General features: G+C 42.7%; 58 protein-coding genes, 1 tRNA gene, 1 other RNA gene and 2 pseudogenes (1 of these 62 only partly in view). 24 read left to right on the plus strand and 38 right to left on the minus strand.

Going from position 1 to position 57,360, the window contains the following annotated elements; genetic code table 11:
• Positions 1 to 181: hypothetical protein (locus DWX65_RS15250; RefSeq protein WP_207661135.1), on the plus strand; the 181-nt coding region annotated here is incomplete at its 5' end.
• 91 nt (positions 182 to 272) lie between these two features.
• Here the strand turns inward: DWX65_RS15250 and DWX65_RS11605 are convergent.
• The 12 genes from DWX65_RS11605 to DWX65_RS11660 form a co-directional block, all read right to left on the minus strand.
• Complete coding sequence (locus tag DWX65_RS11605; protein WP_117697850.1) at positions 273 to 989, minus strand: CvpA family protein; 717 nt, start codon at positions 987 to 989, stop codon at positions 273 to 275.
• Complete coding sequence (locus DWX65_RS11610) at positions 986 to 2,197, minus strand: DUF5711 family protein (protein ID WP_117697852.1); 1,212 nt, start codon at positions 2,195 to 2,197, stop codon at positions 986 to 988. Before DWX65_RS11610 ends, DWX65_RS11605 begins: the two co-directional genes overlap by 4 nt.
• Before the next feature lie 81 nt (positions 2,198 to 2,278).
• Complete coding sequence (locus DWX65_RS11615; protein WP_117697854.1) at positions 2,279 to 3,619, minus strand: LysM peptidoglycan-binding domain-containing protein; 1,341 nt, start codon at positions 3,617 to 3,619, stop codon at positions 2,279 to 2,281.
• Between the two features lie 153 nt (positions 3,620 to 3,772).
• Positions 3,773 to 4,720, minus strand: a complete 948-nt coding sequence (locus DWX65_RS11620; RefSeq protein ID WP_117697856.1) for a transketolase family protein — start codon at positions 4,718 to 4,720, stop codon at positions 3,773 to 3,775.
• Positions 4,708 to 5,544 carry a transketolase gene (locus tag DWX65_RS11625; protein ID WP_022244306.1) on the minus strand — a complete coding sequence of 279 codons (837 nt, stop codon included), beginning with the start codon at positions 5,542 to 5,544 and terminating at the stop codon, positions 4,708 to 4,710. The genes DWX65_RS11620 and DWX65_RS11625 overlap by 13 nt, the downstream gene beginning before the upstream one ends.
• Before the next feature lie 40 nt (positions 5,545 to 5,584).
• Positions 5,585 to 6,181 carry a recombination mediator RecR gene (gene recR, locus DWX65_RS11630; RefSeq protein WP_022244307.1) on the minus strand — a complete coding sequence of 199 codons (597 nt, stop codon included), beginning with the start codon at positions 6,179 to 6,181 and terminating at the stop codon, positions 5,585 to 5,587.
• Positions 6,182 to 6,207: 26 nt separating this feature from the next.
• Positions 6,208 to 6,564 (minus strand): YbaB/EbfC family nucleoid-associated protein, encoded by a 357-nt coding sequence (locus DWX65_RS11635; RefSeq protein ID WP_022244308.1) that lies wholly within the window; start codon positions 6,562 to 6,564, stop codon positions 6,208 to 6,210.
• Between the two features lie 21 nt (positions 6,565 to 6,585).
• Entirely contained in the window at positions 6,586 to 8,148 is a 1,563-nt protein-coding gene (gene dnaX, locus DWX65_RS11640; RefSeq protein WP_117697858.1) for a DNA polymerase III subunit gamma/tau, read from the minus strand.
• A gap of 20 nt (positions 8,149 to 8,168) precedes the next feature.
• The gene (locus DWX65_RS11645; RefSeq protein WP_117697946.1) at positions 8,169 to 9,242 is read right to left on the minus strand and encodes a 6-phosphofructokinase; all 1,074 of its coding nucleotides are present in this window, start codon (positions 9,240 to 9,242) and stop codon (positions 8,169 to 8,171) included.
• 108 nt (positions 9,243 to 9,350) lie between these two features.
• Complete coding sequence (locus DWX65_RS11650) at positions 9,351 to 10,793, minus strand: aminoacyl-histidine dipeptidase (RefSeq protein WP_117697860.1); 1,443 nt, start codon at positions 10,791 to 10,793, stop codon at positions 9,351 to 9,353.
• A complete protein-coding gene (locus tag DWX65_RS11655; protein ID WP_022244312.1) occupies positions 10,793 to 11,155 on the minus strand; it encodes a PqqD family protein in 363 nt (120 codons plus the stop codon). Before DWX65_RS11655 ends, DWX65_RS11650 begins: the two co-directional genes overlap by 1 nt.
• Positions 11,156 to 11,242: 87 nt before the next feature.
• Positions 11,243 to 13,156: an OPT family oligopeptide transporter gene (locus tag DWX65_RS11660; protein ID WP_117697862.1), complete on the minus strand. Its 1,914-nt coding sequence runs from the start codon at positions 13,154 to 13,156 to the stop codon at positions 11,243 to 11,245.
• A gap of 181 nt (positions 13,157 to 13,337) precedes the next feature.
• Between DWX65_RS11660 and DWX65_RS11665 the strand changes: the two genes are divergently transcribed.
• Positions 13,338 to 13,423: transfer RNA gene (locus DWX65_RS11665), tRNA-Ser, on the plus strand.
• Positions 13,424 to 13,497: 74 nt separating this feature from the next.
• Here DWX65_RS11665 and DWX65_RS11670 read toward each other — a convergent pair.
• From DWX65_RS11670 to DWX65_RS11680, 3 genes are read right to left on the minus strand one after another with little or no spacing between them, the layout of a single operon-like run.
• Positions 13,498 to 14,457, minus strand: a complete 960-nt coding sequence (locus tag DWX65_RS11670) for a cation diffusion facilitator family transporter (RefSeq protein ID WP_158552013.1) — start codon at positions 14,455 to 14,457, stop codon at positions 13,498 to 13,500.
• Positions 14,458 to 14,508: 51 nt separating this feature from the next.
• Complete coding sequence (locus DWX65_RS11675; RefSeq protein ID WP_117697865.1) at positions 14,509 to 15,651, minus strand: sensor histidine kinase; 1,143 nt, start codon at positions 15,649 to 15,651, stop codon at positions 14,509 to 14,511.
• The gene (locus DWX65_RS11680; protein WP_022244316.1) at positions 15,648 to 16,328 is read right to left on the minus strand and encodes a response regulator transcription factor; all 681 of its coding nucleotides are present in this window, start codon (positions 16,326 to 16,328) and stop codon (positions 15,648 to 15,650) included. The genes DWX65_RS11675 and DWX65_RS11680 overlap by 4 nt, the downstream gene beginning before the upstream one ends.
• 101 nt (positions 16,329 to 16,429) lie before the next feature.
• Between DWX65_RS11680 and DWX65_RS11685 the strand changes: the two genes are divergently transcribed.
• From DWX65_RS11685 to DWX65_RS11695, 3 genes are read left to right on the plus strand one after another with little or no spacing between them, the layout of a single operon-like run.
• Positions 16,430 to 16,570, plus strand: a complete 141-nt coding sequence (locus DWX65_RS11685) for a CD1871A family CXXC motif-containing protein (protein ID WP_197420846.1) — start codon at positions 16,430 to 16,432, stop codon at positions 16,568 to 16,570.
• Positions 16,563 to 17,477: a 4Fe-4S binding protein gene (locus DWX65_RS11690; RefSeq protein WP_118173490.1), complete on the plus strand. Its 915-nt coding sequence runs from the start codon at positions 16,563 to 16,565 to the stop codon at positions 17,475 to 17,477. Before DWX65_RS11685 ends, DWX65_RS11690 begins: the two co-directional genes overlap by 8 nt.
• A gap of 34 nt (positions 17,478 to 17,511) precedes the next feature.
• On the plus strand, positions 17,512 to 18,420 hold the full coding sequence (locus DWX65_RS11695) for a TlpA disulfide reductase family protein (RefSeq protein ID WP_117697866.1): 909 nt from the start codon (positions 17,512 to 17,514) through the stop codon (positions 18,418 to 18,420).
• Between the two features lie 156 nt (positions 18,421 to 18,576).
• Here DWX65_RS11695 and DWX65_RS11700 read toward each other — a convergent pair whose 3' ends face one another.
• From DWX65_RS11700 to DWX65_RS11720, 5 genes are all read right to left on the minus strand, one after another.
• Positions 18,577 to 19,410 carry a DUF4300 family protein gene (locus DWX65_RS11700; protein ID WP_117697948.1) on the minus strand — a complete coding sequence of 278 codons (834 nt, stop codon included), beginning with the start codon at positions 19,408 to 19,410 and terminating at the stop codon, positions 18,577 to 18,579.
• A 13-nt stretch (positions 19,411 to 19,423) separates the two neighbouring features.
• Positions 19,424 to 19,771, minus strand: a complete 348-nt coding sequence (locus tag DWX65_RS11705; RefSeq protein ID WP_242986097.1) for a hypothetical protein — start codon at positions 19,769 to 19,771, stop codon at positions 19,424 to 19,426.
• Positions 19,772 to 19,808: 37 nt separating this feature from the next.
• A complete protein-coding gene (locus DWX65_RS11710; protein WP_242997868.1) occupies positions 19,809 to 21,455 on the minus strand; it encodes a sensor domain-containing diguanylate cyclase in 1,647 nt (548 codons plus the stop codon).
• A gap of 92 nt (positions 21,456 to 21,547) precedes the next feature.
• Positions 21,548 to 21,982, minus strand: a complete 435-nt coding sequence (locus DWX65_RS11715) for an SdpI family protein (protein ID WP_117697868.1) — start codon at positions 21,980 to 21,982, stop codon at positions 21,548 to 21,550.
• Positions 21,983 to 22,006: 24 nt separating this feature from the next.
• Positions 22,007 to 23,638: an N-acetylmuramoyl-L-alanine amidase gene (locus DWX65_RS11720; protein WP_242986098.1), complete on the minus strand. Its 1,632-nt coding sequence runs from the start codon at positions 23,636 to 23,638 to the stop codon at positions 22,007 to 22,009.
• A gap of 358 nt (positions 23,639 to 23,996) precedes the next feature.
• On the opposite strand from DWX65_RS11720, the pseudogene DWX65_RS11725 reads away from it, so the two are divergent.
• Positions 23,997 to 24,119 (plus strand): annotated as a pseudogene (locus DWX65_RS11725) (glucosamine-6-phosphate deaminase); the annotation flags it as partial.
• Between the two features lie 12 nt (positions 24,120 to 24,131).
• Entirely contained in the window at positions 24,132 to 24,995 is an 864-nt protein-coding gene (nagA, locus tag DWX65_RS11730; RefSeq protein ID WP_242986099.1) for an N-acetylglucosamine-6-phosphate deacetylase, read from the plus strand.
• A 250-nt stretch (positions 24,996 to 25,245) separates the two neighbouring features.
• Here the strand turns inward: nagA and DWX65_RS11735 are convergent, their stop codons facing one another.
• The 3 genes from DWX65_RS11735 to tadA form a co-directional block, all read right to left on the minus strand.
• Positions 25,246 to 26,184, minus strand: coding sequence for an ROK family glucokinase (locus DWX65_RS11735; RefSeq protein ID WP_117697869.1), 939 nt, complete (start codon positions 26,182 to 26,184; stop codon positions 25,246 to 25,248).
• Between the two features lie 100 nt (positions 26,185 to 26,284).
• Positions 26,285 to 26,546: signal recognition particle sRNA large type (ffs, locus tag DWX65_RS11740), an RNA gene on the minus strand.
• 33 nt (positions 26,547 to 26,579) lie between these two features.
• Entirely contained in the window at positions 26,580 to 27,065 is a 486-nt protein-coding gene (gene tadA, locus DWX65_RS11745; protein ID WP_022244326.1) for a tRNA adenosine(34) deaminase TadA, read from the minus strand.
• A gap of 97 nt (positions 27,066 to 27,162) precedes the next feature.
• Here tadA and DWX65_RS11750 point away from each other — a divergent pair, with 97 nt between their 5' ends.
• Positions 27,163 to 27,786: a GNAT family N-acetyltransferase gene (locus DWX65_RS11750; RefSeq protein WP_117697870.1), complete on the plus strand. Its 624-nt coding sequence runs from the start codon at positions 27,163 to 27,165 to the stop codon at positions 27,784 to 27,786.
• On the opposite strand, the gene DWX65_RS11755 is transcribed toward DWX65_RS11750, so the two are convergent.
• On the minus strand, positions 27,695 to 28,570 hold the full coding sequence (locus DWX65_RS11755) for a DUF6128 domain-containing protein (RefSeq protein WP_117697871.1): 876 nt from the start codon (positions 28,568 to 28,570) through the stop codon (positions 27,695 to 27,697). The two genes, DWX65_RS11750 and DWX65_RS11755, sit on opposite strands and share 92 nt — an antisense overlap.
• A 184-nt stretch (positions 28,571 to 28,754) precedes the next feature.
• On the opposite strand from DWX65_RS11755, the pseudogene DWX65_RS11760 reads away from it, so the two are divergent.
• Together DWX65_RS11760 and DWX65_RS11765 are read left to right on the plus strand one after the other, a co-directional pair.
• Positions 28,755 to 29,126 (plus strand): annotated as a pseudogene (locus DWX65_RS11760) (Fur family transcriptional regulator); the annotation flags it as partial.
• A 191-nt stretch (positions 29,127 to 29,317) separates the two neighbouring features.
• Positions 29,318 to 29,860, plus strand: a complete 543-nt coding sequence (locus tag DWX65_RS11765; RefSeq protein ID WP_022244330.1) for an NADH peroxidase — start codon at positions 29,318 to 29,320, stop codon at positions 29,858 to 29,860.
• Positions 29,861 to 30,119: 259 nt separating this feature from the next.
• On the opposite strand, the gene DWX65_RS11770 is transcribed toward DWX65_RS11765, so the two are convergent.
• Positions 30,120 to 30,608, minus strand: a complete 489-nt coding sequence (locus tag DWX65_RS11770) for a prolyl-tRNA synthetase associated domain-containing protein (protein WP_117697873.1) — start codon at positions 30,606 to 30,608, stop codon at positions 30,120 to 30,122.
• A gap of 254 nt (positions 30,609 to 30,862) precedes the next feature.
• Here DWX65_RS11770 and DWX65_RS11775 point away from each other — a divergent pair, with 254 nt between their 5' ends.
• Positions 30,863 to 31,297, plus strand: coding sequence for a MarR family winged helix-turn-helix transcriptional regulator (locus DWX65_RS11775; protein ID WP_117697874.1), 435 nt, complete (start codon positions 30,863 to 30,865; stop codon positions 31,295 to 31,297).
• Position 31,298: 1 nt separating this feature from the next.
• The gene (locus DWX65_RS11780; protein WP_117697875.1) at positions 31,299 to 32,063 is read left to right on the plus strand and encodes a sulfite exporter TauE/SafE family protein; all 765 of its coding nucleotides are present in this window, start codon (positions 31,299 to 31,301) and stop codon (positions 32,061 to 32,063) included.
• On the opposite strand, the gene DWX65_RS11785 is transcribed toward DWX65_RS11780, so the two are convergent.
• From DWX65_RS11785 to DWX65_RS11795, 3 genes are all read right to left on the minus strand, one after another.
• Positions 32,060 to 33,184 carry a 5-methyltetrahydropteroyltriglutamate--homocysteine S-methyltransferase gene (locus tag DWX65_RS11785; protein WP_117697951.1) on the minus strand — a complete coding sequence of 375 codons (1,125 nt, stop codon included), beginning with the start codon at positions 33,182 to 33,184 and terminating at the stop codon, positions 32,060 to 32,062. The genes DWX65_RS11780 and DWX65_RS11785 overlap by 4 nt on opposite strands.
• Before the next feature lie 144 nt (positions 33,185 to 33,328).
• Positions 33,329 to 34,243: a LysR family transcriptional regulator gene (locus tag DWX65_RS11790; RefSeq protein ID WP_117697876.1), complete on the minus strand. Its 915-nt coding sequence runs from the start codon at positions 34,241 to 34,243 to the stop codon at positions 33,329 to 33,331.
• A 4-nt stretch (positions 34,244 to 34,247) separates the two neighbouring features.
• Positions 34,248 to 35,138, minus strand: a complete 891-nt coding sequence (locus DWX65_RS11795) for a LysR family transcriptional regulator (protein ID WP_117697877.1) — start codon at positions 35,136 to 35,138, stop codon at positions 34,248 to 34,250.
• 193 nt (positions 35,139 to 35,331) lie between these two features.
• On the opposite strand from DWX65_RS11795, the gene DWX65_RS11800 reads away from it, so the two are divergent.
• The 4 genes from DWX65_RS11800 to pyrB are packed head-to-tail and all read left to right on the plus strand — an operon-like array spanning position 35,332 to position 39,732.
• Positions 35,332 to 36,084, plus strand: coding sequence for a DUF4866 domain-containing protein (locus DWX65_RS11800; protein ID WP_117697878.1), 753 nt, complete (start codon positions 35,332 to 35,334; stop codon positions 36,082 to 36,084).
• Positions 36,077 to 37,432: a threonine/serine ThrE exporter family protein gene (locus DWX65_RS11805; RefSeq protein ID WP_117697879.1), complete on the plus strand. Its 1,356-nt coding sequence runs from the start codon at positions 36,077 to 36,079 to the stop codon at positions 37,430 to 37,432. Before DWX65_RS11800 ends, DWX65_RS11805 begins: the two co-directional genes overlap by 8 nt.
• Before the next feature lie 60 nt (positions 37,433 to 37,492).
• The gene (locus DWX65_RS11810) at positions 37,493 to 38,794 is read left to right on the plus strand and encodes an adenylosuccinate synthase (protein ID WP_117697880.1); all 1,302 of its coding nucleotides are present in this window, start codon (positions 37,493 to 37,495) and stop codon (positions 38,792 to 38,794) included.
• Positions 38,791 to 39,732 carry an aspartate carbamoyltransferase gene (gene pyrB / locus DWX65_RS11815; protein WP_330408263.1) on the plus strand — a complete coding sequence of 314 codons (942 nt, stop codon included), beginning with the start codon at positions 38,791 to 38,793 and terminating at the stop codon, positions 39,730 to 39,732. Before DWX65_RS11810 ends, pyrB begins: the two co-directional genes overlap by 4 nt.
• 12 nt (positions 39,733 to 39,744) lie before the next feature.
• Here pyrB and DWX65_RS11820 read toward each other — a convergent pair whose 3' ends face one another.
• From DWX65_RS11820 to DWX65_RS11830, 3 genes are read right to left on the minus strand one after another with little or no spacing between them, the layout of a single operon-like run.
• Positions 39,745 to 40,383: a methylated-DNA--[protein]-cysteine S-methyltransferase gene (locus DWX65_RS11820; protein ID WP_117697952.1), complete on the minus strand. Its 639-nt coding sequence runs from the start codon at positions 40,381 to 40,383 to the stop codon at positions 39,745 to 39,747.
• An 8-nt stretch (positions 40,384 to 40,391) separates the two neighbouring features.
• Entirely contained in the window at positions 40,392 to 41,414 is a 1,023-nt protein-coding gene (locus DWX65_RS11825; RefSeq protein WP_118173530.1) for an alpha-hydroxy-acid oxidizing protein, read from the minus strand.
• Positions 41,415 to 41,469: 55 nt separating this feature from the next.
• Positions 41,470 to 41,886: an SseB family protein gene (locus DWX65_RS11830; protein WP_022242721.1), complete on the minus strand. Its 417-nt coding sequence runs from the start codon at positions 41,884 to 41,886 to the stop codon at positions 41,470 to 41,472.
• 281 nt (positions 41,887 to 42,167) lie between these two features.
• Between DWX65_RS11830 and DWX65_RS11835 the strand changes: the two genes are divergently transcribed.
• From DWX65_RS11835 to DWX65_RS11845, 3 genes are all read left to right on the plus strand, one after another.
• Positions 42,168 to 43,292: an acyltransferase family protein gene (locus DWX65_RS11835; RefSeq protein WP_158561852.1), complete on the plus strand. Its 1,125-nt coding sequence runs from the start codon at positions 42,168 to 42,170 to the stop codon at positions 43,290 to 43,292.
• An 82-nt stretch (positions 43,293 to 43,374) separates the two neighbouring features.
• A complete protein-coding gene (locus tag DWX65_RS11840; protein WP_117842107.1) occupies positions 43,375 to 44,316 on the plus strand; it encodes a DUF6709 family protein in 942 nt (313 codons plus the stop codon).
• A complete protein-coding gene (locus DWX65_RS11845) occupies positions 44,310 to 44,561 on the plus strand; it encodes a zinc-ribbon domain-containing protein (RefSeq protein WP_022242724.1) in 252 nt (83 codons plus the stop codon). Before DWX65_RS11840 ends, DWX65_RS11845 begins: the two co-directional genes overlap by 7 nt.
• Before the next feature lie 134 nt (positions 44,562 to 44,695).
• On the opposite strand, the gene DWX65_RS11850 is transcribed toward DWX65_RS11845, so the two are convergent.
• From DWX65_RS11850 to DWX65_RS11865, 4 genes are all read right to left on the minus strand, one after another.
• Positions 44,696 to 45,028, minus strand: a complete 333-nt coding sequence (locus tag DWX65_RS11850) for a cupin domain-containing protein (RefSeq protein ID WP_118173491.1) — start codon at positions 45,026 to 45,028, stop codon at positions 44,696 to 44,698.
• A gap of 139 nt (positions 45,029 to 45,167) precedes the next feature.
• Positions 45,168 to 46,799: a glycoside hydrolase family 13 protein gene (locus tag DWX65_RS11855; protein WP_118173492.1), complete on the minus strand. Its 1,632-nt coding sequence runs from the start codon at positions 46,797 to 46,799 to the stop codon at positions 45,168 to 45,170.
• Between the two features lie 120 nt (positions 46,800 to 46,919).
• Positions 46,920 to 47,801 (minus strand): hypothetical protein, encoded by an 882-nt coding sequence (locus DWX65_RS11860; RefSeq protein WP_118173493.1) that lies wholly within the window; start codon positions 47,799 to 47,801, stop codon positions 46,920 to 46,922.
• Positions 47,798 to 48,631: an HAD family hydrolase gene (locus tag DWX65_RS11865; protein WP_118088341.1), complete on the minus strand. Its 834-nt coding sequence runs from the start codon at positions 48,629 to 48,631 to the stop codon at positions 47,798 to 47,800. Before DWX65_RS11865 ends, DWX65_RS11860 begins: the two co-directional genes overlap by 4 nt.
• A 692-nt stretch (positions 48,632 to 49,323) precedes the next feature.
• Between DWX65_RS11865 and DWX65_RS11870 the strand changes: the two genes are divergently transcribed.
• From DWX65_RS11870 to DWX65_RS11890, 5 genes are all read left to right on the plus strand, one after another.
• The gene (locus DWX65_RS11870; protein ID WP_118173494.1) at positions 49,324 to 50,211 is read left to right on the plus strand and encodes a hypothetical protein; all 888 of its coding nucleotides are present in this window, start codon (positions 49,324 to 49,326) and stop codon (positions 50,209 to 50,211) included.
• Positions 50,212 to 50,351: 140 nt separating this feature from the next.
• Positions 50,352 to 52,463 (plus strand): hypothetical protein, encoded by a 2,112-nt coding sequence (locus DWX65_RS11875; RefSeq protein WP_118173495.1) that lies wholly within the window; start codon positions 50,352 to 50,354, stop codon positions 52,461 to 52,463.
• 303 nt (positions 52,464 to 52,766) lie between these two features.
• Positions 52,767 to 53,537, plus strand: a complete 771-nt coding sequence (locus tag DWX65_RS11880) for a DNA-binding response regulator (protein WP_118173496.1) — start codon at positions 52,767 to 52,769, stop codon at positions 53,535 to 53,537.
• Positions 53,538 to 53,629: 92 nt separating this feature from the next.
• Positions 53,630 to 53,776, plus strand: a complete 147-nt coding sequence (locus DWX65_RS15770; protein ID WP_431978790.1) for a LuxR C-terminal-related transcriptional regulator — start codon at positions 53,630 to 53,632, stop codon at positions 53,774 to 53,776.
• 60 nt (positions 53,777 to 53,836) lie between these two features.
• The gene (locus DWX65_RS11890) at positions 53,837 to 54,058 is read left to right on the plus strand and encodes a hypothetical protein (protein ID WP_147339166.1); all 222 of its coding nucleotides are present in this window, start codon (positions 53,837 to 53,839) and stop codon (positions 54,056 to 54,058) included.
• 41 nt (positions 54,059 to 54,099) lie between these two features.
• On the opposite strand, the gene DWX65_RS11895 is transcribed toward DWX65_RS11890, so the two are convergent.
• The 3 genes from DWX65_RS11895 to DWX65_RS11905 all read right to left on the minus strand — a co-directional run.
• A complete protein-coding gene (locus DWX65_RS11895; RefSeq protein WP_118173499.1) occupies positions 54,100 to 55,686 on the minus strand; it encodes a DEAD/DEAH box helicase in 1,587 nt (528 codons plus the stop codon).
• A gap of 113 nt (positions 55,687 to 55,799) precedes the next feature.
• Entirely contained in the window at positions 55,800 to 56,069 is a 270-nt protein-coding gene (locus tag DWX65_RS11900; protein ID WP_117697895.1) for a GIY-YIG nuclease family protein, read from the minus strand.
• 165 nt (positions 56,070 to 56,234) lie between these two features.
• Positions 56,235 to 57,360, minus strand: partial view of a GGDEF domain-containing protein gene (locus DWX65_RS11905; protein ID WP_118173500.1) — the 3' portion only. Its footprint extends 476 nt past the window's final position; the window shows 1,126 of its 1,602 coding nt (coding positions 477-1,602); the start codon falls outside the window, past its right edge; its stop codon occupies positions 56,235 to 56,237.

The following is a 57,360-nucleotide window of genomic DNA, read 5'->3' on the forward strand; positions in this document are numbered from 1 at the left end:
ACAGAATATCATGTCTGTCAGCTTTTGTCAACAACTTTTTTCATTTTTTAAATTCTTATCTCCCGCCGCAACAGGTGTTTTCTGCGCGGTGGAGTTTTATAATAGCACGTCATTTTCGGGATGTCAACACCCTTTTTTCGGTTTTTTTACACACTTTTTTCAGGCGGTTTGTGGTTTCTAACAAAAAGCAATAGATATTGTGGATTCTGTTTTTTCATCCTACAATATCTATTTGCTGATATTTTTATGTCATTTTAAATTTTTTATACATTTTAGAAAATCCCGGCAAATATCTGTACCAGAAGATTATGCTGATAGAGGAATGCGAGGAACTCATTTTCTCCGATATATGTCACCAGCCGCGTGCCCCATTCTGTGGCTGCCATAATATGTATCAGATAAAATGCCACCCAGACTATAAGAAATCCTTTCACACCGCCTGCCAACATTCCCATGAACCGGTTGATTCCTTTCAGAACCGGAAGCTTCACCACCAGATCCAGCACATTCAAAATAATATGAAGAACCAGATATACCACCACATATGTCACTATGCAGGCAATCAGGCTGATGATAAAATGCGTGATTTTTTGTGCCATTGCCTGATAAACTCCGCTATCTGCCAGCGCCTGATGGACCGCATCACTTCCCGCTTCTGCCGCTTTGTCCATAAGGGCATCCAGTTCTCCGCCACTGATACCATTTTCTTCTAACTGCTGTCTGGTCTCTTCGGACTTCTCCTGTGCTTCCCGGTCCAGCCGGTCCTGCGCATTTTTTTCCACATGCTCTAAGCATTTCTCCGTGATTCTCTCATCCAGCTCTGTGTTTTCTTCTATATAGGTTGTAATCTTTGGAGCTGCAACCGACACCACTGCAAGGGTGATAATCATTGCAAGCAGGGAGAATACTATTTTTATAAATCCACGGAAGTATCCCTCCAGGGCACATACTACCAGGATTCCAATCACACATATCAATAACCAATTCACTTCAGTCTTACCTTCTCTGTTGTTCCTTCCATTATAAATATATAACCATTCTGGCTGCCGTCTGAAATCACATCATACAGCGGTGTATCAAATGTATAGGAAAATTTCTTTACACCATATGTATTGTAAATCTGACACTCTGTGGCGTTCCGGATACAGATTTCTCCATTTCCAAGGAAGTCCACATTTTCATAATCCATGGTAAAATCCTTGCTCAATACATGTTTGCCACCGGTATTATAAATTTCCATATGGCGGCTTTCTTCTGTGCTTTCGGTATCGAATTCTGCCTGCACATCATTATTGTAAATGATGCCAATATAATTTTCACTGGTAAATACACTCTTTATTTCCTGGTTCAGCGTAATTTCATCATCCGGCTCCGGTTTCTGGGTACCTCTGAACAAAATAATTTTGGAATCGCCAAATGCCACCAGACGGTTGTTATCGGTAAATTCTATCTGAGGTATTATCACATCCGGATAGTCGAAGCTTCCTACCATATAATCAATCTCATTTTGTCCTACTGAGCCAAAATTGTAGAATTTGATTGTGCTGCATACTTCTCCATTATTGACCGTGAGCATGGACACTGCTAATTTCTTTCCATCATTGCAAAGGGAAATATCCAGCGGATAACCGCTTTTTTCTGTATAGAATGCGCCGGACACCAGATTTTTGCCATTTTGGTCATACATACGGATGTAATTCTCTCCGTCACTCTCCATCCATACTGCCACAACGCCCTGGTTGGCTACGCTTATTCTGGAGATGTTCATCGGTGTCTCAATTTTGCCCTGCATTCCCGCCTGATTCATGATATAGATTTCAGTTCCGCCCCTATCTGCCAATGCCACATAATCCTCACAGACATCTGCCATTGGTTCTTTCATCTCATAGGTCTGGTTCCAGTACACTTCATCATTGGCGTCGGTATAAATTGCCCCATCGTTACTATATTTGATAAAACCATTTCCATATGCAAGAAACTGGCTTCCAGCAGTGTCCTGACGTTCCACGCTTTTTTCTACCGTGTAACTATTATATTTCCGCAATTTCTGAAAAAAGAAAATCCCCAATGCTGCAACAGCTGCCAGTGCCAGCAACAACAATATGATTTTTATTATTTTCAAACGATGTTTCCGTATTTTGGTATTCAGTTCTTCTTCGTCTGTTTCGATGGTACGAAACTGTGTTTTATCTGCCATTTCTGTTTCTTAACTCCTGCTGTTCTCTTCACTCTTCTATTGATTATAGCCTATATTCCATGTTTCGGCATTATTTTTTTCTTATGGAAGTATTAATTTTTCGCCAACCTTTATATTATCGACATTTTCAATCCCATTTGCCGCACACAAATCTGCCACATGGGAAGCATCCTGATATATCTTTTTACTGATGGAAATCATGCTGTCTCCCGGCTGCACGATATAATAGCCCTGCTGCAATATAATTTCCGCCTCGGACCGGGGCTGTGTACTTGCGGATGCTGCCTGGTCAGATGTATTATCCGGTGCTGCCGTGTTATCCTGTGTTGCAGTGTTATCCGGTGCTGCCGTGCTATCCTGTGCTGCCGTGCTGTCCGGTGCTGCCATGTTATCCGGTGCTGCCGTGTTGTCCGCAACCTGTAAGTTTTCTGCATTCTCTTTTTCCGTTGGTTCTACCTGTCCCGCAAGGTCCTCGATGACCAGCTTTGTCTGGGTTTCCGTATCCGGTGCAGGGTCTGTTCCTGATGAATCATTTTTCTGTTCCATGACACTGACCGCAGTTTCTAGTTTCTTCATTTTCTCATAATTATTAAACATGCTGATGCCGACGACTATAATTGCAATGACCACCAGAAGACCACTTCCATAAACCAGTGAATGAAATGCCGGCAGTTGAAAATTCTTCTTTGGTCTGTTTAAGACCAGCTCCCGGTAGTTTTTTAATGCCTCATCCCGGACCTCCTCCGGTTTCACTTCCTGCGGTGTGTCTTTCCGCGATACTATCATATACTCCTGCATCGCCTGGTTGCGTTCATAATAGATATAATAGCCTTCTTTTTTATGAACGGCTCCATCTTCATATATGTATAACGCTTCTTCTTTTTCCAGGGAATCCGACAGCAGCAGAAGCCTATTGTTTCCCCCAAAGAAATTTTTCAGTATCCGTTCCAGTTCCGGTGTCAGGCAGGGTGCTGTCCCCTTCTCATCATAAAACCAGCCCAGCAGGGTGCTTCCATCAAAATAGCGTTTAATTAAGGTGCATATTTCTGTCCGGATTTTCTCCTGAAAAACCGGAGCTGTCCCACAATATGCAATTTCCAGCAATTCAAATGCTCCATTTACATAGATATTCGTGTTTTTGCCATGGGTTTCGGTTCTGCCCACCAGAATGCATACCCTCCGTTCATTCATTCCGAGAAATGCCGGATGCAGATAGGTGTATACATAATCTTCTATGAAAATGTGTTTTTCACCCTCTGGCGTCCCAATCTGGCGGAAATTTCGTGGAAACGTTGCCGTATCCTCCGCCTTCTCGTTCGTTCTTCTATTTTCTGTCACTATATTTCCTGTTGCGGTATTTCCTGCCGGTGCATTTCCTGTTGCTGAATTTTCTATTTCCTTCCGTTGTATAATCTCTATCACTTCTGCCGCCCCTTTCCTCTTGTCCTGGGACAACCATAACACAGAGGCGGCGGATTTTTTGCCATATCATGGATGGCGAAAAATGAAGTTTCTGACAGATTTTTACGAAAAAAGCTGCCACTTTTTCAGTGACAGCTTTCCTTTTTGTCTTTTTTAGTTTTCTTTTACAAAGGCTTTTACCTTTTTGTAGATACTTTCTGCATCCAGTCCGTATTTTGCAATCAGTTCCGGTGCCGGGCCTGACTCGCCAAAGGTATCATTTACGCCAATGCGGAGCACTTTGGCCGGTGCTTTCTCGCAAAGGACTTCACATACAGCACTTCCAAGTCCACCGATGATGGAATGCTCTTCTACGGTTACGACTTTGCCTGTCTTTGTGGCTGATGCAGCAACTAATTCTGCATCGATTGGCTTAATGGTATGGATGTTGATAATCTCTGCATCAATGCCATCTGCTGCCAACATTTTCTCTGCTGCTAATGTCTCGCTTACTTCCAGTCCGGTTGCAAAGATGGTAACATCTTTTCCTTCTTTTAAGACGATTCCTTTTCCGATTTCGAATTTGTAATCTTCGTTATCGTTAAATACAGGAATTGCAAGTCTGCCAAATCGGAGGTAAACCGGTCCTACATGTTCATATGCCGCTTTTACTGCAGCTTTTGCTTCAATATCATCACTCGGATTAATCACTACCATTCCAGGAATTTCACGCATCAGTGCAAGGTCTTCTAAGCACTGGTGGGTTGCACCGTCTTCTCCTACAGAGATTCCTGCATGGGTTGCACCGATTTTTACATTCAGGTGTGGATATCCGATTGCGTTACGCACCTGCTCATAAGCACGTCCTGCTGCAAACATTGCAAAGGAGCTCATGAATGGAACTTTACCGCAGGTAGAAAGTCCTGCTGCGATTCCAGCCATATTTGCTTCTGCAATTCCACAGTCCAAGAAACGTTCCGGAAATGCTTTCTTGAAGATTTCCGTCTTGGTTGCACCTGCCAAATCGGCATCTAATACTACAAGGTCTGTGTGTTCCCTGCCCAGTTCTACTAAAGCATTACCGTAGCTTTCTCTTGTTGCAATCTTCTTTACTTCTGACATAATGCTTCACCTGCTTTCTTCAATTCTTCCATTGCCTGTTCGTACTGCTCGTCGTTTGGAGCTTTTCCATGCCAGCCCACCTGATTTTCCATAAAGGAAACTCCTTTTCCTTTGGTGGTCTTTGCGATGATTGCAACCGGCATGCCTTTTACTTTCTTTGCTTCTGCAAAGGCATTACGGATTTCTTCCATATCATTTCCATTGATATTGATTACATGGAAATTGAATGCTTCAAATTTCTTATCAATCGGATATGGAGAACATACTTCTTCTACCGTTCCATCTATCTGAAGGTTATTGTTATCTACGATTACAGTCAGGTTGTCTAAGTGATGTGCGCCTGCCCACATGGCAGCTTCCCAGATTTGTCCTTCCTGAATCTCACCATCACCACACATTGCATATACCTGATAATCCTTATCATCCATCTTACCAGCCTGTGCCATTCCTACTGCGCAGGACAATCCCTGTCCTAAGGAACCTGCAGACATATCAACACCCGGAATATGTTTCATATCCGGATGTCCCTGTAAATAAGAACCTGTATGACGCAGTGTCACAAGATCTTCTACCGGAAAATATCCTTTGTGTGCCAGTACAGAATATAATGCCGGAGCTACATGTCCTTTCGACAGCACAAATCTGTCGCGGTCTGCCATCTTCGGATTCTTCGGATCCACATTCATCTCTTCAAAATACAGATATGTCATAATATCTGCTGCGGAAAGTGATCCGCCTGGATGTCCGGATTTTGCACTGTGCAATGCCGTAACAATACTTTGTCTTACTTCATTTGCCTTTTTTTCCAACTCTGCATTCGTCATTTTACTTAACCTTTCTCATGAATAAGCTTGTTTGTATCCATTACAACTCCACACGTCCCTCTAACGCGCGAAGTAATGTTACCTCGTCAATGTATTCCAAATCCCCTCCCACAGGGACGCCGCTGGCAATTCTTGAGACCTTGATTCCAGTCGGTTTCACCAGCTTGCTGATATACATTGCTGTTGTCTCTCCCTCTAAGCTTGAATTGGTGGCGATGATGACTTCTCTTACATCACCCTCCAGCCGATGTATCAGCTCCTTGAGCTTAATGTCATTCGGTCCGATTCCAAGCATCGGAGATATTGCCCCATGAAGTACATGATATACTCCTTCATATTTTCCAGTTTTCTCATAAGCTGCCAGATCCCTGGTGTCCTCTACTACCATGATTACGCTGTGATCCCGCTGGGGATTTTTGCATATCGGGCAGAGTTCATCATCGGTCAGGGTCAGGCACTCTTTGCAGTAGTGTATATTCTGTCTTGCATCTAATATGGAACGACTTAATTTTTCCACATTTTCTTCCGGCATATTCAAAATATGAAATGCCAGTCTCTGCGCCGACTTTGGTCCAATTCCCGGCAAGCCGGAAAGTTGTTCTATCAGACGGCTTATCTGACTGCTGTAATAGTCCATTCTGCTTCCTCTTCTCCTTCAGCTGATTAGAATGGGAATCCGCCGCCAAGTCCACCCATGCCACCGGTAATCTTGGACATGGACTGCTGGGAATATTCTTCAATCTGGCGCAGTGCCTCATTGGTTGCTGCCATAATCATGTCTTCTAACATTTCTACATCATCCGGGTCAACTGCTTCCGGATCAATCTTTACTTTGGTTACTTCTTTCTTACCGGAGACTGTAACCTCAACTGCACCGCCACCTGCTGCGGCTGTTACTTCTTTCTCCTCTAACTCCTTGGATGCCTCTTCCATCTGGCGCTGCATCTTCTGTGCCTGTTTCATAAGGTTTCCCATATTTCCCGGCATTCCGCCCGGAAATCCTCCGCCTCTTTTTGCCATGTTTCCATTTCCTCCTGTATTTTATTCATCTTCAATGGTTATATCCATATTGATTATCTGTGACAAATCCACATAGGATTCTTCAAACGGACGATTCGACTGATTCTGCTGAATCTGAATCTCCACTTCTTTTTCTATATAATCAGAAATCACCTGTCGGATTTCATTTCTGTGGTCTTCCTCTTCCACGTAGCCTGCTGCAACCGGGTCATCCAATACAATCATCAGACGGTCATCTCCGCCAAGACTTAAATGTGCCGACTTAAGATAGGTGCGCACCACGCCGCTCATCTTCGGTAGAATGGAATTCCAGTTCTTTACAATCTGTTCCACATCTTCCGGGATTGCTTTTGGCATTGGCGGACGGCTGACCGGTGCTGCTGCCTCGGCCGGCTGTGTCGCGGTATTCACCGGTGCTGCCATGGGAATTCCCTGCTCCATCTTCTTTTCTAACTTTGCTAACCGGTCTGTAATGGAATCCATGTTGGTCTCCATTGCAGGTTTACATAATTTAATTATTGCGATTTCAATTAAGATTCGTTTCTGGGAAGAATATTTTACCTGATTGGACAGCTCGGAGAAAATCCGGATATACCGCATCAGTACATCTGCTTCTACCAACCGGGCTTCTTCTTTTAAAAGTGCCATGTTCTCAGAAGACATATCTAAGACTTCTTCCATATCGTCTGAGCCTTTTAACAAAAGCAGGTTTCTTAAATACCAGGTAAAGTCATTGACAAACTGTCCTAAATCTCTTCCCTCGATGACCAGCTCTTCTAACTGCGAAATGGCTCCTGCCACATCTTCTGCCAGCACTTTCCGCAGTAATTTAGAAAAGACTTCCGTATCTACTGCACCCAGCACCTCTAACACATGGTCATAGGTCAGCTTCTGTCCCAGATAAAAGGCGATGCACTGGTCTAAAAGGCTTAAGGCATCCCGCATGGATCCGTCTGCCGCTTTGGCAATATAGCGGATTGCCCGTTCTTCCACTTCCACATTTTCCTTTTCCATCAGTTCCATCAGGCGGTCTGATATGGTCTCAATGGAAATCCTCCGGAAATCATACCGCTGACATCTCGAAAGAATCGTAATCGGTATCTTATGGGCTTCCGTAGTTGCCAGTATAAAAATGACATAGGAAGGCGGCTCTTCCAGGGTCTTCAACAAAGCGTTAAAGGCTCCGATGGAGAGCATGTGCACCTCGTCTATGATATAAACTTTGTATTTTCCTTCTGTCGGGCGGTATGCTACCTCTTCCCGGATTTCACGGATATTATCTACACCGTTATTGGATGCCGCATCAATTTCGATAACATTCATGGAACTTCCTGCCGCAATTGCTTTACAGCTTGCACATTCTCCACAAGGGCTTCCATCTACGGGATGTTCGCAGTTGACTGCCTTGGCAAATATTTTTGCGATGGTTGTCTTACCGGTTCCTCTCGTTCCACAGAACAGATATGCATGGCCGATACGGTCTGCCTTTATCTGGTTCTTTAAGGTTGTTACTATATGCTCCTGTCCTTTGACATCCGCGAATTCCTGTGGGCGGAACTTACGGTAAAGTGCCATGTATGACATCTATTCCATCCTCGCTTCTCTTAATCTCCAAAGCTGATTCCAATGGTCTTTGCCTCTTTAATCATCTGGCAGCCCGGGTCAACCGTCTTTAACTTGCCAGCCACATCCTTCAGTGGAACACGCTTTGTCTTATCATTAATCATCGCAATCATATATCCGTAATCTTCATCAATGATTGCCTGGGCTGCTGCTGCACCAAGTCGTGTACAGAGTGCACGGTCATATGGGCATGGACTGCCACCGCGCTGGGTATGGCCCGGTACGGTTACACGTACTTCGGTGCCACTGCGTTTCTCAATCTGGTCTGCAATCTCATAGGATACAGACGGATATTTATAATTCTTTAACTTCTCTTTGTATTCTTTCTTAGAAAGTGCTGCATCTTCCTTGGAAATAGCACCCTCTGCTACTGCAAGAATGGTAAAGCCTTTTCCATCCCTGGTTCTCTTATCTATTGCTTCGATGACTTTATCAATATCATATGGGATTTCCGGCAGTAATATGATATCTGCTCCACTGGCAACACCTGCGTACAGGGTCAGCCAGCCCACTTTATGTCCCATGACTTCTACGATAAAGACACGATTATGGGATGCTGCTGTTGTGTGTATACAATCAATAGCTGCACATGCTACATTGATTGCACTATAGAAACCAAAGGTAATGTCTGTTCCATAGATATCATTGTCGATGGTCTTCGGCAGATGGATGACATTTAATCCTTCTTCCCGAAGGAGATTGGCAGTCTTCTGTGTTCCGTTTCCGCCAAGGATTACCAGACAATCCAGTTTCAGTTTATGATAGGTCTGCTTCATTGCTTCCACCTTATCCAGCCCGTTCTCATCCGGCACACGCATCAGTTTAAATGGCTGTCTGGAAGAACCCAAGATGGTTCCGCCCTTGGTAAGGATTCCCGAAAAATCCTTTGATGTAAGCAGGCGGTAATCGCCATAAATCAATCCCTTGTAACCATTATAAAAACCGTAGATTTCCAACTCATCCACATTATGACTTAATCCTTTTACCACGCTGCGCATTGCTGCATTTAATGCCTGACAGTCTCCGCCGCTGGTCAACATACCTATTCTTTTCATTTGCTGCATCCCTTTCTTTGCTTATTGTTGTGCATACGCCCACACATCCAGAATATATTATAATATATTTTTTTTTAGGGTACAAGCTATAATGCCCGCTTAAGCAATTTATTTACAGGCAATTACTTTCAGGATATAATCCCATACTCTCTTTGTGGAAGAAATGCTTAATTTCTCCTCTGTGGTATGAATGGCAATCATATCGGGTCCGATGGAGACAGCATCCAGTCCGTCAATCTTACCTGCTAAAATGCCACACTCAAGTCCGGCATGAATTGCTTCTACGGTCGGCTCTTTTCCATACATTTCCTTGAAAATGCGGACCATATCATCCCGGAGTACAGAATCCCTGCGGTATTCCCACGCAGGATAATTACCGGTATTGGTGACTCTTCCGCCAAACTCTTCCACCAGCGCAGCAATACGTTTCAAAAGATATTCTTTTGCGGTTCCCACTGCACTTCTTACGGCATACTGCAGAGTCAGCTTATCTTTTTCCAGAGTCAGAACGCCGAGGTTTAAAGAAGTCTCTACCAGTCCCTTGATGTCATCACTCATGCGAAGAATTCCATTTGGAAGCAGGTTGATTAAAAGCACTGTTTTTCTTGCTGCAGCTTCTGTTAATACTTCCTTCTCACAGTTTTCTTCTACTGCTACGGATATCTGGATATCCGGGTCACTGGTGGAAAATTCATGGGTGATTTTCTCTGCAATTTCTTCTATTTTATGGACAAGCTGTGTGGCATCTTCCTGTACCATAAGCTCTGCTGCACTTTCTCTTGGAATGGCATTCTGCTTATTTCCGCCGGATAATGCTGCTATCTGATAATGATATTCATCTTTTAATTCCAAAAGAATTCTTCCCAGCAAAATGTTGGAGTTGGCTCTTCCTTTGTCAATTTCCACGCCGGAATGTCCACCCTTTAATCCTGCCACATGAATAGAAACAAGATTTCCTGCGCTCTTTTCCCATTCCGCCGGAAGTTCACATACGGTGCTGCATCCACCGGCACAGCTTACCAGCATGATTCCTTCATTTTCGGAATCCAGGTTCAGAAGCTTTTTTGCTTTCAAGTGGGAAACATCCAGTGCTACAGCTCCTTCCATGCCAACCTCTTCGGACACGGTACAGATAAATTCGATACGTGGATGCGCAATGCTGTCAGAGTCTAAGATTGCCAGTGCGTATGCAACTGCAATTCCATCGTCGCCGCCAAGGGTTGTTCCCTTTGCACTGATATAATCTCCATTTACTTCCAGTGTCAGTCCGTCATTTTCAAAATCGATGGTGCTGCCCGGTTCTTTCTCGCACACCATATCCATATGTCCCTGAATCATCAGCGGTGCAACATCTTCATAGCCCGGTGCTGCCTCTTTGATGATAATGACATTTTTTACTTCATCCTGATAATATTCTAAGTTCCGTTCCTTTGCGAAGTTTACCAGATAATTGCTGATTTTCTCCTCTTTATAGGATGGACGGGGAATATTGCTGATTTCTTCAAAATAATGAAATACCTCTTTTGGTTCTAAGCCTGCTAATGCGCTCATTATGATTCCTTCTTTCTTAATTTATTCTCATATACGATAAAATGGTTGTTATGCAGAATCTTGATATACTGGGACAGTCTCTCATAAAGAGGTTCTGCCTTGTCACCGAATCTTTCTTTTACCAGTGTACCAATCTCATAGATGGTTTTCTTTCCATCCATCTGTTCCCACACGAAGCTGCCGAATTCATCCAGCTCGATATAGCTGTATTTCGGTTTCTTAAATAACACCTGTGCGATTTTGTTAAACACACCTTTGTTATGCATTTTTATTTCTATTTTGCCATCTTTGTTCTTATTACATTCAAATAATGTATTCGGACGTGGGATATAATCTAAATAATTGTCTTTTTTCTTTGCCATATTGCCTCCTGTTATCTTCGCTAGCAGTATAAAACATCTGCCGCCTTTTCGCAAGACGGCAGATGTAAGAACTACTTGATTCTGTTTTTAATTTTCTTTTTTCTTCTTTCCACGGATGAAAAGGATTAAAGTTACGGCAAGTAATGCAAAGAATACCAGTCCGCCAATGTTTCCTAAACTGAAGCCGAATATTGCAGATAAGTTAAATGCATCTGCAAAGGTCTCTCCCTTGAATGGAATGACTGCGCAGACTGCAAGGAGTATTCCTACCAGACCCTCTCCGGCAATCAGGCCGGATGAGTAAAGCACTCCGTTTTCCACTTTGTGTTTCTTCTCTTCTTCAGATTCACCCTTCTTCTTATCGAAGTATAAGCGGATTAATCCACCAACAATCATTGGTGTGCTTAAGTAAATCGGAAGGTAAAGACCTACTGCAAATGGCAATACCGGAATTCCAAGGATTTCTACTACTACTGCAATACCAACGCCTGCAAATACCAGTACCCAAGGAAGGTTTCCGCCCATAACTCCTTCTACTACCATCTTCATCAAGGTTGCCTGCGGTGCAGGGATTGCTGAGGAACCATAGCTCCATGCTGCATTTAACAGATATAATACTCCACCGATTGCAATAGCGGACGCTGCCACACCGATGATTTCACCAACCTGCTGTTTCCAAGGTGTTGCTCCTACCAGATAACCGGTCTTTAAATCCTGTGATGTATCTCCGGCGATTGCTGCGATGATACAGATGACAGAACCGATTGCAATAGAAGCTACCATTCCAGGCATTCCGATGGTTCCGGTTGCTTTTAAAATCATAGTTGTGATAAGCAGTGTTGCAATTGCCATTCCGGATACCGGGTTATTAGAACTTCCTACGATACCAACCATTCTGGATGATACGGTTGCAAAGAAGAATCCGAAGATTACAATAATAATTGCTCCAAGAAGGCTTACCGGAACTGCCGGAACCAGCCACATGATAATAGCCATGATTCCAATCGTAAGAATTACGATATTTATTGGAATATCTTTATTGAGACGGCTGTTGTCGCCATTTCCTTTGCTTCCGTAGCTCTTTAATGCCTGACGGAAGGTCTTTGCGATAAGTGGCAGATTCTTTACCAGACTGATGATTCCGCCTGCAGCAACTGCTCCTGCCCCAATGTAACGGATATAGTTTGACCAGATTCCTGCTGCGCCAAGTTCAGATACCGGAACACTTGCCGGGAAAATGGTAAGGTCTGCGCCAAAGAGTGCGATTAACGGCATCAGTACGAACCAGCCGATTACTCCACCTGCAAAAATGTAGGAAGATACTCTGGCTCCACAGATATAACCAACTCCAAGAAGTGCCGGAAGTACATCCATTCCGATTCCGGAACCCTTGTAAGATTTGATTTCATAAGTCACTTCACTCGGGAATACTTTCAAACCATCTGTGATGAATTTGTATGCTGCTGCAATTCCCAGACCAGCAAATACGGTACTTGCTTTTGCTCCGCCTTCTTCTCCGGCTACCAGCACTTCTGCACATGCTTTTCCTTCCGGATAAGGAAGCTTTCCATGCTCCTGTACGATTAACGCACTACGAAGTGGAATCATAAACATAACTCCGATAACACCACCGATTAATGCAATCAATGCGATTTCCACTAAAGATGGCATGCTTGTGCCACCTTCCTCTGCCCACATGAACAGAGCCGGAAGTGTAAAGATTGCTCCTGCTGCAAGAGACTCTCCGGCAGAACCGATGGTCTGTACCATGTTATTCTCCAGAATGGAGTCCCTTCTTAAAATTACGCGGATAATTCCCATGGAAATTACCGCTGCCGGTATGGATGCCGACACTGTCATTCCTACTCTAAGTCCTAAGTATGCATTTGCTCCACCGAAAACTACGGCCAGCAGGATACCCAGAATAATAGAGATTGGCGTAAGCTCCGGCAAAACTTTGTCTGCCGGAATATACGGCTTGAACTCTTTTTCATTATTCATTTGTCTAATCCTCCTACTTATGGTCACTATAACCAATATAAATAATATTATACGGGCATTTGCCGGGTCTGTCAATGAAATCTGCTTGCATCCGGCAGGAAAATATTGTATGATATATATGTTGTTGTGCAAAACACTTTACCACACGAATCCAACAAAGTGTATGCACTCTTTTTTATCTGGAGATGTATCGAAGTGGTCATAACGGGGCGCACTCGAAATGCGTTAGCCCTCCGGGGCACGCGGGTTCGAATCCCGCCATCTCCGTTTCATAAAAAGTGCCGGTGGAATATTCCATCGGCACTTTTTATACACTCCGGCACCTGTGTCCGGTATTATTTTTATTCCGGCAAATCCGGTATCAGTTCCACATAAATCTGATCAAAGTATTTCTTTAATTCTTCCCGGATTCCATTTCTGATTCTGGTGAGGGACTGCATTGTAATAATATCATTGGGACTGTCTATGTATATTTCCACCCAGGTTTTTCGTCCGGTCTGGATGACATCTAAGAATTCTATCGTATAGGAACAGGTCTGCATATATTGTTCTGCTATGGAACGTATCTGGTCCATAACTTCCTGCTCCGGTGCAAAGAGCACCAGCTCCCTGAGTCCATGCAATATCATTTTCACCGGTTCTACAATTAAGATTAATGCCATCACAATTGCCACTACCGGGTCTATGTACGGTGTCAGCCATTCGTACGGTGTCTTCTGCAGCAGGAACTGTCCGAAGAATGCGGCGGATACGCCAAAACTGCTGACTACATCCAGTTTCCAGTTATACATTTCCGCTTTTACCACTACGGATGCATACCGTTTACTGAAATAATGAAGCAGGAAATAAATGACAAGGCAGCCGGCAAATACACCAAACTCAAAGCCTGCAAGCTGGCTGGCATTTACCATATGTCCGCCATGCAGGATGCTTTGAACACTGTCAATTAAAAGCTGGATGGTAACTACTAAAAGCACACTGTACTTGATTACCAGAAATAAAGATTCCACCTGGGAAAACCCATATGGTCTGCGTTCCGTTACCGGCCGGTATAACAGTGGCACCAGCACCAGAAACGGTCCTATCATTATTAAATCTGTCACATCAAATACGCAGTCCATCAATATTGCATGGGAATGACTGATATATGCCATAACTCCTTCTGCTACTACAAAGAGTACGCTTCCAATAAAGGACAGGTTTATCATTCTTTTTTCCAGTTTCATTTTACTGGCTGCATTCATTTCCTTAATTACCGGTAAATCTTCATTGGCTGTACGGACTATTTTTCGTTCCAGCATTTTCTTTCCTCCCATTTCTGGCTGTTCAAAAGCACATCAGATATATTCTCTTTAAAAAATCACATCAAAAATCGTCCCTCCAGACGGACTGGCCTTAACTGTTATACTGCCATCATGCACTCTCACAATTTCATGAACCAAAGCAAGTCCCAGACCTACGCCCCCCAGTTCCCTGCTTCTGGATTTATCCACACGGAAGAATGGTTCAAACACGCGCTCCCGTAGTTCCTCCGGGATTCCGCTTCCTGTATCCTCTACTGACAGATAAACATGCTTTTCCTTCTGATACGCAGTAACTGTAACCTGTCCACCTGAATGATTATATTTTATTGCATTTTCAACAAGATTATATACCAGCCTGTAAATAAGAATATCACTTCCGACCATTGTTGTGTTCTTGCATTTTCCAGCAAGCTTTATATTTTTTTCCTGTGCAAGAGGTTCCAAATCTGCCAGCACTTCATCAATGAGAGCGTCAACTGCAATTTTCTCATCTCTTCCCACCGTCTGAAGTTCGCTCATGTCAAGAAGTGTCTTTACCATCCTGCTGAGCCTGTCATTCTGTTCCGTAACCATCTTTATCGTCTGTAAAGTATCCGTATCATTGCCCGGATGTCCGGTGGAATTATATAAATCAAGCTGTACCTGCATTAAAGACAGTGGGGTTCGAAGCTCATGTGCTGCATTTGCGGTAAATTGTCTTTGTATCTCAAAGGCATCCGAAAGGCGTTCCAGCATTTTGTTATATGAAGCACTAAGCTGGTTCAGTTCTTTCACCTGATTCTCTTCTATCCGTGAATCTGCCAGATTCTGTGCCTGTACTTCTTCGATTTTATCCGAAAACTCTCTAATCGGTCTGAGGGCACGCCCACTTATAAAATATGTAGCCACTCCACCAAGAAGTGCCAATAAAGCTGAAATTATCAGGCTGCTTTTTTTGTAATCCGTCTTATTGTTGTATACCTGGACCGAAAAATCATTTGCAAATTCGTCCCACTTGTCTTCCGGAATACTGATATATATTTCGTCTGATTCATTTCCATTCCCATCTCCCTGTGCATCAACAGTCTCCTGCAGGGATTCCATATAATACACACCGTTTTTATAGACCAGCATAGTCAGGCATCCACATATAACCGCAATATATAATGTAATGATACAGGTAAGCCTCCACTGCAACGACATTCTTCTCATTTATCGGACTCCTCTCGTATTTTATACCCCTCTCCCACCTTGTTCAAAACCGGATCATATCCAAGCACGGACTTCAGTTTTCTTCTGAGCGAAGACATATGCACTCTGATGGAGCCGCTAAAGCTATCCACGGATGCATCCCAGACATGTTCTATCAGTTCCTCCTGGCTGACCGGTCTGCCAAGATTAAGAAGAAGGTATTCCAGAATACCATTTTCTTTTCTTGTCAGGGGAACCATTTTCCCTTTTGCATATGCCTCGCGTCTTATCGTATTGAACTTAATTTCACCACTTTCCAGGCATATATCCTTCTGCACAAATTTTCTTCTTGTCAGGCTTCTGATACGTGCCTCAAGTTCCTGCAAATGAAACGGTTTTTCCATATAATCGTTTGCACCTGCATCCAGTCCCTCAACCTTATCGGCAATCTGTCCTCTTGCAGATAATATCAGGACCTTCGTCTCCTCATTTTTCTGTCTAAGTTCCCTTAAAATGTCCATTCCATCCATACCCGGCAGATTCAGATCCAGAACAATCAAATCATAATCCTCCGCCAGAATGCATTCCAGTGCCTCTTCCCCGTCATAGCAGGTATCCACCTCGTAACCGGCATCATACAGACTTTTTGCAATTGTGTCGCATATTTGTTTCTCATCTTCAACTATTAATAATCTCAAAAGCTTTCACCTGTTTCTTAACAAAAATTTTACAACTGCTATTGTATAATACCCAGGTCAGCAGGTCAATAAATTCAATAAATGAAAGGAGCAACAATATCTTGAAGTGTCAAAAAATATCTCAAATTGCCTTGCTTATCACCGGTATCACTATGGTCAGCTATGGTGCAATCAGAGGTGAAGCAGCTGCCGTACTTGGCAAAGCAATAAAATTATGTCTGGAGTGTGTCGGAATTGGATAAGAATAAAAAAATAATATCAAAAAGAGCTGCCGGAATACGTGGATGGATACAGGCAGCTGCCACGCTGCTTACTAATATTCATATTCCCAATTTATTCAAGGGTAAAATATATCAGGGCAGTGCTAAAACGGTATGTGTACCCGGATTAAACTGTTATTCCTGTCCCGCTGCATCCGGAGCCTGTCCTATCGGAGCTTTTCAGGCAGTTGTCGGTTCATCGCGATTTAAATTTTCATACTACATAACAGGATTTTTTATTTTACTGGGTGTGACACTTGGGCGATTTATATGTGGTTTTTTGTGTCCGTTTGGATGGTTTCAGGATTTAATCCATAAAATTCCCGGGAAAAAATTTTCTACAGCCCGGCTGAAACCACTAAGATACCTGAAATATCTTATCCTTATTGTTTTCGTTATACTTCTGCCAATGTTTGTAACGAACTCCATTGGGATGGGGGATCCGTTCTTCTGCAAATACATTTGTCCTCAAGGCGTTCTGGAAGGGGCTATACCTCTTTCACTGGGAAATGTTGCCATACGATCTGCACTGGGAAAGCTATTTTCTTTTAAATGCCTTATTTTAATTACAGTTGTTGTGTTAAGTATTTTGTTTTACAGACCCTTCTGCAAATGGATTTGTCCTCTCGGGGCAATCTACTCACTGTTTAACAAGGTCAGCTTTCTTAAAATTAAGGTTGAAAACAGTAAATGTGTCGGATGCGGTCAATGTTCCAATGCCTGTAAAATGGATGTTGATGTGCTTAAGACCCCGGATCATCCGGAATGCATACGATGCGGAGCATGTATAAAAGCCTGCCCTAAAGATGCCATCCACTATCAGTTTATGGGCATGCCATGCGAAAAAAGAGCATCCGTAGACAACAATATTCCAAAAAGTAACCATTAATTTTATTATCAATTATTCAAAGGAGAAATTATTCATGAAAACAAAAAGAACCGTTATTTCTATTTTTACCCTCTGTACAGCATTATTGTTTACAGCTTGTAGCGGAAAAGGAACTTCAAACACAGAAGCTTCCCGCGATACCCAGACCGAAGCCGGCACTGAAGTTTCCGGCAGTTCCAACACTACGCTGGATGATTTATATCAGCAGGAGAATCAGCTCTTTGCTGATCATGAAGATGCATGGAACAAAGTATTTGGCATGATGAATAAAAGTACTGCTGATCCAAGCGGAAATTACGCCGACTATCTGGCTGCCGCCGTCGAATCAAATAAAGACTCATTTACAGAAGATGAATTAAAAACTCTTACAGATGATATTGAAACGATTCGAAAAATCGAGGAACAGATAGCAGCAATCGAAAAGGACAATACAGCATCCGACAATGCCTCCCAGAAGGATAATTCTGACGATACCTCTCCTTTCAGGAATTTCTCCGGTCAGGATTATGATGGTAATTCTGTTGACGAAAGCCTGTTTTCCGGAAATGCAGTAACTGTCGTTAATTTCTGGTTTACCGGCTGTAAGCCTTGTGTTGCCGAGCTGTCAAAACTTAATGAATTAAATAATACAATCAAATCCATGGGAGGAGAGGTAATTGGAATCAATACAGAAACCTTTGATGGAAACGAGGATGCCATCAAAGAAGCTGCAGCTGTTCTGGAAAGCCAGGGGGCAGCATACCGCAATCTTTCCATTGACTCTGCTTCAGATGCAGGTAAATATGCTTCTGATATTATGGCATTCCCTACCACAATTTTAGTCGATAGAAATGGTAATATTGTGGGCGATCCGATGCTCGGTGGAATTGATAATCAGGACAACTACGATACCCTGATGAAACAGATTCAATCTGTAATTGATGCTGACGGTGCCAATAAATAAAACGCCCCTGTGGCTGCAGTTCCATTGCAGTCATTCTGGTTATATGATATCCGCCGCCCATCGTTCTTTCCCGAACGATGAGGCGGCGGTTTTTTGCCAATTACATCTATCTGATTTTTACTCCAGTTCAACATAAGTTGTAAAATATTTACTTTTTTAAATATTTTTCTTTAATGTTCCGAGATATTCTCCATTACAATAAACAAAGGGACCTGCTTCACCCTCTTCTCCAAAATACTCCGGTCTTAGCGACATAATATCGAGCAATTCATCCATATTATGCACCTTTGTTGCCTGATACGGCTGTTCAAAAGCAATCTTTTCTATAAACAAATAATAGTCACTGTACTTTATCAGAACACCGGTATGCCCCACAAAAACAACATCCGAGTATGGGTCATATATTACTATGCTAAGAAGAGAGAGCCTGTCACTATCCACTTGAAATCCATAATGTTTCCAGCTATCGGAAAATGTATTTTCCGGACGGCTGCCATCTGTTACATTTTTTTCTCCATAGAGCGTGGTGAACATATTTTTATTTTCTTTTATACTTTCATACCTGTCCACATTATCTATTGCTTCTGTATCAAACATTAAGTAGGTACCCTCATAGCTGCCTTCTGTCGATTCTGCGCGGAGCACACCATCCAGCAGAAGAAACGCTGTCATTCTGCAATCAGCATCCGAATAATCATGGTTCTGTTCCCAGCCATCCATACATTTTCCAATATCTGCTTTCATTTTTTCAGGATCTGACCAGCCATCCTCCAGTCCGGCATTTTTTCCGGCAGTATCCGCGAAATCAGTCGTCCATTCCCGAAATGTATCTACATGGGAAGCTCCTGCTGATTCCAGTTCTTCACAAATTCCGGCAATGGTGTCTTTTCCTCCCATATATGTTGCAGCCGGCATCTCCTGATTCCGTGATGCTTCTGTACAGGCACACAGCAGCATGGACAGGAATACCATAGCTGCTGACAATCTCATTGCTATTTTGATTTTATTTTGCCTTTTCAACAGATAATACCTCTCCCTCAAACGGATCTACCTCAGAAATTGTTCCTGTATATTTTACTGTTACAGTATCTCCATTGCTGACATTTTCCAATCCCTCCGGTTTTTCTTCAAAAGTAAAACTATACGGAGTATCATTCCCATCTGTCACAACAAACATAAAATCCTTTATCTCATCAATGGTTCCTGTTAATTCCTTTTCTTCTGCTGTTTCTTCTTCGCTGTTATTTGTGATTGCATTATCCTGCTTCACCTCTGTCTGTCCACATCCTCCAAATAATCCAGCCCAAAATACCATTCCCATTACAATTGCGATTAATTTTTTCTTCATCATCCTATACCTCTTTCTTTTTTATCATGTTTTACAGTCTCTAAAATGCATCTCTGTAATGCCGCTTTGTAGAATTCCAGTCCACCATCAGTACATAGAACACTCTGCCGTATCGTCCATTTTCCACAATTCTGCCATGGTCAAGCACCCTCATTGAGGTTCCATCTGCTTTTTTCAGATGGAAGTGTACATAATCATTGGAATGTCCTTCTCCTATCTGCTGCCAGATACTTTCTTCAACCTGCTCCCTTTCTTCTTCTTCAATCAGGTTACGGAAGCTTCCTTTTGTATACTCCTGCAGTTCTGCCATGTTCCTGCATCCGGTGAGACGGATCATCTCATGGTTCGCAAAAAGAATTTCATCATTTTCTTTATCTGCTTTATAAATAATAAATGCTCCCGGAAGATTTTCCGAAACATCCTTCAATGCAAATCCAAGCTGCTTTCTAATTTCAAGTCCAATTCCTTCCCGGTACTGAATACAGCCATTTTTCCCGTCAAGCTTTACTTCATAAAGTGCTGCATCTGCACAGCGCATCAACCGTGAATAGTTTTTTCCCTGTAACGGATACTCTGCATATCCCAGGGAAATAGTATATGTCACTTTTTCACCTTCATACCAGAAAGAACGCTTCTTTTTTGTAAACTGTTCCAGTTTCTCCCTTACTTCTTCACCGGTGCAATTATCTAAGAAAATGCAGAATTCATCCCCTCCTTTCCGTCCAAGCACTGCATGTTCCGGGAACGATTTCCGCATGCTTTCTGCTAATATCTGTAATGCCCTGTCTCCGGATTCATGTCCATACATGTCATTAATGAACTTGAAATCATCAATGTCAAACTGTGCTGCCACGCAGGAAGCTTCCGGATACTTTTTCAAATACTGTCTTACCTGCTCCTCAAATCCATGCCTGTTATTGATTCTGGTCAATACATCAGTTACAGCCAGCTTTTTAAATCTATTTTTATGCTCATCCAAAGCCAGAATCATAGAGACAAGTCCCGTCAGCAGCAGAACAATCAATAGTCCGCCAGCCAGCATTCCATAAAGGTGCTCATGATTCGACCAGCCTGTCTTCGGCATGATTTCCAGTTTCCACCGGTTTCCAGCTGCTTCAAATTCATAAGCAACCGGATTCGTCAGAATTGCTCCTGAGCTATATACTTCTTCATATGTTGTATCCCATGGAGAAACGGTCTTTGATAACGTATAATCATAGTCAAAATCCGAAAGTGCTTTTAATGAATCTGAAAAAATAGCCGGTACACGGATAATTACAATGGCAAATCCCCAGAATTCTTCTTCTCCGTTTTCATTTTTCAGGTATACCGGATTTCGTACTGCCATTCCGTATCCACCCTGCTCTAACTGAAACGGTCCCTGCATAATCTCAATATGGTTATCTCTGGCATAACGGGAAATTTCTCCCCTGTCCGCATCATTGAGCAAGTCGATTTTTCCGGCTTCATTGCCATCTTCCGGATATATCTCTGTTACTACACCATCCGGTGCAAGCTGGATACTCTGGATGGAATCCGTCATCATATCCTCTGCCACCTCTGAAAATTTATTAATCCTGCCATTTTCACTGACCAGAAGCTGCTTTAAAGCATTTGTAGCTCCAACTTCCTGCATAATATCAGACTTTATCCGCTCAGAATATATCATTGCATTCAGGTTCGCCATTTTTCTGCTATGGTTCCTCTGTATATTTCCTACTCCATATAATACAGCTCCCAAAGCAGTCATCCCAAGCAGTAATACCATGACTGGCAATATTATTTTTCTCTTTTGTATCCGCATTTTCTGTCCTCACAATTACCCGAAAATCTTATTTCTCTTTTCATTCTGCCTCCTGTTATCAGGTATGCACTGAGTATAAACCCAAAACTCGGAACGCACAATATCAAAACAGCCGGAAGTGTTGCATCTTCGCTATGCCAGAAAGCTTCCACGAACCAATAAAAACACCTGGTCAGCGGATATGCCAGCAGAAGGTCGATACTTCCTGACACCAAAAGACATTTTCCATATAGTTTCTGTGCCCTGTACCAGTGCTCCTCTGATTGCTCTGCTTTCTTTCCCCGGTAGGTAGAATATCTTTCTCTCTGCCGTTCCTCCCACCTCAAGGGCATATAAAATGCAATACTTCCAGCTACTAGTATAATGATGCTTAATGTAATTGGTAAGATTAATATTGCATATTTTTCCACCGGACTTCTCCTTGTATCTGCGTCTTACTGAAATGCCACCACTTCGTAGCCTGCTGCCTGCGCCGCATCAATAAATCTTCCAAGAATGGCTGTATTGGTGGTAGACTCCGCATGTAAAAGATAAATTGCTCCCGGATGCATCCGGTCTTTTAATTTCTGTAACGCTTCTGACTCGCCTGGCTGGTTATTGACATCATAGTCCTTGTATGCAAAGCTCCAGAACACGCTCTTGTAGTTGCAGTTATTGACCACTGCTAAGGACTGGTCACTGAATTTACCCGCCGGGAACCGGAACAGGTGCATATCATAGCCAAAATTATCCTTAATATACTGGTGGTTCTCCATGACTTCATTTTTCTGCTGCTCCAAACTCTGGGATGGAAGGCCCTCGGACGGATGGGTCACGCTGTGATTACCAATCTCATGTCCCTCGTCAATCATCCGCTGTACCAGCTCTGGCTGTGCCTTGGCATATGGCTCTGTCACAAAAAAGGTTGCCTTTACGCCCTTTTCCTTTAAAGTATCTAAGATTTGCGGTGTACAGCCATATTCGTAGCCTTCATCAAAGGTCAGATAAATCTTCTTTTCATCTGCTCCGATAAAATTCGCCTGATAGTCTCCGTATTTTTCCTGATAAGAAACAGCTCCAATCGGCCGGTTCTCTTCATCAAAATTCACGCCCTGCCCCCAGTTCTGACAGGTTCTATCCAAAGCTTCCACATTGGCAATCTGCTGGTTGGTAATAACTTCTCCTACGTTTTTCGTATCTTCTGTGGCGGTACTGTCTTCTGTGCTGCCGGAGGTTCCATCTGTGTCTGTATCACCTGTTGTAGTATCTCCGATGGACGTATCTGCTTCTGTATTTCCACCTGTTCCGTCACCATGGTAAGTCTTATAAGTAGCAATAATGGCATCTCCAATAGCCGCCGCATATGCTTCCTTATTATCATCAAAAAGCTGATTGTCTTTGGCATTATTCATAAATCCCATTTCAACGATACAGGACGGCATATGGGAATGGCTGTTTACATAATAGTCCTTTGAACTGCTCTTCTGGGTTCCCTTTTTCACATCACGGTCGCGTTGTACACCAACTCCGGCTAATCCCTGCTGGATATTTCCGGCAAGTCCCATGGTCTCTTCGTTGGCTCCACTGTATACCCATGTCTCTACTCCATATCCTTCTCCGGTATTCCGGTGCAGGGATACATAATAATCTGCTTCCGCTTCATTTGCTATATCACATCTCTCTGACAGTTTTAAGAAGGTATCATCACTTCGCGTCATGATGACATTCACATCTTTTTCCTGCAAATAACTCTGTACTGCAAGTGCCAGGGCAAGAGTATCATCTTTCTCATAGCGGTTCTTATAGTCAGAACCATTGTCCTTTCCGCCGTGTCCCGCATCAATGCACACTGTCAGCCCCTTCTTATCCGGTTCCTTTTCCTCTTTATCTCCGGACAGCTTTTCCAGTATACTGATGGTATAGTCTCCATTCCCATCTATTATAGGAAGATGTTTTTCCAAAATACCGGTCAGAAGGTTTACGATTCCCAGCACTAACAGCAATACCAGTACACAAAAAGCTGCTGAAATTGCATTTCTTATTCTCCTTAATTTCTTTCTTCGTTCTCTTTCTCTTCTTGTAGACAATGTTTTTCTCCGTTGTTTCTTATGTTTTCCGTAATTGCTTACAATCTATTTTCATTGTAAAGCAGCCCCCACAGCGGGTCAATTTAAGATTTCTTAAATTTTTTCATAAACTGGTTTAATCCTGTTTTAATCTGTGTTAAATTATGATTTAATCATATTTGATATGGTAATGTGTTAGCTTGTTATGATTTCTATTTAAGATATATTTGCCACTGCATATTTCTATTGAGCGGCTATTTTGTCTATTTTATAGCATTTTCATTTTTCCGATTATATAATCAGACTAAACAATATAGAAATTGCCTTTTAAGGAGGGATACCATGCGTATTTATAAAGCAAAGGATTATAATGAAGTATCAGGCCCTGTTTGGCCCAATCACTCCGACTGCTCCTGCTTCTATCCTGCAGTTACATAACAACGTATCCATTGTTGCTGATGAAGCAGCTCTTTCACTGATTATTAAAAATAAACTGATTTAAGGGGGTATTCGAATGATTATCCGAAACGGTCTTGTATGGGGTGATGACTTCGCTTTCCACGAAAAAGACTTATATATCGATGATGTTACACATACAATCGTAGACAAACCGGTTTCCGAACATGAGGAAATTCTGGATGCAAAAGGCAATTATGTGATTCCGGGACTGGTTGATGTGCATATCCATGGTGCAAAGGGTCATGATTTCTGTGACGCAAATACAGACGGACTTTCCGATATTGCAGCTTACCTGCATTCCTGCGGCGTTACATCCTTCTGTGCAACATCCATGACTTTACCGGAAAACCAGCTTATGGAAATCTTCGAAACTGTTTCCGGTGTACCGGATGACAGAAACCATTCCTATGTAGCCGGTATTCATATGGAAGGTCCTTTCCTTTCCCCGGCAAAGAAGGGTGCCCAGAAAGAAAGTTACCTCTGTAGCCCTAATATAGACGTATTTTGCCGCTTATTAGAATCTTACAGTGGCAAAATAAAGTTAATTACCATCGCTCCAGAACTTCCGGGAGCAGACAAATTTATCGAAAAATTCCATGATGAAGTTACTATTTCTCTTGGACACTCTACTGCTTCTTATGAAATTGCCTCAAAGGCCTTCGCAGCAGGTGCCATCCATGCAACTCATCTGTTCAACGCCATGCCGGCATTCCACCACCGTGACCCGGGTATTGTGGGTACCGCTGCTGATGCCCCACATGCAATGGTGGAAATTATCTGTGATGGCATCCACATCCATCCAGCCGTTATCCGCAGCGTTTTCCGCATATTTGGAGATGACCGCGTCATCTTAATCAGCGATGCCATGCGTGCAACCCTGCCAAGAGCATTGGAATGGAGAAAACCATCTGCAGTCTGACCCCGGGTGCAAGGGCTGATGTACTTCTGTTGAATAAGAAATACGAATTAGAACGCATATTATGATTATTTAATCATCTTTTAATTATTTAGTCTCCCTTTCTTTTTACTGGACTTTGTGCCTTTTTCAAGGTCCAAGAGAGTCCTTTGGTTCTCGCAATAAATCAAGAAAAGCCTCCGTCCCAGGACGGAGGCTTTTCACTTACTTACGAAAGAATCTGGCAAAGCATGTTTCTCGATTCATCTGATTCTTAGTCTAATATCATCTGCACGCAGCCGTACATTCCGGCATCATTTCCAAGGGATGCCAATGCAAACTTGGTGTCCTTGCAGGATGCAAATGCATGCTCTTTGAAATGTTTTGCTACCGTATCAATTAAGATATCTCCGGCTCTGGATACGCCACCACCGATTACGAATACCTGTGGGTTAACGACACAGGCAATATTAGATAACGCCATACCAAGTGTCTCGCCTAAGATTTCTACCGCCTCTAATGCCAGAGCATCTCCTTTTTTTGCCTCATCAAAGATATCCTTTGCTGTCAGCGGTTCAAATCCGCGTAAGGAAGACTCATCATCTTTCTCAGCCAGAAGTTTCTTCGCCATGCGGACGATTCCGGTAGCTGATGCGTACTGCTCTAAGCAGCCATGTCTGCCACATCCGCAGGTATCTTTTTCCTCTGTATTGACGGTAATATGTCCAATTTCGCCGCCTGCTCCGTTTGCGCCCGGAATAATTTTACCATTGTGAATAATTCCGCCGCCAACACCGGTTCCAAGCGTAACCATAACGACTCCGGTGTAGCCTTTTCCACCGCCCTGCCACATCTCGCCAAGGGCTGCTACATTCGCATCATTTCCTACTTTAACCGGAAGACCTGTCTTACTGCTTAATTCATCGGCAACCTGAACCTGTCCCCATCCGAGGTTTACACATACGGAAACAGAGCCATCTTCTAATACAGGACCAGGAACACCTACGCCGATTCCTTCCACATCTTCTTTTGCAATGGATGCTGATTTCATTTTCTCGTCAATGGATGCTGCCACATCATCTAAAATATGTCCGCCATTATCTGCCTTGTTGGTTGGGATTTCCCACTTATCCAGCATTTTCCCGCTGGTCTCAAATAATCCGATCTTACAGGTGGTTCCACCAATATCTACGCCAAAACCGTACTTCTTCATCTTTATCTCCTTTATTATATTAAATTTTCTTCTCTCCAGCTTTCTTATGAAGAACCCTTATCTTTATTATATTATAATTTCTAATTTTTTGCATTAAAAACCGAGCATCCTGTTTTGAATTCTCGTTGCAAACGTTACCTGAACAGCCAACTCAGTCCAGGCGACCTTACGGCACACAGGAGCTTCCGCTTAGGGCTGCTTCATTCCTGACCTGACCCGGTTCACAGATTCCTGTTGCGTAAGACCCAGACATCAACGCCACTTATTCAGGGCTGCTTTACAATTTCAAACCCGAGACAGGATATCACCCCAGCTATAGCGGATTGCTGGTACAGGGCACCGCTGCCACCCCGGCTGCTCGGAATCTAAATTATAGCCTATTTTATGCCGGATTGTCAAGGTTTTGCCTTCATTTTCTGCTGTTTCTTCTTCTCACGCAACCGTCTGAAAAATTCCGACAGCATGTCTGAACATTCTTCCTCCAATACGCCCCGCTCTATCTCTACCTGATGATTAAATGCTGCCACCTGCAAAAGATTCATCACTGAACCGGCGCATCCAGCCTTGGGATTCATAGTTCCGATTACCACCTTTTTCATACGGGACTGCACAATGGCTCCCGCACACATCTGGCATGGTTCTAAGGTCACATACATCACGCAGTCCTCAAGCCTCCAGTCCCCGGTCTTCTTTGATGCCTTTTTAATGGCAGTCAGTTCCGCATGGGAAAGTGTATTTTTATCGGTATTGCGCCGGTTATAGCCCCGGGCAATAATTTTATCATTCTGCACAATCACGCAGCCAATAGGAACTTCCTCTAATTTTTCTGCTTTCCTTGCCTCCCGCAGGGCTGCTTTCATATATTTTATCTCCGGTTCCATGTTTACTCCTGACTTTTACTCTTTTCTCTGTTATAATAATAGCATATTTTGAGCGTAACAAAAAGGTATTCTTATACCAGCTGCAGGAGTTAATAACATGAAATTTATCTATGAAACAGACCGCTTAATCCTGAAATTGTTAGGGGAAGATGATGCCCCTGCAGTTCTTCAGTTTTATAAGCAGAACCGGAATGTCTTTGAGCCATATGAAACCATCCACCCTGAGCAGTTCTATACGGTGGCCTACCAGCGGACCCTGATGAACTGTGAGCTGAGTCTCACCTTAAAGCACAGCCTCATCCGCTTCTATATATTCCGCAGGGAAAATCCCGACGAAATCATAGGCACCATCTGCTTCCGCAATATCAACCGTTCTACTTACTATTCCTGTGAGACCGGCTATCGCTTTTCCCCCGCATACTGGCACAGAGGATACGCCCGCGAAGCCCTTGCTTTTGGTATTCAGCTTATGTTTGAAGAACTTCATCTGCACCGGATAGAAGCTGCCGTCATGCCGGAAAATACCGCTTCCATCCGTCTGCTAGAATCCCTTGATTTCCAACAGGAGGGTGTCGCCAGGGAATATGCCCTGATACAGGGAAAATGGGAAGACCATATCCGGTTCGCCCTTATTCGTCCATCCGGCGATACCAGTAGCCAAAACTCCCCTCTAACTGCCGGCACGGCTTTTCCGTCCGGAACTGTGGAAAACCAAAAATAGCAGCCATTACTTTTTCCGGCTTCTGATAAACCCCCGGCACTGCTAAGAACAGCTCCCGTCCTTCCGGCGTCACCTGTTCTCCGAAAAAAAGATACCGGTAATTAAAGAAACCATGCAGAAGAAAGCTGTTATTCCCAAGATACCAGTATTTCTGTGGCAGTTCCCGTAGATCCTGCAGTTCCATATGAACGCAGGTTATATTCTCTCCTTCAAAAGGATGCAGAATCGTCATTTTCTGCTTCAGATTCTCCCAGTGTTCCCAGATGGAGGTCTCTTTTTCCCCAGTGCCTTTTTCCTGCGTGCTTCTTTCCTGGATTCCTTCTTCCATGCTTATCTGTTCCGGGAAAATATGGTGCATCGGCACTTCCTCAGTCTGAAGAGACGGCTCTTCTGCAGCTTGCATTTCTATTTCTTCCTTATGTATCTCCCCATTGTCCCACTGGCTGCCATAAAAATTACCATCTGCCGGCTGAATCAGTATTCCACATACATCCTGTATATGACAGGTTTCATCGCCCAGCTCACCATCAGAAATCCTTCCACTATAATCTGAGCTTTGGGACATCAGCCGCATATTACCCACCGGAAAAGCCAGAATTTTTCCTTCCCTACGGATAAAAAGGCTTACCTTTCCTTCCTGCCCCGCATATTCTGTTCCTTTTAAATGTATTTCTAATCTGCAGATGTCTCCGCGCATTTCTACCCTGGCAAATCCGGCAAGATATTCCTTTGTATCATTTTCATAATAATAAAGATATGCAACGAACCGTTTAAACTGCGGCATAACCTTTCCTTCCTATATCTTTTTGTTCCTTATATCATATTCCATCTTCTAAGATTCCATGCAGATTTTTAGCCTATACTTCCCATACATGCAGATTTTTACTTTACACTTCTCCTTGACAAAGTTCCTTTTAAGAATTATATTAAAATCAATAACGATTATTATTATTTGTTGAGGAGAATATATGATTAAATTTAGCCGACAACGGGAAAGTATTAAGAATAACCTGATGGGACGTACCGACCATCCGACTGCCGAAACAGTTTATTCCGATATCCGGCAGGAATATCCCAACATCAGTCTGGGAACGGTATACCGCAATCTCTCTCTTCTGGCAGATTTAGGCGAGATTCAAAAGATTTCAACGGAAAATGGGCCGGACCGCTTTGATGGTAATCCGAAACCTCATTACCACTTCTTCTGTACAAACTGTAATTCCGTTCTCGATTTAAAAATGAAAAACATTGATCTGATTAATGTTATTGCTGCAGAAGAATTTTCTGGTTTCATTGAGGGACATATTACCAGATTCTACGGACTTTGTCCGGAATGTAAAAAGTTATTGGATAAATCCGGTTCCCTGCCGGATAAATCAACCAATTTTGCAGAAAATAAGAAAGAAAAACAAAATCAGAAAATCTCAAAAAAGTAGTTGACATTTAAAAATAATTATGCTAATTTAATATCAGTAACAATTACTATTATTGATATATAAATACAATTATAAAAAGAAAAGGAGATCTTAAAATGAAAAAATTTGTTTGTACAGTATGTGGTTATGTTTATGAAGGTGAAAGTGCTCCGGAATTCTGCCCGGTATGTAAGGCTCCGGCTGAGAAATTCAAAGAACAGACAGGTGATAAGACATGGGCTGCTGAGCATGTAGTTGGTGTAGCACAGGGTGCTCCAGAAGATATCATTGCTGATTTAAGAGCAAACTTCGAAGGAGAATGTTCTGAGGTTGGAATGTACCTTGCAATGGCAAGAGTTGCACATAGAGAAGGATATCCGGAAATTGGACTTTACTGGGAGAAGGCAGCTTTTGAAGAGGCTGAACATGCAGCAAAATTTGCAGAACTGCTTGGTGAAGTTGTAACCGACAGTACAAAGAAGAACCTTGAAATGCGTGTAGATGCAGAAAACGGTGCTACTGCTGGTAAATTTGACCTTGCAAAACGTGCTAAAGCTGCTAACCTCGACGCAATCCATGATACAGTTCATGAGATGGCTAGAGACGAGGCTCGTCATGGCAAAGCTTTTGAGGGTCTGTTAAAGAGATACTTTGGTTAATCTTAAAACCGTATAGAATAAGCATTTTAAGGATAGATGGTTCATGAACTGTCTATCCTTTTTGTATTCCATAACATGCGAATAAAAATACGAATATAAAAAATATAAAGTGATTGCATAATTGCATGATTGTTGTATAACACTTGGCTTGCAAACGCCGGAATCAGATTATAATGTATTGTTCAAAAGCCCTATTTTACTACATTTCAGCCATTTTATCATAGACTGTCATGCCATTAGCTTCTCCGGATAATTTTCTCTACATCGACACACAATGGACTTCATTTCCGTGTGCCCGGATGATACGGAGCAAATCCTCTGTCTTCATCCATATAGTAGCGGTATTCTCGTTGGGATGTACTCCAATCAATGCATCATTTTCCAGAAAATAAGCATCCACAAATACCTTCACGCTGCATGTTTCATCGTTGAGTACTCCAAGCGGCGTTACCGAACCCGCCTGCAGTCCCATTTTCTCAGTTAAATCTTCTTCCGAGGCAAAACTTAACGGACGCGTTCCATTTGCCTTTCGAAATGCCTTTAAATCTAGCCTCTGGTTCCCTCGCACTGTAATCAGATAATAATTCTGCTTCTTATTATCACGTACAAAAAGATTCTTGGCATCTGCCTGTGGATAGGGAATTTCCACATCTGATAAATCTTCCATATTGTAAACAGCTTTATGCTCTGTCACTTCGTACCAGATATGCTGTTGACTCAGGTATTCATAAATTTCCTGCTTATTCATTGTATTTCCTCGCATTCTTCCCGCTTGCGTTCATTATATCATGTGCAAAACCAGCCCATGATCAATATTCGCCGTTCGCCAAAAGTGAGCAGGCTCCCTATGGCTCGCTTGCGCTCACTATATCATAAACTTTTTATAAAATTATTTCCAGTTCACTTTACATTTTTTCCTTCCGGTGCTAGTATACCATCAAAATAAATATTTCAATTTTGAACTATTCTATTTTGAAGCATTTTCATCAGGAGGACTCTTACATGAATACAGGTATTGCATTTGCAAGAAAAATGTCTGCTGCCTACACTGCGGTATGTAAGCCTTTGTGCCAGTCACTGCATCTGCCGCAGACTGCTTTTGATATTTTGATGTTTTTAGGAAATAATCCGGAATATTCAACTGCCAGAGATATTGTTGAAGTGCGCCAGATTAAGGCAAATCTGGTCTCCGTCAATGTAGACCGGCTGGTGAAAGACGGTTATCTCAGCCGCAAAGAGGTTGCCGGCGACCGCCGGAAGACACAGCTTCTATGTACAAAAAAAGCTGCCCCTGTTATAAAAAAGGGACAGGCTCTGCAGCAGGATTTTGCCGACCGGCTGATTGCCGATCTGGATGATGCCACGAAAGATGCCTTTTTTAAAGGAATGGCACAGATGGAGACAACGCTGGATATGATTTTAGAGGAGGTATCCTAAAATGGATTTATTAACTACGATTTTTGTTACATTTTTTGCGGGCATGGGTGCCGGACTTGGAACCGGTTTTGCCGGCATGAGTGCCGCTGCTGTCATCAGTCCGCTGCTTATTCATTTTCTAGGCATTGACCCATATATGGCAGTCGGCATTGCGCTTTCTTCCGATGTTTTGGCAAGTGCCATTTCTGCCTATACATATGGAAAGCATAAGAACCTCGATATTAAAAACGGTCTGATTATGATGGTCAGCGTATTGCTTTTCACCGTAGTAGGAAGCTATGTTTCAAGCCTTGTTCCTTCTGCCACCATGGGAAATTTCTCCGTTTTCATGACCTTTCTGTTAGGAATCAAATTTATCGTAAAACCGGTTATGACCACGAAAGAATCCATGTCTGCCGTTTCTGCAAAGAAACGTGCCATCCAGTCCATAATCTGTGGTGTGCTGATTGGCTTTATCTGCGGCTTTGTTGGTGCCGGAGGCGGCATGATGATGCTTTTAATCCTGACCTCTGTACTTGGATATGAACTGAAAACTGCTGTTGGAACCAGTGTATTTATTATGGCCTTTACCGCACTTACCGGTGCCTTTTCCCATTTTGCCATCGGCGGACTGCCGGATGTCACCGTCTGGGTTCTGTGCATTGTATTTACCTTAATCTGGGCAAGAATTGCCGCTGTCTTTGCCAATAAAGCCACCCCAAAGACACTGAACCGGGTTACCGGTGTCATCCTGGTAATTCTTGGAATTGTGGTAATGATTTTTTAAGCTTCCCAGACCTCTTCTGCGATTTCCTTGACAAGCTTCAGTTTCGCCCACTGTTCTTCTTCCGTAAGCTTGTTACCGATTTCGCAGGAGGCAAATCCACACTGTGGACTTAAATAGAGATTTTCCAACGGAACATATTTGGACGCTTCTTTTATTCTTGCAATGACTGACTGCTTGTCTTCAAGCTTCGGTATCTTGGTGGTAACAAGTCCTAATACCACCTTCTTATTGCCGGTTATTTTTGCCAGCGGTGCGAAACCACCGGAACGCTCATCATCATATTCCAGATAATAAGCATTGACATTCTCCTCTCCGAATAACAACTCTGCTACTCCGTCATATGCGCCGGAGCTGAAGAAAGTAGAATGATAATTTCCACGGCATACATGGGTGTTGATGGTCAGATCAGCCGGTGCCTCTTCTACTACCTTATTATTTAGTGCAAGGATAACCTTCTTATATTCTTCCAATGCTTCGCCTCTTCTTCCGGTCAGTGCAACGGCAAGCTTCGGATTTACCAGTCCACCCCATACACAGTCATCGAACTGAAGATTTCTGCAGCCTGCTGCATAGATTTCCTCGATAAATTCTCCATATGCCCTGATGACATCCTCTGCAAAAGCTTCTTCTGTTCCATAAATTTCAAGAGTTGTATCCAAAAGCTCTGCGCCGGTGAAATAAGCATAGAACTGGGCTGGAGATGGAACGGTCTGCTTTGCTATGGTATTCTCATCTTCCAGTGCTTTTACAAATTTGAAATGCTCAACGAATGGATGATTCTTTATGGAAATCTTTCCCACCATGAAAGTGTCATCTATCATTGCTGCTTCGCCGTCAAAGGTTGTATTTCCATCTACAGTCTTCTTATGCTCGATTCCATCGAATCCCCACATAAAGTCCAGATGCCAGGTGGCTCTGCGGAACTCCCCATCGGTAATCACATGGTATCCAAGCTCCTTTATCTTTGCGACCAGTTCTAAAATACAGGCATCCTCTACCTCTTTTAACTGCTCTCTGGTAATTTTCCCTGCTTCAAAGTCAGCACGGGCTTTCTTTAATTTTTCCGGACGTAAAAAACTTCCTACATAATCGTATCGGAACGGTGTTGTTAAATTCTTCATTCTGATTTTCTCCATTTCCTGTGAATTGATTTCCCTCATTATAATTGGAGTTCCTCATTCTGAAAAATACATAAAAATAAATGTTGTCCATAGTTTTAACCTATGACCAGTCCATTTTTTGATTGGAAAATTACTTTCTTTGGCTCATATTCTTTGTTCTCCTGTAATATATTTCTTTAATGCCTCAAGGTAGGTTTCCCCTAACCGGCTTATCATTCCCTTCCGGTGGGTCACATATCCGATTCTCATATCACCTTCATCTGCCAGCGGCACTGCGATAATATCTTCGCCATTTAATTTCTGGTCAATGATTCCACTGCACACCGTATAACCATTTAAACCAATCAGAAGATTAAATAAGGTTGCCCGGTCACTGACGCGGATATTTTTCTTCCGCTCAAAAGAGGAGAAAATTTCTTCCGAGAAATAAAAGGAATTGTGTTCCCCCTGCTCATAGGAAAGATACGGATACTCTGCCAGTTCTTCATTGGTTATGATTTTCTTCTTTGCCAGCGGATGATGCCTGCTGATGAAAACATGGGGTTCTGCCACAAATAACAGATGAAATTCCAAATCGGAGGATTTCAATATTTTCATAATCACTTTTTCATTGAAATCATTTAAGAAAAGGATTCCGATTTCACTTCTCATTTGCGCTACATCTTCGATTAACTTATAGGTCTGGGTCTCCCGCAGGCTGAAATCATATTCCTCCTGCCCGTATTTTTTTACCAGCTCCACAAAGGCATTTACCGCAAAAGAGTAATGCTGGGTTGATACGCAAAACTGCTTTTTTCCGCCACCGTTTTTCTTATATTTATCCTCTAAGATGGTGGTCTGCTCCAATACCTGCCTTGCATATCCTAAGAATTCTTCCCCTTCCCTGGAAATAAAGATTCCCTTATTCGTCCGATTAAAAATGGTAATGCCCATCTCCTTTTCCAGCTCATGGATGGCGTTGGTAAGGCTGGGCTGGGAAATGTATAATTTCTTCGCCGCCTCCGTGATGGTTCCGGTATCTGCCACGGTTGTAATATAGCGTAACTGCTGAAGTGTCATATGCTCACCTGCTTTCTAAAATGACTTTTCTTAACTGACGCGCCGCCTCATTTAAAGGATGCTGACTGTCGTATACCATACAGATATTTCTTTTTGGAATCGTCTCCGAAAGAGAAATCTGTACGATTTCATGTTTTTCGATGGCCTCTCTTGCCATCGGTTCCGGGATGAAAGCCAGACCAAGCTCACTCTTTACCAGTGGCAGTATCTGATCTGTGGTTGCTGTCTCTGTATCCGGCTCCAGTGCCAGCCCATAAGACAAAAACAGCTTATTATAAAACTGAAATGTCATGGTTTCTTTTCCCAGACAGATTAACGGATAATCCTTTAAATCCTTTAGGGAAAGCTCCTGACTGCCCAGTGCGGTAAATGTTGTTCCACCCACCAGTACCTCCCGGAATGTCCGCAGATTAACTTTTTTTAGTGGCTGCTCTACTTCTGCCGGTGCAGACACTACTGCAAAATCTATCTGTCCGCTCTTTACTGCCTCAATTGCCTGAGGTGTTGAATGATTATAAATTTTCAACCGGATTCCCGGATATTTCATATGGAAATCTTTCAGCTTATCCAAAAGAAATATGTTAAGGGCAGTCTCGCTGGCTCCAATAGAAATGCTTCCATGGGCAAGTCCACTGCTGTCTGCCAGTTCCTCTTCTGCCGCCCAGAGATGCGACATGGCTGCCGACACATGGGTATACAGCTTCTCCCCTTCCGGTGTCAGCTGTACCCCACGGTTCGTCCTGACAAAAAGCGTACAGTGAAGCTGCTGCTCCAGTCCGTTCATTGCCCTTGTGATATTAGGCTGACTGTTGCCAAGGGCATTGGCAGCCCTGGTAAAATTACTGTATTTTGCCACATAATAAAAAATCTTATAATATTCAAAATTTATATCCATACATTTTCACCATATCAATTTATTATTTCTGCTATATCAATTATAGCTTTTACTTATTCCCAATGCAATAGTATAATCAAGCCGAAATTAAGGGAAACAACCCCTTTACATTTCTCCACCCAAACCCTACAAGGAGCTGCCACCGGCAGCTCTTTACGAATGCTATAAAGCAGAAAGGAAGCGCATATTTTCTATGAAAAATTCAACATTTTTCCCTCGTGAAGAAAGAGCAGACGTTTTATTTGAAAAGATTTTGCATGACCCATGGGCCTGTGAAAGACTTCAGGAAACTTTTTGCAATTATTTATTCTGTAATGATGAATTTGATTCTTCTCTTTCTTCACAGGATTTTTCAGAAGCTCTTTTTGATGCTTATCAAAATAAAGATTTATCGGCATTTCTTATGGCTATCTGCCAGAATACCCTATTCGATTTACTGAGGAATTCCTATCTGATTCCCTACCGTTTCAACGCAGATGGAAAAGAAAATCCGATAATTATGACCGATGATACCGGCAGACTTCTGCCAAAGTATTGTGGCGATATTCACAATAAGGATTATCAGCATTTTCTTGAGAGCTACCGCGATTTAGGGGAACCAAAGAATATGTATTTTTCCCAGGCATACCGGTACAGCCACGCTTATACCGGTGAAGATACCATTGGACAGCTTGTCTTAGAACGCAGCCATGGGGTGCTTCTCATCCGGGAGCTTCCGGATACCATAAAACAGAAGGAGACCGAAGCGGAAGCCTACTCTGCAATCTTCGACCTTGTACTGAAATTAGAGAAAGAGCTTCCAATGGCATTTGTCTTCTACGGACAGGATTCTCTTGTGGAACATGATGAAAAATATGATGAAATCGGCATTTTCCTTCCAAATTCCATCTTCTTAAAGAATCTGGAACGGCATATTGCCAAAGCTGAGGCGATTATTTATGAATAAGAGTGCATCTTCCCCTACTTCATATATTGATATTATGGAAAAAAATCATATGGAAATACCCTGGCATGATTATGCCAGTGATGACAGCAACGTACTGATTGCCCAGGCGGGACTGATTGAAAAAGCCTCGGTCATCGGACGTGTGGGATTAATCATGTTATCCTGTGGAACCGGAGCCTGGCGTGTCCGTACTTCCATGAATAAGCTGTCAAAGGAACTGGGAGTTACCTGTACGGTAGATGTAGGTCTTATGTCCATCGAATTTAACTGCTTTGATGGAAAGGACTGTGTCTCCCAGTCCTTAAGCATCGCCAATACCGGCGTCAACACCTCCAAACTTTACCGCATGGAACAATTCGTAGAAAGCTTTCCAAAGGAAGAAGCCCATTTAACCGGCGAGGAAATCCATAAGCGGCTGGATAAAATCGAAAAAATCCACGCCCTTTATTCTCCCGCCAAACTGGGACTTGCGGCAGCCTTAGCCTGCTGCGCATTTACTTTTCTTCTGGGCGGAGGCCCTGTGGAAATGATTCTGGCATTTATTGCAGCCGGTATCGGAAATGTCATCCGAACCAAATTAATCAAACATCATTTTACGCTGTTTTTAAATATTGCGGTCTCTATTTCCGCCGCCTGCCTTATGTATGCCATCTGCTTAAAGGCTGCCGAAATTTTTTTCCATGTTCCGGCAGTCCATGAAGCCGGATACATCTGCTCCATGTTGTTTATTATCCCGGGCTTTCCATTTATCACAAGCGGCATTGACCTTGCGAAACTGGATCTTCGTTCCGGACTGGAGCGGCTGACCTATTCCATCATCATTGTTCTTGTGGCTACCATGTTTGCCTGGATTATGGCAATGCTGCTTAGACTTCAGCCTCAGGACTTTACCTCTGTAAATCTCAGTGATGTTTCACGGCTGGTTCTGCGGTTAATTGCAAGCTTCTGCGGCGTATTTGGATTCTCTATTATGTTTAACAGTTCCATTCCCATGGCAGCTACTGCTGCACTGATTGGCTCCGTTGCCAATACCTTACGTCTGGAACTGGTTGACTTTACCGGAATTCCAGCCGCTGCTGCTGCCTTTATCGGTGCACTGACCGCCGGTCTGCTGGCATCCTTTATTAAGAAAAACAATGGATATCCGCGAATCTCTTTAACCGTACCTTCCATTGTAATTATGGTTCCGGGACTATATCTTTACCGCGCCTTCTATAACTTTGGCATTATGTCCTTAACGGAAGCGGTTTCCTGGTTCTCCATTGCCATAATGATTATTATCGCCCTGCCGCTGGGACTTATTTTTGCAAGAATACTTACCGACCGGACTTTCCGGTACTGCACCTGATAAATTTTATACGCTTAAAATTATTTATTTTATACATGATTACAGAAAGGAAGAATCGATATGCTTACAGCCGTAACAGGAATTAACTGGGGAGACGAAGGAAAAGGACGTGTCATTGATCTGCTTGCAGAACATGCAGATGTCGTTGTCCGTTATCAGGGTGGCAACAATGCCGGTCATACCGTTGTAACCAAACAGGAAAAATTTGTCTTAAATCTTCTGCCGTCCGGCATTCTGCATCCCAATGTGGTATGCGTACTGGGGGATGGAATGGTCATTGATTTAGAGCACCTCACCCATGAAATTGAAGATATCGAAAGCCGCGGTATTTCTATTACTCCGGAACATTTAAAACTTTCCAAACGTGCCACCATCTCCATGCCATGGCACAGGATTCAGGATGAACTGGAAGAAACACGTCTTGAGAAATCCGGTGCTGCCTTCGGCTCCACCCGCCGCGGCATTGCTTACGCATACAGCGATAAATACCGGAAGAAAACACTGCGTCTTGGTGATTTGCTTCATTTAAAAGAAGAAAATGTCCAGGTTCGGATAAAAACCATGTTGGAATCCAAAAATCTGGAACTGGCAGGCAGTTATCATCAGGAGCCGATGTCTTATCCGGCATTGCTGTCCTGGTGTGAAAAACAGGCTTCCCTTTTTTCACCTTATATCTGCGATACCGGAAGCTTCTTGGAAAATGCTCTTGCCAGCCATAAAAAGGTGGTTTTGGAAGCCCAGCTTGGAGCCATGCGTGATATCGATTATGGTATTTTCCCTTACACTTCAAGTTCCTCCACCATTTCCGCCTATGGTCCGATTGGAGCCGGTATCCCGGGTGAATCCCTAGACCATGTTGTGGGTGTCCTAAAAGCATATTCCACCTGTGTGGGAGCCGGACCTTTCGTAGCAGAAAGAGCCATGTCCGAAGACTGGTGCAACATCCTTCGTAAATTTGGAAATGAATACGGTGCTGCCACCGGCCGTCCACGTAGAGTCGGACCTTTTGATGCCGTTGCCAGCCGTTATGGATTGAAATGCCAGCATGCAGATAAAATTGCCTTAACGAAGCTTGATGTTTTAAGCTCCCTGACAGAAATCCCTGTCATTACTGCTTATGAAAGAAATCATAAGACCACAACCGTCTTCGACCCTACCGAAAATATCGATAGCTTCTCTCCGGTTGTAACAATGCTTCCGGGCTGGAAACAGGATATTTCTGCCTGCCGCAAATATGAAGATTTACCGGAAAATGCCAGATTATACATCGAAACATTAGAACGCCTTTTAGACTGCGATATCCAGTTTATTTCCACTGGTGCAGAACGAAATGAATACATGATAAAGGGGGAATGGCTTTGAGACACCTAATCAGTCCACTGGACCTTACGGAAGAAGAAACAACCCGTATTCTGGATCTTGCAGACCGGATTGGTACCCACAAAGAGGCTTATGCCCACCTTGCAGAAGGGAAACAGCTTGCTACACTCTTTTATGAGCCAAGCACCAGAACCCGACTGTCCTTTGAATCCGCCATGTTAAGTCTTGGTGGTCAGACACTGGGATTTGCCGGTGCGGAACAGTCCAGTGCTACCAAAGGAGAAACCGTTGCCGATACCGTCCGGGTAGTAAGCTGCTACGCAGATATTATTGCCATGCGTCATCCAAAAGAAGGAGCACCGCTCTGCGCCTCTATGTATGCAACCATTCCGGTCATTAATGCCGGTGACGGCGGACACTATCACCCAACCCAGACCCTGATTGACTTATTAACCATACGCCAGCGCAAGGGACGGCTTGACCACCTGACGGTGGGCTTCTGTGGTGATTTAAAATTCGGAAGAACCGTTCATTCCCTGGTAAACAGTCTGGTACGCTATCCGGGTAACGAATTCTATTTCATTTCTCCGGAAGAACTCCGCATTCCGGACTATATGATTGAAAGAACCTTAAAGCCTTCCCACAGCACCTATCGGGAAGTCTCTGACTTAGAGGAAACACTTCCAAAGCTGGATGTTCTCTATATGACCCGTGTCCAAAAAGAGCGTTTCTTCAACGAGGAAGACTATATCCGGTTAAAAGATACCTACATTTTAAATAAAGAAAAATTAGAACTGGCTCCTTCCGATATGCCGGTTTTACATCCGCTTCCACGAGTCGATGAAATCTCTGTTGATGTGGATTCCGACCCGCGCGCCGCTTATTTCCAACAGGTACAGAACGGAAAATATGTCCGTATGGCACTGATTTTAGCCCTGTTAGAAATCACGGACCCGCTAACCGGAGAAAAGGTTCTCTAATGTTCCAGTAACTTAATCCGTTTTCTCTATTTTCATTCCGAAACATTTTAAATCTACTTTTCCGTCCACTACTTCTATACCGTCTGCCATCAGGCGGCGTGCCTGTTCATTCTCGCCGCCAAAGGCAAAGGATCCGGAAAGCTCTCCTTTTGCATTTACCACCCGGTAACAGGGTATGTTTTCCGGGTCTTTATTCTTATGCAGGGCATTTCCCACAGCTCTTGACATCCGCTTGTTTCCGGCAAGCTCCGCCACCTGTCCATAGGTTGCCACCTGTCCTCTCGGAATTTTCTTTACTGCTTCATAAATCCGTCTGGTAGGGCTGTCCGTTACTAAATCATAGCTTTCTGCTATCATGCGGCAGATATCTTTATCCGGGATTGTGCCATCCACGATTATGGTATTCCAGTGTTCCTTATTCTGATGATACCCCGGAATGACCGCAGGATAGGCACTCCGCCAGAAATCTCTCCACTGAGGGTCTGCTTTTACGTTCAGATTGAGAAATCCATCCCGCATATAAGTCCAGAGAAATACCTTTTTGCTTTCCCTTACGCGCACCAGCTGCCAGTTCCGGTCATGAAATGGTGCCTCCTGATAGGTGTCCGGGAAAGACAGTCCGTATGCTAATATTTCTTCTCTTGTTTTCATGCTCCACTCTATGCTTTTGTCCATATGCAATCCTTTGTAATCTCTGCCAGACTGTGTACGCCACACATTTTCATGGTATCTTCTAATTCGGTTCCTATCCTGGCAACATAAGACGCTACGCCTTCCCTGCCGCCGCCGTAAACCGCTGTCACAAACGGTCTTGCGATAATTACCGCATCTGCACCTAAGGCAATTGCCTTAAATACATCCGTTCCACAGCGGATTCCACCGTCTACAAGAATTTTCATGGAGCCTTTCACTGCATCCGCAATCCCACCTAAGACTTCTGCTGTTGCCGGGCACTGGTCTAATACCCTGCCACCGTGGTTCGATACCACGATTCCGGCAGCCCCGGCTTCTTTTGCCTTTAAAGCTCCTTTTACCGTCATAATTCCTTTTACAATAAACGGAACTCCGGCAAACTCTGCCACTTCCCGCAGTTCTTCCACGGTCTTGCTGCCTGCCGGCGGCTCCAAATTCTTAAGAAACGGCAAGCCTGCTGCATCTACATCCATGGCTACCGCAAAGGCTTTCGCTTCGTGCACCAGTGCCATTTTTTCTTTGATGATTTCAAGATTCCATGGCTTTACCGTTGGGATTCCAAGTCCCTGTTCTTTGGCAATTGCCTTTGTAGCTGCCACCATGACATTACTGTCTGTACCATCCCCGGTAAAAGCTGCAATGCCGCATTCCGCACAGGACGATACCAGAATATCATTATAGGAAATGTCATTGAGACAGTCTCCGTAATGCAGATTCACCGCTCCTACCGGGCCTGCAAAGAACGGATATTTAAACTCTTTTCCAAATAATTTCAGCGAAGTATCCACCGGAGCATTTTCTGCAATAGTGTCCATCTGCACACGAATCTCTTTCCATTTATCATAATTACGCATGGCAGTATCGCCAATTCCCTTTGCACCGGGTCCCGGCATCTGATTCCGGCAGGCGCGTCCGTTGCATTCTACACATGCCTTACAATAATTTCCAATCCTCCCTCTTGCCTGTTCGATACATTTTGCATAATTCATTTTTCTTTCCTTCTTTCCACTCTTTTTCTTCTCTGACGTTTCCTTATCCACATATCTATCTGCTGCCAAGCACAATCTGTATCAGATTCTTATCCAGCATTATGGTACGGTTCCACGGATTTAAAATGACTCCTTCGATTCCCTCTGCCTGCAATGCTCCTTGAAAAAGCTTTTCTATATCCGCTAAGAATGTGGATTTCACACTTCCGCCGCCTTTTAATTCTTCTTCAAAGCTGCTGAAGGCTGCCCACCAGGTCTTACCATCTGTCTCAATCGCCTGTAGCAGCATCTGGCTTCCACCCTTCGGTGGTTCCACTGCCACAATCACCTGACCGCCTTCCTGCATCCGCCGGCGGATTACCGTCAGTGTATGGGCTAACTGCTCCGGTGTTGCCTCCTGCTGCAAGCCGGCAATTGCCTGTTCGATTTTTTCATTTCCTATCAGTCCCTCATCTATCTTTTCCTTTGCCATATGTGGATTCCTTTCTGTGGGGGGTATTTTTTTATCTCATTTTTTACTGCTTAGCACATTTCCAGCAGTGCCCTCTCGAAAATCAAAGATTTTCTCGATGTACGTGCTTCGCACTATCAGTCAGGGAAAAGGCAGCAGGTTATTTGCAAGCCAAACCTGCTGCCTTTTCCCTGACCGGCACTGCTCATTATAACACACTTTTGCTGGAAATAGTGGCATCTTAAAGCTATCTGTATTATAATAGCATGGTATTTCATTTTAGGATTAGGAGATTAGACAACATGACACCAGCTAAAACCAGAAGTTCCAACATTGAATTATTGCGTATTCTGGCTATGTTTATGATTATTATTTTTCATATTTCTGACCACTGCGTGAAGGTACAGTTAACAGACACTGCTTCCATGCTGCGTATGAATAACGGACTGTTCTGTGAACCTGTTTTTTATAAGAAGCTCCTGCTTCTTTCCACCTTTGCTCCAATGGGAAAAATCGGAAATGTTATTTTCATTACGATTTCCGGATACTTTATGGTTTCAAAGGGAAACGGAATTAATCTTGCCAAAATTTCCAAGAAATTGCTGTTACAGCTTGGTTTTGCCGCAGTTTCCCTGACACTGGTATCTTCCTTCTGGTACCGCATGACTGACAGTGTCTTTTTAAAACTGGTCAACATCAATAAATTTAACAGTATGTCCTGGTTTGTGGGCTACTATTTCTTCATTATAGTAATCGCTTACCTCTTTTTAAACAAGTTTCTGGCAAAACTGGACAAGCAGAAATATTTTACCTTTCTGATTGTATTATTTGCATTTATCCAGTTCCGCTGGACCGGAAGTATGGCAAATTCCCTGGCTAACGGACTCCGGACACTGCTGACCGGTATTTTCTTATATGCCTTGGGCGGTTTTATCCACCTTTACAATCCATTTGGGAAAATCAGAACTTATTGCCTCTATCTGATTATTGCAGTTTCCTTCCTGTTTATTTACATTTCTGCTTATAATGTAACACAGACCAATATTCAGACTTACTTTTTAAATGAAAGCAAAGACATTTTTATCCAGAAGATTCCTTCCTTTTCAGACTATAGCATTATTCCGATTCTTGTGGGACTTTCTCTGTTTGAAATCTTCCGGCGCATCCATATTCCATGCAGCCGCATGATTAATTTTGTGGGAGCTTCCACTTTTATGGTTTATCTTTTACATGATAATGCTTTTGCTTACAGTCTCTGGAATACACAGGACTGGATTACCCTGCTCTATGAGCATCCATATATTTACCTGTTTAAGCATCTGCGCTGGGCAGCTGCCACTTTCCTCATCGGCATCCTTTTCTATATTATTTACCTGTGTCTCGGAAAAGCCCTCAGTAAATGCAGATGGTTAGTGATGAAAGAATAATCTTCCTTATATCTGTTGCACAATTCTTCCTCTTATGTCATGATAGAATTGGTTTAAAAAAATACACGGGAGAAAAAAGAAAATGGAAGAATTTAAAAAGGATTTATTGAAAGTCTGTGGGAAAAACATCGCTGCACTGATTATTTTCTTTGTATTAGGTGGCGTTTTCCTTGCCTTCGGTCTTCTGATGTGGATTACTGCTTATGATCCGTTTGACGCACAGACCGATGGTTACGCAACAATGGAAGTTACTTATGTAATGGGGCCATTTGCGGAGCTTACTTCTGATGGAAAAGATCACACAGAATTCTATATTGCAGAGGATTCTGAAGGTTACTGGAGTATCATTGCTACCAAGGGAGAAACTTCCCTTCCGGTCTATGGTGTAGACGTAGATGACACTGTTCTCGACAGCTTACCTGCTCACACGATCCGGGGAAAAAGCACCAGCATGCCTCCTCAGGCAGCTCATTATCTGGTGGATTATCTTTCTGATACCGGACTGGACATTACTACTTACAACTATGACGAGTACTTTGGTGACCATTATCTGGATACCACACACACAGCCGTTGAAAACAGCATTGTACTCTATGTGATTGCTGCCGTATTTACAGTTCTTGGTATTATTATTTTTTCAGCAGGCGGCAACAAGAAAAAAGCCGTTAAGAAAAAGATTGCTCTCTTAGAACAGAATGGCGGTCTGCAGCGGATTTACTCTGATTTTGCCAACAGCCCACGCATTTTTTCACCAAAGCTTGGCGTTGCTGTTTCCAATCATTTCATATTGGATTACAACAATACAAAGGAAGGCTTCTATGTCACTCCTTTAGATGATATTACGAATGTTTTCAAATGTAACATGTTAAATGGTGACCCGACAACAACCAGCTATATTGCACTGGAAACTGCAGATGGTAAACGTACTCTGGTTGCCGCTCACAGTGGAAAAAGCAAAGATTTTGATCAGGTTCTTAATCAGTTAAAAGCAAATATTCATCAGGGAGGTGTTATGACATGGTAATTATCTACGGTACAAGAACAGTTTTTAAACGGGAAGGCCCGGTTGGCACTTCTGTCTGCCCAAACTGCCGGCATAATGTCATGCATACCCTTTGCAGACAGTTAAATCAGGCAACCCTTTTCTATATTCCGATTTTCAGCCACCAGAAACAGCGTGGCATTATGTGCGAAAGCTGCGGTATGATTACACCGGTCAGTGCACAGGAATACCGGGAACGGAAACAGGCTGCAAAGATGTATTATTAAACAATGTCTTATCGATATAACGTCAGCTCTTGCGGATATCTGGCAACACAAAACCGCCACATACACAGGCAATACGCACATCTGATGATGGCTTTGTCTTATGTATGTGGCGGTATTTTAATACTTACTTCTTCTTAGAATACTACGACTAAAAGCATTTTAAACTGCTCTTTTCCATATACGGCATGTGGATGTCCTGCCGGCATTACGATGGACTGTCCTTCCGTCAGTTGGAATTTCTCACCATCAATGGTTACTTCTCCAACTCCATCCAGACAGGTTACAAAGGCATCTCCGCCGGAAGCGTGTGTGCTGATTTTCTCGCCCTTTGCAAAGGAAAATAAGGTTACGCTTACTGCATCATTCTGTGCCAGTGTCTTACTTACAATCTGTCCATCCTGATATGCTACTTCTTCTTTTAAATTTAAAACTTCTTTCTTGGAAATATTTTTTAATAAATCTGCCATTTTTGTGCTCCTTATCTTTTCTTTATCTGATTTGTATAAACCTTTTCGGTGGGTTTATCCATATTATAGCAGATAACGGAGTGACTGACTGTTGGATTTCCAACATCTATGCAAAGAATTTATTTCAATAGGAAATCTCTTATTTTTTATAGTACATTCTTGCCTCATACGGACGAAGCACGGAAGAATCCTCTGTCTCTTTATAGTTGGAAATGAGAAGCTCCATATCCTTTGTCTCTTCCGTCAAAGGCATTTTCACAGTATTGCCGTAGAAATTGCAGACAACAAGCAGTGTCTCATCCGCATTTTTACGCTCATATGCGAAAATATTTTCATCCTCGGCTAACAGTAATTTGAAGCTGCCGTCCACCAAAACAGGATACTCTTTTCTAAAGCTTACCAGCTTCCGGTAGCAGTTGAAAATGGAATCCGGGTCATCTACCTGGCTCTTGGCATTGATGGTTTTATAGTTGTCATTTACTTTTATCCAAGGTGTGCCTGTTGTAAATCCGGCATTTTCTGTATCATCCCACTGCATTGGCGTTCTGGCATTATCGCGTCCCTTGGCATAAATGGAATTCATAACATCTTCCTTATCATAGCCTGCTGCGATACGCTCCTTGTATACATTCTGAATTTCAACATCCCGATAATCCTCGATATTATAGCGGACATTTGTCATACCCAGCTCTTCGCCCTCAAAAATGTATGGAGTTCCCTGCATTCCATGTAATAAAATTGCCAGCATTTTTGCAGACTCTACCCGGTACTCCTTATCATTGCCCCAACGGGATACGATACGCGGCAAATCATGGTTGTTCCAGAAAAGGCTGTTCCAGCCACAGTTATAAAGCTCTGTCTGCCAGCGGTTCATAATCTGTTTTAATTTCAAGAATGGCAGCGGTGCCAGATCCCATTTATCCTTGCCTTCCTGCTGATCCAGCCCGATGTGTTCAAACTGGAATACCATGGAAAATTCGCTTCCATCCGGATTACTGTAAAGCTTTGCCCGCTCCGGGTCTGCACCCCAGGCTTCTCCTACAGTAATCAAATCTCCCTTCTGGAAAGTTTCTTTGCTCATTTCACGGAAATATTCATGAAGTCTTGGGCCGTTGATGGTAATTTTCTTATCCGGCTCTTTTGCAATCTGGTCGATTACGTCCAGTCGGAAGCCGCCAACTCCTTTTTCCATCCACCATAAAATCATGTCATATATTTCTTTTCGCACCTGCGGATTTTCCCAGTTCAAATCCGGCTGTTCCGGCAAAAACTGATGGAAATAATACTGCTTTATTTCCGGTACCCATTCCCATGCACTTCCACCGAAAACGGCTTTCATATCGTTTGGCTCTACGCCTTCTTCCCCGTCTCTCCACACATAGTAATCATGATATGGGTTGTCCTTACTCTTCTTTGCTTCCTCAAACCATCTGTGTTTATTGGAGGTATGATTTAAAACCAGATCCATAATGATGCGGATGTTGTATTTCTTTGCTTCTTTAATTAAAGCTTCCATATCTTCCACACTGCCGAACATCGGGTCAATATCCTGATAATCGGAAATGTCATAGCCATTGTCCGCCTGCGGGGATTTGCAGACCGGTGATAACCAGATTGCATCAATACCAAGCTTTCCAAGGTACTCCAGCCGCTCCATAATTCCTCTTAAATCACCGACTCCGTCTCCATTACTGTCCTGAAAACTTTTTGGGTAAATCTGATATACTACTGCACTTTGCCACCATTTTTTTTCTGTTACGTTATTACTCATTTTGTCCTCCTAAACTTTCTTTACTTATTTTATCTGCTTGCTGCTTCCCTAATGCAAACAGCTCCAAACACCAATGAGAAAACAACCCTGTGCGATTGCATTTCAGCCATTGTTTATGCATTATAAATACTCTTCTAAAATTTCCGTATTCATTACTTCAAATTTATTTTCTTTCCATTGCATTTTTATCTTAACTGCTGCAGTCTGTCTGTCTAAAAACGCTTCATATAAAAATATATCATCTCCATCCACTGCTATTTTCCATGCTTTTGAAGAACTCAATATCCTTTCTCCAACTTTTAAGTCTTTATAACAACTATCAAATTCTTCTCTTTGATTTTCAGGTAGAACATATTCCTCTTCCAATCCCAATTCAGGACAGGTAACAAGAATTGTATTTTCCTGCTCCGCCTTTTCAATATAAATATCATATCCTGCAGAATATCGCATTCTGGTTTGCTTTCCCGGCAGATTCATTCTTGTGTACTCACTGCCATCTTTTCTCCAGATTGCAATTTCACTTCCACTCTGTATCCATGTATTTCCTGTATGCTCTCCACAAAAGACAATCTCATTTTTCCCGTCTCCGGTAATATCCGCTCCCCATACTTCAAGACCGAGAAATGTATCATCAAATGCTCCCAGTTCAAGGCGGTCACCATTTCCAAAGCAAATCGTGTATACTTTCTTATTATCATTTCTGAAATACTGGAAAATACGATCTGTTTTTCCATCTCCATCATAATCCTGATTTTTATAGTTTTCCTCAAATAATTTTACATTATCAAGATACCCCTCATACTCAGAAAGTGCTTCATCATAGGCGATATTTATTTTTTCATCTTTTGTATTGGCAATTTTTCTGTCAATTACCGAGTTATACTCTGTACTTATTTCATTCTTCTCAGAATCATCCAATTCATCATCATAAGGAAACTTATCATTTTTACACGCAGTCAACATGATACACATCACTAAGAATATACCAATATTTTTCTTCATAGCAACCCCAATTTTTCAAATGCATCATACAATCCATTCTTATCCACATCCCCGGTGACATAATCTGCCATAGCCTTTATCTCGTCTCCACCGCTTCCCATGGCAACACCATAGCCACAGTATTCCAACATAGGAATATCCACTTTGGCATCCCCAAAAGCTATGGTGTCTGCCACATCTGCATGAAGATATTCTAACAGATGCGCAATGGCATTTCCTTTGGTGATATTTTTTACGCCCAAATCTCCAAATAATGCAATTTCGCCGGCTCCGCCCCATGTTCCAGCCTGCAAATCCGGGAATTCCACCACGGCATCTTTATAATCCTGATACTGATTTAAGATAAAGCTTACTTTATTTACATCGTCCCGGTACAGTTCTCCATCAAAAATCATTTCCGGAAATGCATCCCGTACCTTTATTTTATCTGCGCCCTCTTTGCCTTTCCGCCTGGAATATTCCTGAATCACAGGTTCTCCATCCTCTTCAAATCCGGCACTTGCAAACAGTCCTGCATTACTTTCCAGATAAAATTCCAGTCCGCGCTCCTTTAACCAGTCCACAATATGGCGGCACTGCTCCGGCGTAATCATCTGGTGCATAACCACATGTCCATGATCTTCCACATAACTTCCGTTTCCGCCTATCATTCCATCCAGTCCGATTTCCCAGATATTCTCATAGACTTCTGCTTTACTTCTTCCTGTGCAGATATACACTCTGTGTCCGTTTTCTCTTGCCTTCCGCACCGCAAGAACTGCTGATTCCGGCAAATGATTTTCATAATCCACTAAGGTTCCGTCAACATCCAGAAAAATGATTTTTCCCATACTGCCCGTCCTCCTACTCCTTTTCTTCTATCCTACCTGCATTTTTTGAAGAAATCAACATTTTCTTCTAATGTATTTAAATCGATTGGTCGATAAAGTTATTACATGGATGGCATTTTATTTCAAGGGATTGATTGAGATAGAGTGTCTTTATTTTTTCTGATGATTGCAAAAATGTATGGATTGTAAATTTATCAGGATATTCAAAGTGTATCTGGGTTTTGACATAAAATACCGCAGCTCTAAGATACATGTTTTTCTTTTGTTTATTAAACCGGTCTTTCCAATGTTTGACAAATCACAGGACTGTTCGTCGAAGTGCGGATGCATCTTAAAGGCTGTTAGGGGCACTTGGAATTTCGTCTGGCAACAGGCAACGCCGGCACAGGGAAGTGCCGGCGAGGCGCATATGAACACGGATGTGAATTTGCGCCGATTGCCAGACAAAAGATTATCCTGCCGAAATTCTTAGTGCCCCTTGCAGGCTTTATCCGCATCCGTACCCGACGGACAGTACTGCGATTGTGTCAAAGCAACGGAAAGACAGCCTGACAGCAAGAAAAACATGTACCTAAGAACTGCTGGCATTTTACACCAGATAAACCCAGAATGCACTTTGAATCCCTGAAATCTTTACAAGTTACAAATATGCTTTTGCAATCACCAGACAACAACTTCTGAAAGGAGCTCTTATGGCAATTAACTCAATATGGAACAACAACTCCCCAATGGACTACCTCGGTTTTCTGTCCACTGACCCGGATAACAATACTGAGGATAACGAATGGCTGACTCATTTTCAACAGCTTGTGCAGGAAAAGCTTTCTGAAATGAATGAGGATGAGGATTCTACAGCTATGGTAAATCCGGCTGAAGAAATTGCAAAATGGAAAGAAAATATTTATAACAAAATGAAAAATGGTGAAACCGAAGAGAGCTTTCAAATCGGTGGTCAGTCTTTCAGCATGAAGGAATGGGACAAGCTGTTAGACTCCTTTGATAAAGCGGAAGAAGCTTTACAGGAAGCTATTGAAGAGGACGAAGAAGTTAAGGATAAGGAAATGGCAGAGACAGCAAAGAAAAGCATTGTAAATAATACACCATCCCAGCCTCTTATCGATATGCTTTTATCCGATACCCTTAAGGTTACGTTTCCGAAAGATGCCACAAATGAATCTGATGAAGATGCGGAAGATGTATTTTATATGGTTGCCATGGATGAAAAAGGTATCCGCTGCATCAAAAATGGGTCTGATACTTACGAATGGAAAATTGAATTTGAAGACGATTCCCAGTATGAGGCTGCCTGTGATTTCTTAGGCTGGGCTTCTCCACGAATGGACAAGCTTTTATTTGCAGCCCATGACAATTTCTGGATGGATTATCTGAACGGTGACCTTGATGTAGATGCTTTTAAAGACTTCTTAGAGGGCACTAATAACGGCATTCCAAACTATGGCATTGGTGATGAGGAAAATATGTACATTGACGAGACGAAACTTCAGTGGACAAAATATATGAACCCTCTGGGTGCCCACTTTGGTACTCCGGAAGAATTATTTCCGATTCCGGAATTATAGATTAAATACAATAAAACAGGCACTTTTTTCTATCAAAACGGGCATGTCCAAAGAAAAATGAAATTGGTAAAATAAAATCGTAAACCTTGATTTTGTCGGTTTGAATCTTACTAAAAATCATTAAAGGGAAAGGACGAATTATGGGAAAAAGAAAAAAGTTACTAGGTTTGGTTTTGGTAGTCTGTATGTTGTTTACACTGACACCGATAACTTCCCGGGCAGATGTTACAACAGAGAAATGGACAGATTTTACAGCAGCTGACTTTGCTGGCGGCAGCGGTACAAAGGATGATCCATATCAGATTGCTACGGCAGGACAGCTTGCAAAGCTGGCATCAGAAGTAAATTCTGGAGTACCTGAGCAAACACATTCGGGGGAATATTTTAAGTTGACCGCTCCAATTGATTTGAGCGGAAAGAGATGGATTCCTATCGGTTATGGAAATGCAAGTTCCAGAGCTTTTTCAGGATATTTCGATGGAAATAATCAGGTCATTACAGGCTTATATGTGGATGAACGGGGAAATAACGTCTGTGCCGGCTTGTTTGGTGTCGTAGTAGCTGTATCTGATGAAACAGTACTGAAAAATTTCTGTATTGAAAATGCTACCATCTATGCCGGAAATTCCACGGATGCAAGTGCCAGTCCGGATATTTACGGTGCCGGAGTGCTGGTAGGTTCGCTTACAACGATGGGTGGTTCCAGAGCTACCTTTGTTGGAGTAGAAAACTGTCAGGGAACCGGACAGGTAGACTCCAAGATGTATGCCGGAGGGCTGATTGGTGATGCAAGCCGTGCCCATGTTTCGGATTGTTCCGCGGATGTTACTGTGACAGGAAGGTGTATCAGTGGTGGATTCATCGGAAATGTTTTCCAGGGCTCCTACAAAAACTGTACCGCCAAAGGCAGCGTATCCGGAGGATGGTCAACCGGCGGGTTTGCCGGATGTGTATTTGAGTCCGACGCCAGTGTGGAAATAGAGCATTGTGCATCTTATGGCAATGTTGAGGCAAATAACTGGAATACCGGTGGTTTTGTCGGATATCTGGAAAAAGGAAAGATTCGTAACAGTGTTTCCTATGGTAATGCAAAGAGTACGGTGGCAGGCTGGGAGCCGAAAACCGGTGGCTTTTCCGGTACAAATACCAAAGGAAATATTCAGAACTGTAATGCTGCAGGTACTGTAACAGGTTCTCATCCAACAATTGCACCGGGTGGATTCATTGGATATGATAATAATGGCACCACTGCTGGCTGCGCTTTTGATAAAAAGAAGAACCCTTCACTCAATGCTGTAGGTGCGGATAGTGGAACACCTGGTTCCAACCAGATTAAGGCAGCAGACACAACCTCCCTGCTCTCAAATATCTGCGGCAGTTATCTTGGCGGACATACACTGTCTAAGGTTGACAGAAAAGAAGCAACTCATCTGACAGAGGGAAATATACAATATTGGGTCTGTGCAAATTGCGGTGGTTATTTCAGTGATGCAAGTGGAGCAAATATGATTACTTCTTTGGATGTTGTAATCGCAAAATCAGCAGAGCATACAGCAGACCGTACCGGATGGCATTCCGATGCGGATAATCATTGGAATACCTGTGAATGTGGTGAAAAAATAAATCAATCCGGACATAGCTTTACCTGGGTAATCGACAAGGAAGCTACGTCTACGGAAAAAGGTTCTAAGCATGAGCAGTGTACAGTTTGTAATTATGCTAAAACTGCAGTCGAAATCCCGCCGGTAAAAACCGGAACTGAAGAAACCAAAACTTCTTATAAAATTATAGAAGGATCTGAAAGCAGCTATGTTCTGCAGAGTGGCAACAGCCTTACCATCCGGGTGGATGCAGAGTTCTCTAAATTTGCCGGAATCAAAGTAGATGGTGTTCAGATTGGAAAAGATAATTATGATGTGAAGTCCGGTTCAACCATTGTTACTTTGAAATCCTCTTACCTGAATACACTGACTGCCGGAACACATAACCTGGAAATGTTGTGGACAGATGGTTCTGCAAGTACTACGTTTACCATCCAGGCAAGCGTAAACCAGAATCCAGACAATAAAAATCAGGAAACGGCTACAGCCTCAAATACCCAGCCTGCAACTCAAACTAATACAAAGCAGACTACGGATAAGTCTCCGAAAACAGGGGATTATAATAATCCTTTGGTATGGGCGGCATGGCTGATTGTTTCAGAAATTATTATTGCTGGTACCGTTTATTATCGTAAAAAGAAACATTTGTAAATAAATATTACCCCATAAAAATGCTCTCTATGTAACAAACTGTATCATTTTACAGGAAACGTTATATACAGAGCATCTTTCATTCCGTCAAAAATGCTCCAATATAGAACCATTGTATTACCAGAAAATGATGGTCATGTTATCAAAAAAGGAGTACCGGGATTGTAGTGTTCATGATTGTGGTGTCAGGAAGAAAAGATGTGCTATATGCCCCACTTGTGATATACTTAAATATATCTGGAATCATTAAAGCAATCAAAAATTGGGATAGGAAAATTTTTCATTGAAAGGAACGGGGATACGATGATATTATCGGACAGAGCCGTACTTCCTTTAACCGGAAGCACATTTGAGCCAGGAAACGCTGAAAAAGTAATTAAAGAAATGGAAGATAAAGAATCAGCACAGATTGCATTAGCAGAATATTATTACTTTTCTGCCAATGCAGAACTGTGTGCAGAGACTGTGAAACCATATTTGTCACAAGAAGATATCATGCTTCGTTTATCTGCAGATATGCTCTATACCTTTGCCAATCTGACAATTGGAGATTCCAAAGCGGCACAACAGGCCAGAGAGGATATACAGCGATGCATGGTTCAGGTGGTACAGGAAAATGCAACGATGGAGCAAAAGGCGTCCTGTCTGTTTGCCTATTATGTAACTAATATTTTTCTTCATATTACGCCAGAAAAAAAGGTGCCGCCGTTTCTGCAGTATATCCCATATCTTCCGACCGGACAGAGATTGTTTGCAATCAGCCTTCTGGCACATGAAACTTATTTAAGGCAGGAATATGCCCGGGCAAAGGGGCTTGTCCAGGGAGCTTTTTTGATGGCAGATACGACATATCCCATACCCATAATATATCTGAACTGTGTGCAGGCAATGTGTCAGATTAATCTGAAAGAACAAAAAGAAGCCATACACTCAGTAAATTCTGCATGGGAAATGGCCAGACCGGATAGATTTTGGGAGCCATTTATTGAGTATCATGGGCTGTTACAGGGATTATTGGAGGTCTGTGTCCGAAAAAAGAACCAGAGATTTATAAGCAGTTGGCAGGCGGGATAATCTCATTTAGTCGTAGCTGGATGAAAATCCACAATCCTAAGATGCAAAAAACAGTGACGGATCTCCTGTCTCCATTGGAGTTTTCCATTGCAATGCTGGCATGCCGGAACTGGACCAATCAGGAAATTGCAGAATATTTAGGATTTTCAGTGAACACAGTTAAGCATTATATATCAGGAATTCTGGAAAAGCTAGGTATCGATAAACGGGATAAAATAAAAAATTTTGTAAATCAATGATATACGAAGGAGAAGGTTTATGTAAATCCACAGACCGGTGTGAAAACCGTGGTATTTTCTATGCCTGAGAATAACGGTGCGACCTATGAACTGTTTTCCCTTGACGATATTTATAATCAGTATAACTACGGGGATATGTATCAGATTGACAAGACGGTTCTCTTAGGATTTGGTCTGGGACGACAGATTAACGGCTCTTATACCATTGATATTAATGGTCTGAACCCTTCCCATATACAGCCTTTGAACCCTATTCTTAAGAAAATGTTTTCACGGGTATAAAAACTGCGAGGGACACGTAAATCGTGTCCCTCATTTTTTGCTTATTTCTGGTTTGCCGGTTCCATATTAACGGCTTTTCCTTTTATCTTCGCATGCTTCATGGCATTTAAGACTTCTTTTCCATATTCTCTTGGCACTTCCACAAAGGTATATTTATCAAACATATCAATGGCTCCCACCAGTCTGCCCGGCATACCGGACTCTCCGGCGATGGCGCCAAGAATATCTCCCGGCTTAATCTTATCTTTCTTTCCAATGTTGATAAACAGTCTTACCATTCCCTCTTCTGCACCGGTATTGGCGAAGTCGTATTCTTCTTTTTCAGAAGAACTCTCCCCTGCTCCCATTGCCTGATAGAGGAAGGCTGCAGCAATATCCATGGCAGTATAATCAGCTTCATTTACCTGCTTCTCAATCAGCTCTATCATATCAGAAAGATTCTCTTCCTCTATGATAGTTCCAATCTGTTCCATGATATTTTCAGCCTTTATCTGTGCCACATCATCGGTAGATGGAATCGGCTGTGCTAAAATCTTTGTCTTGCAGTAACGCTGGATATCTTTTAATTTATAGACTTCCTTGCCTTTTACAAAAGAAAACGCCTTACCACAACGGCCTGCACGTCCGGTTCTTCCGATTCGATGTACATAATATTCATCATCCTGCGGCAGGTCATAATTAAATACCGCTTCTACATCATCTACGTCAATTCCTCTTGCTGCCACATCCGTTGCAATAAGAATATCCGTCTTTCCTTTCCGGAAATTATTCATGACCCGGTCTCTCTGGGACTGCTTCATATCTCCATGAAGTCCCTCTGCACTATAGCCTCTGCCGGATAATTCCGTTGCCAGTTCATCTACCATTTTCTTGGTATTACAGAATACCAATGAAAGCTTCGGATTATAATAATCCAAAAGTCTCGTAAGGACATCCACTTTATCCTTGCGCTTTACATCATAGTAGTACTGGTCAATGTTGGCTACGGTGAGTTCCTTTTTTACAACCTTGATATTGACTGCATCATGCTGGTATTTTCTTGTAATGTCAAGAATCGGCTTTGGCATGGTTGCAGAAAACAGTACGGTCTGATGCTCTCCCGGAATATATTCTAATACAGTTTCTATGTCCTCACGGAATCCCATATTTAACATTTCATCCGCTTCATCCAAGACGATGGTATGGACAAAATCCGGGCGGATGGTTTTTCTGCGAAGATGGTCCATCAAGCGTCCCGGTGTTCCGATAATAATCTGTACGCCACCCTTTAGGGCTTTAATCTGGCGGGAAATGTCCTGTCCACCATACACTGGCAGCACTTTTACACCGTGCATATATTTTGCCAGCTTACGGATTTCGTCTGCCACCTGAATGGCGAGCTCTCTGGTGGGAGATAAAATCAAAACCTGCGTTTTCCGTAAAGATGGGTCTACTTTCTGTAAAATCGGAATTCCAAAAGCTGCTGTCTTGCCGGTTCCGGTCTGAGCCTGTCCGATAACGTCCACACCTGATAAAACCACCGGGATTGCCTGGCTCTGAATCGGTGTTGCCTCTTCAAATCCCATGTCCGCAATTCCTCTTAAAATCTGCGGATTTAAATCTAATTCATCAAATCTGATTGTATTCATTCTTTTCCTTCCTGTTGCGGGAACTTTTTCCCATCTGTCAGTAACCTGTTCTCCAGTAACTTTATAAAAAGCCACCGCGGCTAATCATAACAGACTGTTTTTTGCTTGTCAATTTACTGCAACAGATTTTTCTTCGACAAAATCAGCGCATCCTTCTGCTTTCTGGTCAGCTTTTTATAGGCTGCTTCCTTCTGCATGGCCTCCTCTTTCGTCCCGGATTCCTCTAAATACCGCAGTTCCACCGGTCCCCGGTTTCTGGTATACTTTGCTCCTTTTCCACTGTTATGTGCTTCAATCCGCTTGTCGATATCAGTCGTCCAGCCGGTATAGAGGCTCCCATCCCGGCAGAGCACCATATAAGTGTAATTATGTTTCTCTTTCATGTAATCCTTCCTATGTAGACCGGGCACCGCCCAGTCTTATCTCTATATAAAGCAATCGACCAAAAAAGTATCTTACTCATATTCCATAAACTGGTAAAAAAGTATCGATTGCGGATTTTTGGCCGTTACATTTTATCTTATGCAGTTTTCTTATGTATGTTCCATTTACCGACAGCTTCCAATACAGATTCCTCCCCGGTTTTCTTCTTTGACCTGATAAAGTAAATCATCGGCTTTCTGCAAAAAGTTCTTCATCGTTCTGTCCTCATCCGGTATATCATAACAGACCCCCTGGGAAATGGATACATAATGCTGTGCCTCTGAAAAAGCGTGCTCCATATCAAGGTCACGGATACTACGTTTTAATTTTTCTGTAAGAATGACTACGGCTTCCCTGGAATATCCCTCATAAATTAAAATGAATTCATCCCCTCCATACCGAGCACAGAAAATACCATCCTTTTCCGCTAACTTTTGAATTTCCTTTGCCACACGGCAGATACATAAATCACCCTTCTGATGTCCATAGTTATCATTATATTGTTTAAAATAATCGATATCCAGTATTTCCACTGCCACAGGGATTTTCTCTGCCATGGCATGTTCGAATACCTTCTGCGCATGCTGTTCTAACCGATATCGGTTCGGGATTCCGGTCAGTGCATCGGTCTGGGACTGTTCTAAGAGAATCCTGTTTTCTTTTTCCATCTTCTTTCTGCTGTGGTTCGTCTCTTCCAATGTATAACGCATATCTAAGATGCAGGTCATAATATATTTATTCTCTTTTTCCAGGATCTCGGACAATTCAAAAAACAAGCCGCATGCCTGCAGATATTCACGATTCTTTTCCTGCCGCTTATAATAACGTATTTTTAAAGTCAGAATCCGCTTCTGCATATAAATAATCTTAGCTTCCCTTGCCATCTTCTCTAAAAGTTCTACTAATTTCCAGAATTCCTCTTCCTTTCTGGTATCTAACAGCATCTCACTATAAGCATAAAGATCATCAAAAATATCTAGAATCGGCACTCTGGTATCTGATACCTTCTGCACAATTGCTATATTCCGGTCACATTCTTCTTTCTTTCCCATGGCATTACAGAGTCTTGCTTCAAAGCAGGCAAAGGCAATCTGCTCTAACTCCTCCAGATGTCCACTGCACACCTCTTTTGCCCGCAGTGCATATTCCTGTGCCTGCATATACTCTTCCTGATAAAAGCAGCTGTTTCCCAGTCCTATATAGATATTCAGAAGATAACTGTAATATTCCGGTATTTCCTTATTCTTCTGT

The organism is Roseburia sp. AF20-18LB, from assembly GCF_003461185.1.
In the GTDB taxonomy this organism is placed as follows: Bacteria; Bacillota; Clostridia; order Lachnospirales; family Lachnospiraceae; genus Roseburia_C; species Roseburia_C amylophila.

Excerpts from the sequence above, each read along its gene's own strand:
- DWX65_RS11695 (WP_117697866.1), top strand. The coding sequence starts at position 17,512 with ATGAAAACAAAAAGAACCGTTATTTCTATTTTTACCCTCTGTACAGCA.
- DWX65_RS11670 (WP_158552013.1), bottom strand. The coding sequence starts at position 14,457 with ATGCTGGAACGAAAAATAGTCCGTACAGCCAATGAAGATTTACCGGTA.
- DWX65_RS11805 (WP_117697879.1), top strand. The coding sequence starts at position 36,077 with ATGAATAAGAGTGCATCTTCCCCTACTTCATATATTGATATTATGGAA.
- DWX65_RS11845 (WP_022242724.1), top strand. The coding sequence starts at position 44,310 with ATGGTAATTATCTACGGTACAAGAACAGTTTTTAAACGGGAAGGCCCG.
- recR (WP_022244307.1), bottom strand. The coding sequence starts at position 6,181 with ATGGACTATTACAGCAGTCAGATAAGCCGTCTGATAGAACAACTTTCC.
- DWX65_RS11675 (WP_117697865.1), bottom strand. The coding sequence starts at position 15,651 with ATGAGAAGAATGTCGTTGCAGTGGAGGCTTACCTGTATCATTACATTA.
- DWX65_RS11895 (WP_118173499.1), bottom strand. The coding sequence starts at position 55,686 with ATGAATACAATCAGATTTGATGAATTAGATTTAAATCCGCAGATTTTA.
- DWX65_RS11705 (WP_242986097.1), bottom strand. The coding sequence starts at position 19,771 with ATGATGAAGAAAAAATTAATCGCAATTGTAATGGGAATGGTATTTTGG.
- DWX65_RS11860 (WP_118173493.1), bottom strand. The coding sequence starts at position 47,801 with ATGAAGAAAAATATTGGTATATTCTTAGTGATGTGTATCATGTTGACT.
- DWX65_RS11765 (WP_022244330.1), top strand. The coding sequence starts at position 29,318 with ATGAAAAAATTTGTTTGTACAGTATGTGGTTATGTTTATGAAGGTGAA.
- DWX65_RS11795 (WP_117697877.1), bottom strand. The coding sequence starts at position 35,138 with ATGGATATAAATTTTGAATATTATAAGATTTTTTATTATGTGGCAAAA.
- DWX65_RS11865 (WP_118088341.1), bottom strand. The coding sequence starts at position 48,631 with ATGGGAAAAATCATTTTTCTGGATGTTGACGGAACCTTAGTGGATTAT.
- DWX65_RS11800 (WP_117697878.1), top strand. The coding sequence starts at position 35,332 with ATGAAAAATTCAACATTTTTCCCTCGTGAAGAAAGAGCAGACGTTTTA.
- dnaX (WP_117697858.1), bottom strand. The coding sequence starts at position 8,148 with ATGTCATACATGGCACTTTACCGTAAGTTCCGCCCACAGGAATTCGCG.
- DWX65_RS11710 (WP_242997868.1), bottom strand. The coding sequence starts at position 21,455 with ATGGCGAACCTGAATGCAATGATATATTCTGAGCGGATAAAGTCTGAT.
- DWX65_RS11785 (WP_117697951.1), bottom strand. The coding sequence starts at position 33,184 with ATGAAGAATTTAACAACACCGTTCCGATACGATTATGTAGGAAGTTTT.
- nagA (WP_242986099.1), top strand. The coding sequence starts at position 24,132 with ATGATTATCCGAAACGGTCTTGTATGGGGTGATGACTTCGCTTTCCAC.
- DWX65_RS11880 (WP_118173496.1), top strand. The coding sequence starts at position 52,767 with ATGATATTATCGGACAGAGCCGTACTTCCTTTAACCGGAAGCACATTT.
- DWX65_RS11660 (WP_117697862.1), bottom strand. The coding sequence starts at position 13,156 with ATGAATAATGAAAAAGAGTTCAAGCCGTATATTCCGGCAGACAAAGTT.
- DWX65_RS11820 (WP_117697952.1), bottom strand. The coding sequence starts at position 40,383 with ATGAAAACAAGAGAAGAAATATTAGCATACGGACTGTCTTTCCCGGAC.
- DWX65_RS11840 (WP_117842107.1), top strand. The coding sequence starts at position 43,375 with ATGGAAGAATTTAAAAAGGATTTATTGAAAGTCTGTGGGAAAAACATC.
- DWX65_RS11780 (WP_117697875.1), top strand. The coding sequence starts at position 31,299 with ATGGATTTATTAACTACGATTTTTGTTACATTTTTTGCGGGCATGGGT.
- DWX65_RS11650 (WP_117697860.1), bottom strand. The coding sequence starts at position 10,793 with ATGAGCGCATTAGCAGGCTTAGAACCAAAAGAGGTATTTCATTATTTT.
- DWX65_RS11830 (WP_022242721.1), bottom strand. The coding sequence starts at position 41,886 with ATGGCAAAGGAAAAGATAGATGAGGGACTGATAGGAAATGAAAAAATC.
- DWX65_RS11875 (WP_118173495.1), top strand. The coding sequence starts at position 50,352 with ATGGGAAAAAGAAAAAAGTTACTAGGTTTGGTTTTGGTAGTCTGTATG.
- DWX65_RS11770 (WP_117697873.1), bottom strand. The coding sequence starts at position 30,608 with ATGAATAAGCAGGAAATTTATGAATACCTGAGTCAACAGCATATCTGG.
- DWX65_RS11890 (WP_147339166.1), top strand. The coding sequence starts at position 53,837 with ATGCCTGAGAATAACGGTGCGACCTATGAACTGTTTTCCCTTGACGAT.
- DWX65_RS11810 (WP_117697880.1), top strand. The coding sequence starts at position 37,493 with ATGCTTACAGCCGTAACAGGAATTAACTGGGGAGACGAAGGAAAAGGA.
- DWX65_RS11700 (WP_117697948.1), bottom strand. The coding sequence starts at position 19,410 with ATGAGATTGTCAGCAGCTATGGTATTCCTGTCCATGCTGCTGTGTGCC.
- tadA (WP_022244326.1), bottom strand. The coding sequence starts at position 27,065 with ATGGAACCGGAGATAAAATATATGAAAGCAGCCCTGCGGGAGGCAAGG.
- DWX65_RS15770 (WP_431978790.1), top strand. The coding sequence starts at position 53,630 with ATGCTGGCATGCCGGAACTGGACCAATCAGGAAATTGCAGAATATTTA.
- DWX65_RS11645 (WP_117697946.1), bottom strand. The coding sequence starts at position 9,242 with ATGAAAAGAATAGGTATGTTGACCAGCGGCGGAGACTGTCAGGCATTA.
- DWX65_RS11625 (WP_022244306.1), bottom strand. The coding sequence starts at position 5,544 with ATGACGAATGCAGAGTTGGAAAAAAAGGCAAATGAAGTAAGACAAAGT.
- DWX65_RS11835 (WP_158561852.1), top strand. The coding sequence starts at position 42,168 with ATGACACCAGCTAAAACCAGAAGTTCCAACATTGAATTATTGCGTATT.
- DWX65_RS11775 (WP_117697874.1), top strand. The coding sequence starts at position 30,863 with ATGAATACAGGTATTGCATTTGCAAGAAAAATGTCTGCTGCCTACACT.
- DWX65_RS11610 (WP_117697852.1), bottom strand. The coding sequence starts at position 2,197 with ATGGCAGATAAAACACAGTTTCGTACCATCGAAACAGACGAAGAAGAA.
- DWX65_RS11750 (WP_117697870.1), top strand. The coding sequence starts at position 27,163 with ATGAAATTTATCTATGAAACAGACCGCTTAATCCTGAAATTGTTAGGG.
- DWX65_RS11790 (WP_117697876.1), bottom strand. The coding sequence starts at position 34,243 with ATGACACTTCAGCAGTTACGCTATATTACAACCGTGGCAGATACCGGA.
- DWX65_RS11735 (WP_117697869.1), bottom strand. The coding sequence starts at position 26,184 with ATGAAGAAGTACGGTTTTGGCGTAGATATTGGTGGAACCACCTGTAAG.
- DWX65_RS11755 (WP_117697871.1), bottom strand. The coding sequence starts at position 28,570 with ATGCCGCAGTTTAAACGGTTCGTTGCATATCTTTATTATTATGAAAAT.
- DWX65_RS11655 (WP_022244312.1), bottom strand. The coding sequence starts at position 11,155 with ATGGCAAAGAAAAAAGACAATTATTTAGATTATATCCCACGTCCGAAT.
- DWX65_RS11635 (WP_022244308.1), bottom strand. The coding sequence starts at position 6,564 with ATGGCAAAAAGAGGCGGAGGATTTCCGGGCGGAATGCCGGGAAATATG.
- DWX65_RS11900 (WP_117697895.1), bottom strand. The coding sequence starts at position 56,069 with ATGAAAGAGAAACATAATTACACTTATATGGTGCTCTGCCGGGATGGG.
- DWX65_RS11850 (WP_118173491.1), bottom strand. The coding sequence starts at position 45,028 with ATGGCAGATTTATTAAAAAATATTTCCAAGAAAGAAGTTTTAAATTTA.
- DWX65_RS11620 (WP_117697856.1), bottom strand. The coding sequence starts at position 4,720 with ATGTCAGAAGTAAAGAAGATTGCAACAAGAGAAAGCTACGGTAATGCT.
- DWX65_RS11870 (WP_118173494.1), top strand. The coding sequence starts at position 49,324 with ATGGCAATTAACTCAATATGGAACAACAACTCCCCAATGGACTACCTC.
- DWX65_RS11855 (WP_118173492.1), bottom strand. The coding sequence starts at position 46,799 with ATGAGTAATAACGTAACAGAAAAAAAATGGTGGCAAAGTGCAGTAGTA.
- DWX65_RS11825 (WP_118173530.1), bottom strand. The coding sequence starts at position 41,414 with ATGAATTATGCAAAATGTATCGAACAGGCAAGAGGGAGGATTGGAAAT.